The following is a 57,671-nucleotide window of genomic DNA, read 5'->3' as shown; positions in this document are numbered from 1 at the left end:
GCGCGCTGCGCGACATGGTGCCGAACCATCTGTTCCAGCTGATGTCGCTGGTGGCGATGGAGCCGCCGGCGCGCTTCGACGCGCATTCCGTACGCTCCGAGAAGGCCGAGGTGCTCACGTCGATCCAGCAGCCAAGCCGGGAAGAGGCGTTGAGGAATTCGGTGCGCGCGCAATATCTCGCCGGCCGAATCGGCGACGAGGACATCCCGGATTATCGCAAGACCGAGGGCGTCAAGCCCGACAGCACCACCGAGACCTTTGTCGCCCTGAAGCTGATGATCGACAATTGGCGCTGGGCCGGCGTTCCGTTCTACTTGCGCACCGGCAAGGCACTGGGCCACAAGCGCACCGAGGTGGCGATCAAGTTCAAGCAGGCGCCGCTGTCGATGTTTTCAGGCACGACGGTCGACCGGCTCTCGCAGAACTTCCTCACCATCGGCATTGCGCCGACCGAAACCATCGAGCTTCAATTCAATGCCAAGATTCCGGGGCCGAGCATCACCATCGACGGTGTCGAGATGAAGTTCAGATACGGCGACTATTTCCGCGCCGACCCCTCCACCGGCTATGAGACGCTGATCTACGACTGCATGATCGGTGACAACATCCTGTTCCAGCGCGCCGACGGCATCGAGGCCGGCTGGGCGGCGGTGCAGCCGTTCCTCGACGCCTGGAAAACCGAGGGCAGCAATGGCATCGAGACCTATGAAGCCGGCAGCGACGGCCCCGCCTGCGCTGATGAACTGCTGCGCCGCGACGGCCGCAGCTGGCGGAGGTTTTCGTGATGGCCGCGGCCGCAGAGCCGAAGCTGATCGTCGTCGCGGACGCCGAGGCCCTCGCACAAGCCGCCGCCGAGCGCGTGATGGCGCGGATAGCAGCCAATCCCGGCCGTATCGCGATCTGCCTGACCGGCGGATCGAGCCCGAAGAAGCTGTATCAGCTGCTCGGCAGCGACGGCTATCGCAGCAGGATTCCGTGGGACCGCGTGCACTGGTTCGTCGGCGATGAGCGCTTTGTCGCCGAGAGCGATCCGCTCAACAACATGGCCGTCGCGCGCGCCATTTTTCTCGATCGCGACGCGCCGTCGGGCCATATCCATCCGATCCCCACCCTGGTTGAAAATCCCAATGAGAGCGCCGCGGCATACGCACACGAATTGCAGGCCTTCTACGGATCTGAACGCCTCGATCCGGCACGACCGCTGTTCGATCTCGTCCTGATGGGCGCAGGACCCGATGGGCATACCGCCTCGCTGTTTCCCGGCTATCCCGAGATCGAGGAAACCGCGCGCTGGGTGGTCGGCGTGCCCAAGGCCAACGTCGCGCCGTTCGTGCCGCGGGTCTCGCTGACGCTTCCCGCGCTGGCCTCGTGCCGCGAGATGCTGTTCGAGATTGCAGGGCATGACAAGCAGCCGATCTTGACGCGCCTTCTCAATGGCGAGAATCTGCCGGCGTTACGCGCGCGCTCGCATGGTGAGACCGTCTGGATGGTCGATCGGGCCGCGCTTCCGGAGGGGATTCGTGGGCCGCGTTAAAGCACCTTGTGCGTTGATTGTCATGGGCGTGTCGGGATCGGGCAAGAGCACGATCGCGGCTGCACTCGGCGAGCGCCTCGGCTGGCGCTTCGAGGACGGCGACAGCTTCCACCCCAAGAGCAATGTCGAGAAGATGCGGGCCGGCCATCCCCTCACCGATGAGGACCGCTGGCCCTGGCTCAACGCCATCGCCGACGAGATCGCGCGCGCCTGCGGCAAGGGCGAGCACGTCATCATCGCGTGCTCGGCGCTCAAGCACAGCTATCGCGAGGTGCTGCTGCGCGGACGTGACGACGTGCGCTTCGTGTTCCTGAAAGGCACGCAGGAGCTGATCGCCGACCGGCTGGCGCACCGCAAGGGCCATTTCATGCCGCCCGGGCTGCTCACCAGCCAGTTCACCGCGCTGGAGCCGCCGGATGCGAGCGAGCACGTCATCACGGCCTCAATCGACGAATCCGTCGAGGCGATCGTCGACGGCATCGTGCGGCAGCTGAAAATCGACGGCGGGAAAAGCAGGGCTGAGCCATGACGAAGATTTCACTGGTCGTCTCCGATGTCGACGGCACGCTTTTGACCAAGGACAAGACGCTGACGGACCGCGCGAGGAGCGCGGTGCAGCGGCTGCACCAGGCCGGCATCGGCTTCACCATCACCTCCAGCCGTCCCGCGATCGGCATGCGCTTCCTGATCGAGCCGCTGGCGCTGTGGCTGCCGGTCGGCCCGTTCAACGGCTCCTCGATCGTCGATCCCGAGATGAGGCCGGTCGAGCAGCATCTGATCCCGAAAAGCGCCGCCGAAAGGTCGCTTCAGATCCTGCGCGAGTTCAGCGCCGACATCTGGCTGTTCACCACCGACCAATGGCTGATCGATAACCCCAGCGGTAAATACGTCGCGCATGAGCAGCACACGATCCGCTCCGATCCCACCATCGTCACGGACTTTGCGCCGTATCTCGCCAGTGCCTGCAAGATCGTCGGCGCCAGCGCCGATGCAGCGGGCCTCGAGGCTTGCGAGAAGGCGATGCAACAGGCGCTCGGCAGCGAGGCGACCGCGGTGCGCTCGCAGACCTATTATCTCGACATCACCCCGCCCGGCTTCGACAAGGGCACCTTCGTGCAGGCCATGGCCAAGCGCCTCGGCGTTTCCCTGGATGCGGTCGCCACCATCGGCGACATGCAGAACGACCTCGCCATGTTCCGCGTCAGCGGCACCTCGATCGCCATGGGCAACGCCACCGACAATGTCAAGGACCAGGCCACCAACGTCACCGCGAGCAACGAGCAGGATGGTTTTGCCGAGGCGATGGAGATGATCTTGAAGCGGAATGGGGTGGGCTAGGCATCCCGCGAGGGCGGGTTGATGCATCCCCGGCCGCTCATCCTTCGAGGCTCAAGCACCGCTTCGCTTCGCGTCGCATGGCTCGCACCTCAGGATGACGGGTCTGACATGGCATCCTTCCGCGCAATCGAAGTTGATCTTTCGAGCTATTTCGACCGCTGCATCGCCGGCTTGTCGCTGGCGTGCCTTGCCGCCGAGAGATTGTGCGCGGTGTTGATCAGCGCAATATGTGTCAGCGCCTGCGGGAAGTTGCCGGTCTGGCGGCGTGCCACGGAATCATATTCTTCGGCGAGCAGCCCGACGTCATTCGCAAGACCTGCGATGCGATCGAACAGCGCCTGCGCCCGATCGAGGTCGCCCGCGAGCACGTGGGCGTCAGCCAGCCACAAGGTGCAGGCCAGGAAAGCGCCCTCGATCGGCTGTGTCTCCTCGGAGACCTCGCGCGGATCGTGCCGCAGCACGAAGCCGTCGCGCATCATGTGCTTCTCGATGGCCGCGACGGTGCCGCGGATGCGCGGGTCATCGGCCGGCAGGAAGCCGACACCCGGCAGCAGCAGCAGGCTGGCATCGAGCCGTTTTGAGCCGTAGGACTCGACGAAAGCGTTCTCTTCGGTATCAAAGCCCCTGTGGCAGACGTCGCGGTGGATGGCCTCGCGCAAGGTGCGCCAATGCAGCAGCGGCGCCTTGAAGCCAAAAGTCTCGGCGCTCTTGATGGCCCGGTCGAAGGCAACCCAGGTCATCACCTTGGAGAAGACGTAGTGCTTCGGCCGCCCGCGCCGCTCCCAGATGCCGTGGTCGGGATGATCCCAGACTTCAGCGAGATGATTCAGCACCGCGCATTCGAGCGCCCAGGTCGCCTCATCGTCGAGCTTCAGCTTGGCCATGCGCGACTGATGGAAGGCATCGATCAATTCGCCGTAAACGTCGAGCTGGAGCTGGGCATGCGCGGCATTGCCGACCCGCACCGGCTTGGCGCCTTCATAGCCGTCGAGCCAGGCCGCCTCCCATTCCAGGAGCCGCCGCTGGCCCCAGATGCCGTACATGATCTGCATATTGGCGGGCGAGCCGGCGGCCGCACGCAGCAGCCAATTGTGCCAGGCCAGGGCTTCCTCGGTGTAGCCGGAGTTCATCAGCGCCAGCAGCGTGAAGGTGGCATCCCGCAGCCAGCAGAAGCGGTAGTCCCAGTTCCTGCCACCGCCGAGCTTTTCCGGCAGCGAGGTGGTCGGCGCCGCGACGATGCCCCCCGTCGGGCCAAATGTCAGCGCCTTCAGCGTGATCAGCGAGCGCATGACGAGATCGCGATACTCGCCATCATGGGTGGAGCGGCTTGACCACTCCTTCCAGAACTTTTCGGTCTCATGGAGCGCGATCTCCGGGTCGATTGCCGCAGGCGGATCGAGATGCGAGGGGCCGTAGGTCAGCACGAACGGCACGGTCTCGCCGGCCTTGACGTCGAAATCGGACACCGTGGTGAGATCCTCGCCGCGGATTTCGACCGGCGTGCGCAACACGGTCATGTCCTGGCCGGCGACCGCCAGCAGGGACCGATCTTCGCAGCGGCGCACCCAGGGAATATCGACGCCGAAGCCGAAGCGGATGATGAGCTCCATCCGCATCTTCACCGTGCCCTTGACGCCGCGCACCAGCCGCACGATGTCGGAGGCCTTGCCGCGCGGCGGCATGAAATCGATCAGCGCGGCGGTGCCGCTCTTCGTTTCAAAGCGCGTTTCAAGGATGAGAGTGTCGCCGAGATAGCGGCGCGAGATGCTTGTAACGTCCTCGCTCGGAGCGATCAGCCAGCGGCCGTTCTTGCGCGTGCCGAGGATGGCGGCAAAGCAGGCGTCGGAATCGAAGGCCGGCCAGCACAGCCAGTCGATCGAGCCGTTGCGCCCGACCAGCGCCGCGGTCTCGCAGTCGCCGATCAGCGCATAGTCCTCGATCCTCTGCGACAATGTTTTGCGAGCCTAAAACCCTCGATATCAACGCCCACCGACGAGCGAACGTTCCCGCGTCGCGGCCTTCAGGGCCGCGAGATCGATCTTGGCAGCGATCTGATCGAGCGCGACCGGGAGCCGCTGCCGCCAGTTCGGGTGCTCATCGATGGTGCCAGGAATGTTGGGTTGGTCGATCACGCCGAGCAGGTCCTCCAGCGACACGGCGAGCAGCCGCGACGGCGTGCGCGACAGGAAGCCGAGCACAGAGTAGAGATCGTTGGCCTTGATCCCGTTCTGGCGCAGGATCTCGTCGAGCGCACCGAGCGCGTCCCAGCGCGCCTGCTCGTTCTCGCCGGGATCGAGCCCCAGCGAGCGCTTCATCTTGAGATCGCTGAACGAGCGCCAGCCCGCATAGGTGCAGAGATCATGGGTATTCAGCGTGACCAGCGCGTTCGGCCGGTAGTGGTCGACATTGCGGAAATGGCCGGCGTCGTCGCGCTCGAACATCATGACGAGGTAGGACCAGATGCCGAAATCCTGCATGGTCTCGCGGAAGCCTTCGGGCACGGTGCCGAGGTCCTCGCCGATCACGATGCATTTATGGGTCACGCTCTCGCACACGACCGCCGCCAGCAGCGCCTCGAGCGGCATCTGCACATAGGCGCCGTTGTCGGGCTTGAAGCCGCGCGGCACCAGGTACAGCCGCTTCAACCCGAGCACGTGATCGAGCCTGATGGCGCCGGCATGCCGCATCGAGGCGGCCAGCATGTTCGCGAAGGGCACGAAGGATTGCGCCTCCAGGCCGCCCGCGTTGAAGCCGGCAAGGCCCCAATCCTGGCCGACGGTATTGAGAACATCAGGCGGGGCGCCGACCGCGAGATGGCGGGAGATGGACGTCTGCTCGTTCCAGGCATCGAAGCCGTTGGACTGCACGCCCACGGCAACGTCGAGATAGAGCCCGACGCGCATGCCGAGCTCTGCGGAGAGCTCCTTCGCAGCGCGCAACTGGCTGTCCGCCGTCCATTGCACAAATTCGACGAACTCGATCTTGTGCTTGTCGGGTCCGTTGCGCAATTCAGCGCATTTGGCATCGTCCGGCTGCTGCCATTCCACCGGCCATTCCCACCACGGCACATTGAAACGATGCCGAAGTACCTCGAAGCAGGCAAAGCGCGACAACAGCGGCCCGCGGTCCGCTCGAAAAGCATCGAACTGGTTGCGCCGGACACCGGTCGCTGACTTCACGAAGCTGTCAAAGGCGGCGCGCAGGCCCAGCCATTTCAGCGCCGCCATATCGGCGTAAGGGACACGATCGCCTTCGCGCAGCCGCGCCGCGGTCCTGGCAGCGTCCGGGATGAGGTCGGCCGAATATTCGGGGATGGCCTCCACGTCGATATAAAGCGGATTGAGAAACAGCCGGCTGTTCGGCGAATAGGGGCTGCAATCGGCCGGATGATCGTCAAACAGGACATGGAGCGGATTGAGCCCGACGCCGTCGGCGCCGAGTTGCTTGGCGAGCCTGACAAGGCCGGCGAGGTCGGTGAAATCGCCGATGCCCCAATTGCGATCCGAGCGGACGCTGTAGAGCTGCACGGCCAGCAGCCAGCCGCGGTCAAACTCACCGCCGAAGGCCCGTTCGGGCGCCACGATCATCGGCACCTCTTCGGTCGCGCCCGCAGCATCGGTCAGCGTCAGCCGGTGATAGCCCAATGGCAGGCCGGCGGGCCAGGCGATGACAGGCTCGTGCGTCTCGCCCTGCCCGATCATGTTGCCGTTGCCGGTAATCTTCCATTGCAGCGGCGCGGCGCCGACGGAAGCGAGCTCGGTGCGCGGATTGCCGAGCGCGCGCACCACGACCGGACCGTCGACGAAGCGATAGACCCGCTTTTCCGGCAGGGCATCGAGGATGGACTTGAGCGCCTCGGGCGCAGTGACCCGCAGCTTGCCGAGGGCATCGACGAATTCGGACTGAACGCCCTTGATCCGGGCTTGAGCTAAAAGATCCATTCGGCACGCAGCTTGCAGGCCATTGTTTGGCCGGGGGCATGGATTTTAACGAGGTCGCGGAAGAGGTTAGTCAGGGGTAACTCGCAAACTGGGCCTGCCGTTCCCAAGGGAACCAATGACACACAAGCGGCTTTCTATAGTGGTACCAAGCGTAGGTTCCCGACAAGGGAAACGGGCTCCTGCTTTCTTGTCAATGGCATCACCGTGAACAAGACAATTCAAACTGTCGAGAGTGCCGCCGCCGGCAGCGCTTTCCTCATCGAAGATATCTATCCGTTGATCGATGGCGGCCGCTTCGCCGTGAAGCGGATCGCGGGCGATCGGGTCGAGGTCTGGGCCGACATCTATCGCGACGGCGAGGCGACCATCAGAGCCGCGCTGATCTGGCGTGGCGAACAGGACCGGGAATGGCGGCGCGAGCCGATGACCCATCATGGCGACGACCGCTGGTGCGGCGCGTTCACGCCAACCGAAGCAGGCCAATATGTCTATGCCATCGAAGCCTGGACCGACGAATTCGCCACCTGGCGTCACGGGCTCGAACGCAAGCAGCTCTCGGGCGGCGACGTGACGCTCGATGCGATCGAGGGCGCCGGCCTTTTGACCAAGGCGCATGGCGCGCGGCAGGACGCTGCGGCCGTGATTTTCAGGCAATGCGAGGATTATCTCCAAAACGGCGACGTCGCTTCGCTGCTCGCAACTGATCTCGGCGAGGCCATGGCCGAAAGCCAGGCGCGGCCCGACCTGACCCGCTCGCCAAACTTCCCGCTGATTGTCGACCGCGACAAGGCGCGCTTCAGCGCCTGGTATCAGATGATGCCGCGCAGCCAGAGCACGGTGGCCGGCCGGCACGGCACGCTCCGCGACTGCATCGCCCGCGTACCCGACATCGCCGCGATGGGCTTTGACGTCCTGTACTTCACGCCGATCCACCCGATCGGGCGCACCAGCCGCAAGGGCCGCAACAATGCGCCCGTCGCAACCGAGGGCGAGCCCGGTTCGCCCTATGCGATCGGCTCGGCCGAGGGCGGGCACGATGCGCTGCATCCCGAGCTCGGCACCATCGAGGATTTCCGCGCGCTGGTCGCGACCTGCCTCGAATACGGTCTCGAGATCGCGCTCGATTTCGCCGTGCAATGCTCGCCGGATCACCCCTGGCTGACGCAGCATCCGGAATGGTTCAAATGGCGGCCGGACCGCTCGGTGCGGACGGCGGACGGCCCCTATTCCGACATCGTCGTCCCCGATTTCGCCTCGGTCGACCGGGTCGGGCTGTGGAATGCGTTTCGCGACACCATGCTGTTCTGGATCGACCATGGCGTGACCATCTTCGCCATCGATAATCACGACACCGCGCCGCTGCCGTTCTGGGAGTGGCTGGTCCACGAGATCAGGCAGCGGCATCCCGAGGTGATCCTGTTCGCCAAGACGTTCGCGCGGCCGAAGCTGATGAAGGGTCTCGCCAAGCTCGGCTTCGCGCAGTCCTTCAGCTATTTCCCCTGGCGCACGGCGAAGTGGGAGCTGGAGCAATATCTCGGTGAGCTCTTGCGCCATCCCGAGCGGGATTTCTACCGGGCAAACCTGTTCGTCAACACGCCGGACCTGCTGCCCTATCACCTCCAGAGCGGCGAGGCCTGGATGTTCAAGTCCCGTGTCGCTTTGGCAGCAACGCTATCAGGCAATTACGGCCTCTATAGCGGGTTCGAGCTGCTCGAGCACGAGGCCGTGCCCGGCCACGAAGAATATCAGGATTCCGAGAAGTACCAGATCCGCCAGCGCGACTGGGACAAATCAGGCAATATCAAGCCCTGGATCACAGCGCTCAACCGCATCCGCAGCGACAATCCGGCGCTGCAGCAGACCACCAATCTGCGCTTCCTCGGCATCGAGGACGGCGAGACCATCGCCTTCGTCAAGGCGGCCGCCGAACCCGCCAACACTGTTGTCGCGGTCATCGCCCTCTCGCGCCATGTGCGCGAGACCTGGTTGCCGCTCGGCGACCTCACCATCGACGTCGGCGGCGAACGCCGCCCCGTCACCGCTGTTGAAAATCTCATGACAGGCGAACAGTCCCGCATCGAATGGGGCGGGATCAAATTGCGTATCGATCCCGACCGCGATCCGGCCCTGCTCTTCCGCTGCCTGGCGTAAGGATCACGCCATGAATGTTCTGTCTTCCGTCGACACCAAGAAGGCCGAGGCTGCCGAGGTCGTGGATGAGCTCTGGTACAAGGACGCGATCATCTACCAGCTCCACGTCAAGGCCTTTGCCGACAGCAACAATGACGGCATCGGCGATTTCGCTGGCCTGACCGAGAAGCTGCCTTATCTGCAGGACCTCGGCGTCACCGCGCTGTGGCTGCTGCCGTTCTATCCCTCGCCCGGCCGCGACGACGGCTACGACATCGGCGATTACGGCACGGTCAATCCCGATTTCGGGACGATGAAGGACTTCAAGCGCTTCATCCAGGAAGCGCAGAAGCGCGGCCTGCGCGTCATCACCGAGCTCGTCGTCAACCACACCTCGGACCAGCACAAATGGTTCAAGCGCGCCCGCCGCAGCCCGGCCGGCTCCAGCGCCCGCAACTGGTATGTCTGGAGCGACACCGATCAGAAATACCAGGGCACGCGGATCATCTTCACCGATACCGAGAAGTCGAACTGGACCTGGGATCCCGAGGCCGGCGCGTTCTACTGGCATCGCTTCTTCTCGCACCAGCCCGACCTCAATTTCGACAATCCGCGCGTCGTCAGCGCCATCATCCAGGTGATGAAGCGCTGGCTCGACGCCGGTGTCGATGGCTTCCGGCTGGACGCGATTCCCTATCTGTGCGAGCGCGAGGGCACCTCGAACGAAAACCTCCCGGAGACGCATGCGATCATCAAGCGCCTGCGCCAGGAGCTGGACGCCTATTCCAAGGGAAAGCTGCTGCTGGCCGAAGCCAACCAATGGCCGGAGGACGTGCAGGAATATTTCGGCCGCGGCGACGAATGCCACATGGCCTACCACTTCCCGCTGATGCCGCGCATCTATATGGCGATCGCGCAGGAGGACCGCTTCCCGATCACCGATATCCTGCGCCAGACGCCTGATATCCCCGCAAGCTGCCAATGGGCGCTGTTTCTGCGCAATCATGACGAGCTGACGCTGGAGATGGTCACCGACGTCGAGCGCGACTATCTCTGGACCACATACGCCAACGATCCCCGCGCCCGCATCAATGTCGGCATCCGCAGGCGCCTTGCGCCGTTGATGGACAATGACCGGCGCAAGATCGAGCTGATGAACTCGCTGCTGCTGTCGTTCCCCGGCACGCCGATCATCTATTACGGCGACGAGATCGGCATGGGCGACAACATCTATCTCGGCGACCGCAACGGCGTGCGCACGCCGATGCAATGGAGCCCGGACCGCAACGGCGGCTTCTCGCGCTGCGACCCCGCCCGTCTCTACGCGCCGCTGATCATGGATCCGGTCTATGGCTATGAGTCGGTGAACGTGGAGGCGCAGTCGCGCAGCCTGTCGTCGCTGCTCAGCGCCACCAAGCGGCTGATCTCGGTGCGCAAGTCGACGCTGGCCTTCGGCCGGGGCACCATGACCTTCATTCGCCCGGCCAACCGCGCCGTGCTGGCCTATGTCCGGCAATATCGCGACGAGGTCATTCTCTGCGTCGCCAATCTGTCGCGCGCGGCGCAGGCGACCGAGCTCGATCTGTCGCCGTGGAAGGACCGCATCCCGCAGGAGATGCTGGGCCGCACCCGCTTTCCGGCGATCGGCGAATTGCCCTACATGATCACGCTCGGGCCCTACGGCTTCTACTGGTTCCAGCTCCAGGAGCGCGACAAGTCCGAGCCGGTGGTGCCGCGCGCGGTGCCGGAGTTCGAGACGCTGGTGGTTCCGGTCAACTCGAACTGGGTGTCGCTCGCCCGCGAGCGCGGCGTGTTCGAGCGCGACGTGCTGCCGGGATTTCTGGCAAGGACGCGGTGGTATCCCGAGCATAATCCCAAGCACATCAAGGCGACGCTGACGTCAGCGGTGCCGTTCAGCGACATCGGCGACAACAGGCCCTGGATCGCGTTCTTCGAAACCGCAGGGAATGATGTCACGACGCGCTACGTGCTGCCGATGCAGATCGAGTGGGTGCGCTTCGACCGCGAGCGCTTCAATCCGAAGGCGCTCGCCGCCGTGCGCCAGGGCGCGCGCGAAGGCACCCTGCTCGACGTCGCCACCGACCAGATCTTCATCGGGCTTTTCCTGCGAGGCTTGTCTCAGAACCTGGTCGTGGACGAAAACAATCTGCGGCTCGAGTTCAAGGCGACGAGCCGTTTCGCCGACTACACCGTCAAGGAGCCCGAGCGCATCCGCGCGATCGAGCAATCCAACAGCACCGCGCTGGTCGACAATCAATATGTGGCCAAGATCTATCGCCGGCTTGAAAGCGGTCCCAATCCCGAGATCGAAATCGGCAATTATCTCACCGAGGTCGCACGCTTTGCCAATACGCCGGCGCTGCTCGGCAGCGTCGAGCTGGCCGAGGGCGACAGCCGCAGCGCCATCGGCGTGCTGCATGCCTATGTCGAGAACCAGGGTGACGGTTGGGCGGTCACGGCGGGCTATCTCGACCGCTATGTCGACGAGCAGCGGGTGCTGCCGCCGGACGAGGAGTACCGGACGACCCAGGAGCAGTCGATCTATCTGCACTTCGTCGCGCAGATTGGCCGCCGGCTTGCCGAGCTGCACATGGCGCTCGCCGCCGCAAAATCCACCGACCTTGCCCCTGAACCAACCGGCAAGGCCGACGTCAAGCGCTGGACGAACGACCTCATGGGCCGAGCCGAGCGGGTCTTCGACCGGCTGGCCGATGCCCGGGACGGCCTGCGCGAAGGCGACCGGCGCCTGATCGACCAGCTTGTCGCGGTGCGCGCGAGCTTGCCGCGCCACATCAACGCACTCTTGCCATCCGAGATCGGCGGGTTGAACATCCGTCATCACGGCGACTTCCGCCTCGGACAAACCCTGATCGTGAAGGACGACATCTTCATCATCGATTTCGACGGCGATCCGCACCTCGCACTGGCCGACAAGCGGCGCAAGCTGCCTGCCGCGCGCGATGTCGCGGGCCTGGTGCGCTCGATTGATCTTTCGGTTAACGCAGCGCTTGGCCGCGCGGGCTCGGGCGGCGGCGACGAACAAGGCCGGATCACGGCCGCGCTCGACGAATGGCGCGAGCGCGCCACCGCAACCTTCCTGTCCGCCTATCATGAGGCCATGACCCACCGGCGGCTCTGGCCGGAAGACGCGCACGGCGCGGAAAGCATGTTAAGGTTTTTCCTGCTTGACCTAGCGTTCGACGAGGTAGAGTACGAGCTGTCCCACCGGCCCGACGGGCTCCATGCGCCGCTGACCGGCCTGCTTCGCATTCTGTCCAGTGCCGGGAGCGAAGCCCATGCCTAAACTGCCAGCCGAAGCCTACGCCATCATCGAGGGTCGCCACTCCGATCCCTTCCACTATCTCGGGATGCATCCCGAGGGTGGCAGGAGCGTGGTGCGCGCCTTCCTGCCCGAGGCCTCCAATGTCGAGGCAATCGGCGAGCATGGCGAAGTCGCGCCGCTCGACCGTGTCCACGATTCCGGCCTGTTCATCGGCGCCCTGCCCAACGGCTCCAAGCACTACCAGCTTCGCGCCAAATTCGGCGACAACGTCGTCGAGTTCGAGGACGCCTATCGTTTTCCGCCCATTCTGACCGATTTCGATCTCTATCTGCTCGGCGAAGGCACGCATCAGCGCCTCTACGACAAGCTCGGCGCCCATCCGATGCGGCTGGAGGGCATCGACGGCGTCGGCTTCGTGTTGCTGGCCCCGAATGCGCGGCGCGTGTCCGTGGTCGGCGATTTCAATTTCTGGGATGGGCGGCGTCATCCCATGCGGGTGCGCGGCGCCGGCTATTGGGAATTGTTCATTCCGCACGCCAAGAGCGGCGATCACTACAAGTTCGAGATCATCGGGCCGCACGGCCATCTGCTGCCGCTGAAATCCGACCCGCTGGCGTTCGCCAGCGAGGTGCGGCCGAAGACCGCCTCGATCGTGTTCGACGAGGCGCATCTGCCGCGTCCGCGGCCGGCGCCCGACGGCATCAACGCACTGTCGGCGCCGATGTCGATCTACGAGGTTCATCTCGGCTCGTGGCGGCGCAAGAACGGCAATGAATGGCTGACCTATCGCGAGCTCGCCGAGCAACTGCCCGCCTACGCCCGCGACATGGGCTTCACCCACCTCGAATTCCTGCCCGTGAGCGAGCACCCGTTCGACGGCTCCTGGGGCTATCAGCCGACCGGCCTCTATGCGCCGACCAGCCGTTTCGGATCGCCGGAGGACTTTGCGGCGCTGATCGATGCCTGCCATCGCGAAGGCATCGGCGTGCTGCTCGATTGGGTGCCCGGCCATTTCCCCGATGATCCGCACGGGCTCGGCAGCTTCGACGGCACGGCGCTCTACGAGCACGCCAATCCGCTGCAGGGCCGTCATCTCGACTGGGGCACGCTGATCTACAATTACGGCCGCACCGAAGTGACGAACTTCCTGGTGTCGAACGCGCTGTTCTGGCTCGAGCGCTACGCCATCGACGGCCTGCGCGTCGATGCGGTGGCATCCATGCTCTATCTCGACTACAGCCGCCCGCCGGGCGCCTGGATTCCCAACCAGTATGGCGGCCGCGAGAACATCGAGGCGATCAACTTCCTCCGCCGCTTCAATACCGAGCTGTTCGCGCGCTTTCCGCAGGCGACAACGGCAGCGGAGGAATCCACCGCGTGGCCGCAGGTCTCGCGCCCGGTCGAATTCGGCGGGCTCGGCTTCGGCTACAAGTGGAACATGGGCTGGATGCATGATACGCTGAACTACATCAGCAAGGATCCGATCCACCGCAAATATCACCACGGCGAGATCCTGTTCGGCCTGCACTACGCCTTCTCTGAGAACTTCATCCTGCCGTTGTCTCATGACGAGGTCGTGCACGGCAAGCGCTCGATCTTCGGCCGCATGCCCGGCGACGAATGGCAGCGCTTTGCCAATTTGCGCGCTTACTACAGCTTCATGTTCGGCCATCCCGGCAAGAAGCTGCTGTTCATGGGCGGCGAGATCGCGCAGAGCCGCGAATGGAATCACGACCAGTCGCTCGACTGGCACCTGCTCGAATACAAATATCATCAGGGCATCCAGGCGCTGGTTCGCGACCTCAATCGCCTCTATCGCGCGGTGCCCGCGCTGCACCAGATGGACTGCGACCAGGCCGGCTTCGAATGGCTCATCACTGACGATGCCAACCGCAACGTGTTCGCCTGGCTGCGCAAGGGCTTTGACGAGCACGCGCGGTGTCTCGTGGTCGTCAACTTTTCCCCCAATGTCTATCGCAACTACCGCGTCCCCGTGCCCTTTGCGGGCAAGTGGAAAGAGGTTTTCAACTCGGATTCCGCCCATTATGGCGGCACCAATGTCGGGAACATCGGCGAGGTGCAAACCGTTGCCGGCAAGGCGCCCGAGCTCCGCCTCACCGTTCCACCGCTCGCCGCGATCTTCCTCGTTCCGGAAAGCTGACCGATGCGCCTGACTGCTGGATCGCCCGCGCGCCTCGGTGCAAGCTGGGACGGACGCGGCACCAATTTCGCACTGTTCTCAGCCCACGCCGAGAAGGTCGAGCTGTGCCTGTTCGACAGCCAGGGTCGGCGCGAGCTCGAGCGCATCGAGCTGCCGGAGCGTACCGAAGATGTCTGGCACGGCTATCTCAACGACGTCTCGCCGGGTCAGCTCTACGGCTATCGCGTGCATGGCCCCTACGAGCCCGAGCACGGCCACCGCTTCAACGCCAACAAGCTGCTGCTCGACCCCTACGCCAAGCGGCTCGCCGGGCGGCTGGTCTGGAGTGACGCGCACTTCGCCTATCGCACCGGCTCGGCGCGCGAGGATCTGTCGTTCGACCGGCGCGACAATGCACGCGGCATGCCCAAGGCGGTCGTGGTCGACGAGACTTTCAACTGGGGCCGCCGCGAGATCAGGCCGAACATCGCCTGGGAAGACACCATCATCTACGAGGCCCACGTCAAGGGCCTGACCCAGAAGCGCGACGACGTGCCGCCGAATCTGCGGGGCACCTACGGCGGATTGTCGTCGCCGGCAATGATCGAACATCTGAAGAGGCTCGGCGTCACCACGATCGAGCTGTTGCCGGTTCACAGCTTCGTCGACGACCGCGTGCTGGTGGAGAAGAAGCTCACCAACTACTGGGGTTACAACACGCTGTCCTTCTTCGCGCCGGAGCAGCGTTACGCCCAGGACAATGCGCTGGATTCCTTCCGCACCACGGTGGCGCGCCTGCACGATGCGGGCATCGAGGTGATGCTCGATGTCGTCTACAATCACACCGCCGAAGGCAATCACCTCGGCCCGACGCTGTGCTACCGCGGCATCGACAATGCCTCCTATTACTGGCTGAACCGCGAGAACCCGCGCTATTATGACGACTTCACCGGCTGCGGCTCCTCGGTGAACCTGACCCATCCGCGCGTGCTGCAGATGGTGATGGATAGCTTGCGCTACTGGGTCGAGGTCTGCCATGTCGACGGCTTCCGCTTCGACCTCGCCACCACGCTGGCGCGCGGCCCGAACGGTTTTGACCGCGGCAGCTCGTTCCTCACCGCTGTCAGGCAGGATCCGGTGCTCGCCACCGTCAAGCTCGTCGCCGAACCCTGGGATCTCGGCCTCGGCGGCTACCAGGTCGGCGCCTTCCCTTCGCAATGGTCGGAATGGAATGACCGCTATCGCAGCGCCATGCGCCGCTACTGGAGCGGCGAAGGCAGCCTGATCGGCGACATCTCCAGCCGCATGACGGCCTCGTCCGACCTGTTCAATCACGACGGGCGCCGGCCGCGCGCAAGCATCAACCACATCACCGTTCATGACGGTTTCACGCTGGCAGATCTCTTCAGCTACAACGAAAAGCACAATGAGGCCAATGGGGAGGACAATCGCGACGGCTCAAACGACAACCACAGCAACAATTGCGGTGTCGAGGGCCCGACCGATGATCCCAAGATCCTTGGCCTGCGCCGGCAGCTTCGCAAGAACGTGCTGGCCTGTCTGATGCTGGCGCAGGGCGTTCCGCTGATCCTTGCCGGCGATGAGGTCGGTAACACGCAATTCGGCAACAACAACGCCTATTGCCAGGACAACGAGGTCGGCTGGGTCTCTTGGGACAATCTCGGCAAGGACGGCGATGACATGATCGATTTTGTCGCTGATCTCGCAGACATCCGCCGAAAATTCTCGCAGCTGCGCAGCCATCGCTGGCTCGACGGCCGGCCCAAGGACGGCATCTCCTACGGCGCACTGTGGCTGACGCCCGAAGGCAACGAGATGACCGAGAGCGACTGGACATTCCCGGACGGCCGGTTCCTCTCTTATGTGATGGGACCGATGGAACCGGGCAGCGCGGCGCTCTTTATCGTTCTGAACGCCGCCCCGGAAGAGATTGCATTCAAATTGCCCAAAATGCCCGAATACAAGAGCTGGCAGCAGATCCTGAACACGACGGATGCCAAGCTGAACAGCGTTGATTTCCTGTCCGGAAGCGACAGCAAGGCGCCGCCACGTTCCGTGCTCGCCTTCGCGGGGGCGCTATGAGGCCATCCTTCGGAGCGAAGCCGACCAAGGACGGCGTGTCGTTCCGGCTGTGGGCGCCCGCCGCGCGCCGCGTCGATCTCCTGCTCGAAACGCGACATGCGATGCAGCGCCGGCAGGATGGCTGGTATGTCGCCGAGATCGCCGGCCTCGCTGCTGGCAGTCAATACAAGTTCAGGATCGACGACGAGATCGACGTGCCGGATCCCGCCTCCGCGTTTCAGCCCGAGGATGTGTTCGGCCCGAGCGAGGTGATCGATCACGACGCCTTCGCATGGCGCGCCAAGGATTGGCGCGGTCGCCCCTGGGAAGAGACGGTGCTGATCGAGACCCATGTCGGCACCTTCACGCGCGATGGCACCTACCGTGCCATGATCGACAAGCTCGATCATCTGGTCGCATCCGGTATCACCGCGCTGGAGCTGATGCCGCTGGCCGATTTCGCCGGCCGGCGCGGCTGGGGCTATGACGGCGTGCTGTGGTACGCGCCCGACAGCGCCTATGGCCGTCCGGAGGACTTGAAGACGCTGATCGACGAGGCGCACCTGCGCGGGCTGATGGTCTTCCTCGACGTCGTCTACAATCACTTCGGCCCGGAAGGAAACTACCTCGGCCGCTACGCGCCATCTTTCTTCACCGACGCGCACACGCCCTGGGGCAGCACGATCGATTATCGCATGCCGCAGGTGCGCGCCTTCGCGGTCGAGAATGCGCTGTCCTGGCTGACTGACTACCGGTTCGACGGTCTCAGACTGGATGCCGCCAACCACATCATGGCGATCCCGGGCGAGCAGTCGATGCTGCACGACCTCAGCGTCGCCGTCGGCGAGCTCGCGAAGGCCACCGGACGGCACATTCATCTGGTGCTGGAGAATGGCGACAACCGCGCCAGCCTGCTCGATGCCGCGCAGGAGCCGCCGAGCGGCAAATATCGCGCGCAGTGGAACGACGACTATCACCACGTCTGGCACGTGATGCTGACCGGCGAGCTCAACGGCTATTATGCCGACTACCAGACCCCGCGCATGGACCTCGCGCGTGCGCTCGCCTCAGGCTTCGTCTACCAGGGCGAGATCTCGGAGTTCTGGGGCAAGAAGCCGCGCGGCGAGCCGAGCGGTGAGCTGCCGCCGGTGACCTTCGTCAACTTCCTGCAAAACCACGACCAGATCGGCAACCGCCCGCTCGGCGACCGGCTGGAGAGCCTGGCCTCGCCCGAGCAGATCGAGGCCGCGCTCGCGGTGACGCTGCTCGCGCCGATGGTACCGATGCTGTTCCAGGGCGAGGAATGGGGCTCGAAGATGCCCTTCCCGTTCTTTTGCGATTTCCAGGGTGGCCTCGCCGATGCCGTGCGCAAAGGGCGCAGGCAGGAATACGCCTGGGCCTACGCGAAATATGGCGACGAGGTGCCGGACCCGCTTGATCCTGCCACGCCGCAATCGGCCGTGCTGGACTGGACCGGCCGCACGCCCGAACAGGACGCTCGGCTGGCGCTGGTGCGCGACTTGCTCGAGCTTCGCCGCAGGGAGATCATGCCGCGGCTGAAAGACGCGCGCTTCGGCGATGCCGAGGCGAAAGACAACGGCCTGCTCACCGCGCATTGGCGCATGGGCGACGGCACGACGCTGCGGCTCACCGCCAATCTTTCCGACAACAACATCGCGTATGCCAACGACAACGCGGGCACGCTGATCTGGGGCGGCGCTGCCGGCGACCGACTCCCGCCCTGGTCGGTGGTCTGGCATCTCGGAGGTTGAAATGCCTTCCGCGATCCCTCTTGCGACCTACCGGCTCCAGCTCACTGCGGATTTCGACTTCGACAAGGCCGCCGCGGTCGTGCCTTATCTGAAGGCACTGGGGATCACCCATCTCTACGCCTCGCCTGTGATGAAGGCGCGCAAGGGCTCGACCCATGGCTATGACACTGTCGATCACAGCCAGTTCAATCCCGAACTCGGCGGCGAGGCCGGCTTTGCCCGGCTGAGCGAGGCGCTCGCACAGAACGACCTCGGCCTGATCGTCGACTTCGTGCCCAATCATGTCGGCGTGCATTTCGCCGACAATCCCTGGTGGCTCGACGTGCTGGAATGGGGCCAGGCCTCGCCGCACGCCGTTTCCTTCGACATCGACTGGGACCAGCTCCCCTATCGTGCCCGCGGCGGCGTGCTGCTGCCGATCCTCGGCGCGTCCTATGGCGAGGCGCTGGAGCGCGGCGAGATTGAGCTGCGCTACGATCCCGATGAGGGCAGCTTTTCTGCCTGGTATTTCGAGCACCGCCTGCCGATCGCGCCGGAGCGCTATGGCGAGATATTGCGGATGATCGTGAAGGAGGCGGATGCTGCCGATACCGTTGCCGGCAAACGCCTGCTCTCGCTCGCCGCGCGCTATACCGGCCTGCGCAGGCCGAACCGCAGGGAGGCCCCCGCCTTCAAGGCAGAGCTGAAGGAGATCGCAGGCGGCGCCGACATCGTCATGCACGGCCTCCTCGCCTATCGCGCAGCCAAAGATCGCCCGGCGCAGACGCTGGCGCTGCATCACCTGCTGGAGCGGCAGAACTACAAGCTCGGCCATTGGCGGCTTGCCTCCAGCGACATCAACTATCGCCGTTTCTTCGACGTCAACGGGCTCGCCGGCCTGCGCGTCGAGGACGCGAGCACGTTCGCCGCCACGCACCGGCTGGTGAAGCAGCTCGTCGCCGACGGAAAACTGCAAGGCATCCGCCTCGATCACATCGACGGCCTGCGCGACCCTGCGCAATATTGCCAGCGGCTGCGCCGGCTGGTGCGCGACGCGCAAGGCAATGCCAAACCATTCTACACGGTGATTGAGAAGATCCTGTGCGAGCACGAGAAGCTGCCGCACTTCGCCGGCGTCCAGGGCACCACGGGCTATGAGTGGATGAACGCGATCACCCAGGTGCTGGTCGATGCCAAAGGGCTGGAGGCGCTGGACGAGACCTGGCGCCAGATCAGCAACCGGCCGCCGCGGCTCGCGCCCTATGTCAAGGACGCCAAGCGACGCGTGCTGGAAACGCTGCTGACCAGCGAGTTCACCGTGCTGACCCGCCTGCTCGCACGCATCGCCAACGGGCACTATTCGACCCGCGATTTCTCCGCCGACAGCCTGCGGCAGGCGCTCGAGCTCTACGTGCTGCACTTCCCGGTCTATCGCACTTACTTGACGCATAGCGGCCCGACCGCGCTCGACCGCAAGCTGATCGACGACACCATCGCGCGCGCCCGCACAGAGTGGTTCGCCGCGGATGAAGGCATTTTCGACTTCCTGCACGATGCGCTGACCATGGACCTGCTCAAGCCCGGCCGGCCGCCGCACAGTGCGCCGCGGGTGCGCCGCTTTGCACTGAAGGTGCAGCAGTTCACGGGACCGATGATGGCGAAATCACTGGAGGACACCGCGTTCTATCAGTTCCACCGGCTGCTGGCGCTGAATGAAGTCGGCGGCGATCCCGCCAGCACCGGCCTCACCATACCGGCCTTCCACGAGGCGATGCGCGCCCGCGCCAGGGAATGGCCGCAGGGGATGACGGCGACCGCAACCCACGACACCAAGCGTGGCGAGGATGCGCGAGCGCGGATCACGGCGCTGAGCGAGATATCAGGCGAATGGACCAGCGCGGTTTCGCGCTGGAAGGTGCTGAACGCGCCGCACCTCGCGCTGTCAGGCAATCTGCGCGCGCCGTCGGCAACGTTCGAATACATGCTCTACCAGACCCTGCTCGGCGCCTGGCCCCTTCAAGGGCCGGATGCCAGTTTCGTCGAGCGCATCCAGGCCTATGCGCTCAAGGCGGCGCGCGAGGGCAAGGAGGAGACGAGCTGGCTCAATCCGCATGAAGCGTATGAAAACGGCATCAACAGCTTCATCGAGAAGATTCTCGACCCCAGCCTATCAGGCGAATTCCTGGATGCGCTTGCCACTCTGGCCCGCCGTATCGCGCTGCTTGGTGCGCTGAATTCGCTGAGCCAGCTCACGCTGAAGGCGACGCTGCCGGGGGTACCTGATTTCTACCAGGGGACCGAATATTGGGACCTGTCGCTGGTCGATCCGGATAATCGCCGCCCGGTGGATTTTTCTGCACGGCAAGCGGCGCTGGCTTCGCTGGAAACACCTGATTGGGGCGGGCTGATCAGGACCTGGCCGGACGGACGGCTCAAGCTGGCCTGGACGCGGCACCTTCTCAGGCTCCGGACTGAGCTCGCCGACGTTTTTGCGCAAGGCGGTTATCAGCCGCTGGATGTGCGCGGCGCGCACGCCGATCATGTGATCTCTTTTGTCCGCCACCATGGCCGCGCTGCAGCGATCGTCGTGGTGGCGCGCCAGTTCGCGCCCTTCACGCAAGCGGGACGCGAGTGGCCGGCGCTCGAAGGTTTTGACGCAACCGTCGATATCAGCGGCTACACCGCGCCGGGCCTTGCGGGCAACGAATTGCCGCTCGCGCACGCGTTCCGTGATTTTCCCGCTGCGGTCATCAAGGCGCGCGCAGCCAGTGCGGTCAGGCCCCGGCGACAGCGCGTGGGCGCCTGACGCTCACTTTCCCTCATCCTTGGTCAGCAGCAATTGCCCGCGCTTCTTGATGGTCGCCTGCGCCATCTCGGCGAAGCGCTGCAGCAGCCACGGCAGCACCACCTCGACCTTGACATGGTCCTCACTAACGTCGACCTGCCCGCTCGCGACCTGGCCCAGTGCGCGAATGCGGAAATTCATGGTGTCGCCGCTCCAGCGCTCCTCCTCGACCTGCATCACGGGAATGCTGGCGGCGGCGCGGCCGAGCCCGGTCTTGAGCCGGCGCACCGCCTCCTCGCGACCGAGGCGATGCGGAATGGAGACGACGAGCGGTGCTGACATGGCCCTGCCCCGTGGTGACTGGATCCTCACATAGTCATGCCTGATAGAGGCGTAAAGGTTCCATGCAGATCGGAACTGTCGCCCCGTTTCAAATCCGGAACTTTAAAACCCCGGGCAAGTTGCCCTCCGCACACAACGGGACAGGTTGCAACAACCCTTTCGATAAAGGGCTGGAGGAGATTCGCATGTCTATCGGTACGATCATTCTGATCATCCTGGTTATCGCGCTGCTCGGCGGCTTCAGCGGCATCGGCGGCGGTCCGTTCTACGGCACCGGCTATTACGGGGGCGGTGGGCTTGGGCTCGTTATCATCATTCTGCTGATCCTGCTGCTGATGGGCCGGATCTAGGACGAGATCTCGTAGGGTGGGCAAAGGCGCGACGCGCCGTGCCCACCTAATCTTCGCTACAACGAAAAGATGGTGGGCACGCTCAGCTTTGCCCACCCTACAGCAGTTGTGCCCGGCGCGCGGGTCTACTTCTTCGCAGCCAATTTCTTGATCGCCGCCTTGATCGACGCGGCGGCATCATCGTAGCCGTCCCATGCCTTCGACCGCGCCAGCAGGCCCGGCACGGTGCGAACCGTGTAGCGCTTCGGATCGAGATCGCTCTTCACCTGCGCCCAGGTCAGCGGCATGGACACCGTGGCGCCGGCACGTGCGCGCGGCGACAACGGGGCGACCGCCGTCGACATCCGGTCGTTGCGCAGATAATCCAGGAAGATCTTTCCCTTGCGCAGCTTCTTCGACATGTTGAGCAGATAGCGCGCGGGATCGTCATCGGCCATCCACTGACAGACACCTTGCGCGAACGCCTTTGCTTCCTTCCAGTCCACCTTGTCGCGCGCGCCATGCAGCAGCGGGACCACCACATGCAGGCCCTTGCCGCCCGTGGTCTTGCAGAAACTCTCCATGCCGATATCGGTGAGCCGCTGCCGCATCTCCTTCGCCGCTTCCACCACATCGGGGAATTCGACATCGGGCGCAGGATCGAGATCGAACACCAGCCGGCCCGGAACGTCATAGGCGTAGGGCGCACAGTTCCAGGGGTGCAGCTCGACCCCGCCGATCTGCGCGACCGCGGCAAGGCCTTCGATACGGTCGATCTGCAGGTAAGGCTTGCGATCGCCTGACACGCGCGCGAGCTCGAGCAGGTTCGAGGTGCCCTGCATGGCGTGGCGCTGGAAGAAGCACTCTCCCTTGATTCCGTCAGGTGCGCGGATCAGCGAGCATGGCCGGCCCTTGAGATGCACGATCATCCATTCGCCGACGGCCTCGAGATAACGTGCGAGGTCGAACTTGGTGACCGGCGCGCCCTCCCCATCGTCGGGCCACAGCTCCTTGTCGGGCTTGGAGATCACGACACCCATCACTTCGGCGGTGCCCTTCCCTGCCGCCGGCTTTGCAGCAACGCGCTTCCTGGTAGAGGGCTTGGCGAGTTCGGTATCCGTAGGCGTCTCCGCCTCGACCTCTTCGGCTGGCTTGTCCTGCCGCAGGCCTTTGAAGGCGGCCTGGCGGATGTTGCCATCAGCCGTGAATCCGGCGAACTCGATCTCGGCGACGAGCTCGGGCTTCAGCCAGTGCACGTCACGGGTCTTCTTCGGCGCATTCTTGCCGCCGAAGGGACTTTCCTTGGCTTCCATCGCTTTCAGCGACGGCATGATGCGCTTGATCTTGTCGGCACCAAATCCGGTCCCGACCATTCCGACGAAGGCGAGATGATCGCCCCGATGCACGCCTGCCATCAGGGAGCGGAATTTTCCATTGGTGGTCTTGTAGCCGCCGATCACCACCTCATGGCCGGCGCGGCATTTTGCCTTGGTCCAGCTCTCGGTGCGGCCTGAGCGATAGGGCGCGTCCAGCTTCTTCGAGACGACCCCCTCGAGCTCGAGCTTGCAGGCCGATTGCAGCACCGCATCGCCGCCGCTCTCGAAATGCTCGACATAGCGGATCTGGCTCGTCTTCTTCTTGCGCGCCTCCAGCAGTTTCTTGAGACTGGCCTTGCGCTGGCCGAGCGGCAGGCGGCGATAATCGAGATCCTCGGCGAACAGCAGGTCGAAGGCGAAGAAGATCAGCTCATCGGTCTTGCCGTCCGACAGCGCGGCCTGCAGCGAGGAAAAGTTCGGCGCGCCGTTATGGTCGAGGGCGACGATCTCGCCGTCGATCATCACGTTCGGCAACTCGGCGGCCTCCTTCGCGATCGACGCGAACTTGCCGGTCCAGTCGAGGCCCTTGCGCGTCTTCAGCGTCGCCTCACCATCCTCGACGCGAAGCTGCACGCGATAGCCGTCGAACTTGATCTCGTGGCACCAGCCATCCGAGGCCGGCGGCCGCTCCACCGGGGTGCAGAGCTGCGGCGCCACGAAATCAGGCATGTCCGAGACCTTCCTGGCCGTCGTCGCTGATGTCGCCTTCTTCGATGCCTTGCTGCTCTTCAGCGCCGTGCGAGGCGCCGGCTTGACCGTGCGTCCCTTAGTCTCTTCAGTGCGGTTGGACTGCCAGACCGCGTCGGCCTTGCCCTTACCCTTCGCCAGCATGAACGGTTTTGGCGCGCGACCCTTCCCGCCTGCGATCTGCTCCATCGCACGGCCGGAGGCCACGGACTTGTCCTCCGCCAAAATATCCTCGTCTTCGCTGGCATATTCGTCGCGGTGCTTGATCAAGAGCCAGTTGGTACGCTTCTCGCCGCCACGGTTACGCATGCGCACCAGCACCCAGCTGCCATGCAGCTTGTCGCCATGCAGCGTGAACTTGAGGTCGCCCTTTTTGAAGCCGGCTTCGGGGTCATCGGACTCCCAGGTGCCGCGATCCCACAGCATCACCGTGCCGCCGCCATATTGGCCCTCGGGAATGGTTCCTTCGAAATCGCCATAGTCGAGCGGATGGTCCTCGACTTCCACCGCCAGCCGTTTGTCGTGCGGATTGAGTGAGGGTCCTTTCGTCACCGCCCAGGACTTGAACACGCCGTCGAATTCGAGCCTGAGATCGTAGTGCAGGCGGGTCGCGTCATGCTTCTGGATCACGAAGCGCCGCTGCTTCGAGGGCGCCACCGCGGTCTTGCCCGACGGTTCGGGCGTCTTTTCGAAATCACGCTTCTTTCGATAGATGGAGAGTTTTTGCAGCACGATGGGTCCCACATCTTCTGATCGCGTTGAAGCCTATCACGGCAAAAGTCCTACCCGGAACCAAAACCCAATGGGGTGGTTGGGGTTCCAAAACGCCTTGAAATCACTGGAGAATGAAATGGCCCCGCGCGCCTATTGGAAGGGAACGTTGAAACTCTCGCTGGTCAGCTGCCCGGTCGTGCTCTATCCCGCGACCACGGCCGCCGAGAAGACGCGGTTTCACATGATCAACCGCGAAACCGGCAACCGGCTCAAGCAGCAGATGGTGGATGCCGAGACCGGTGACGTCGTCGAGAGCGACCAGAAAGGCCGCGGCTATGAGCTGCGCAAGGGCAAATATGTCGAGATCGAGCCGGAAGAGCTCGAGGCGGTGCAGATCGAGAGCAACCACACCATCGACATCGAGAGCTTCGTGCCGAGCGACGAGATCGACCAGCGCTATCTCAACCATCCCTATTACATCGCGCCCGACGGCAAGGCCGCGGTCGACGCCTTTGCCGTGATCCGCGACGCCATGAAGGACCAGGACCGCGTCGCGCTCGCCAAGATCGTGCTGACCAACCGCGAGCACATCATCGCGATCGAGCCGCTCGGCAAGGGCCTGCTCGGCACCACGCTGCGCTTCCCTTACGAACTGCGTGACGAGGACGAGTTCTTCGGTGACATCAAGAGCCCGAAGATCACCAAGGACATGGTCGAGCTCGCCGGCCACATCCTGCACACCAAGGCGGCGCATTTCGACCCGAGCAAGTTCAAGGACGAGTACGAGACCGCGCTGAAGGCGCTGGTGAAGCGCAAGGCGAGCGGCAAAAAGATCGAGCTGCCGGAGCCCGAGGAGCGGCCGAGCAACGTTGTCAGCCTGATGGATGCGCTGAAGCAGAGCCTGAAGGGGCGCGGCGGCGGAAAAACGGCGGCCAAGTCGCATGCGCGGCGTGCGACGGGACGACATCGTGCAGCGAAAAAGACGCACCGGTCGACGGCGCGGCAGAGAAAGGCGGGGTAGCTCTCTCTGTCATTCCGGGGCGCCTCGAAGAGGCGAACCCGGAATCTCGAGGTTCCGGGTTCGATGCTTCGCATCGCCCCGGAACGACGACCAACCTAATCCCCTGCCTTCAGCCGGTACCCGATCCCCGTCTCGGTCAGCACATATTGCGGGCGCTCCGGATCGGCTTCGATCTTCTGGCGGAGCTGGCGGACGTAGACGCGCAAATATTGCGCATCGGTCAGCTCGTCCCAGAGCTCCTTGAGAAGAAATCGATGGGTCAGCACCTTGCCGGCGTGCTGGACCAGCACGCGCAGGAGATCATATTCCTTCGGCGATAGCTTGATCTCGCGCTCGCCGAGCTTGACGATGCGGCGGACCAGATCGACCGAGAGATCGCCGCTGCGAAACACCGGACGCTCGCCCTGGACCTGCAACTGGTGCCGTAGCGCGGCGCGCAGGCGCGCCAGCAGCTCGTCCATGCCGAACGGTTTTGTCAGATAATCATCGGCGCCAAGATCAAGCGCCTGCACCTTGCCGGCCTCGTCGCCACGGCTCGACAGCACCACGATCGGCACGGCTTCGTTGCGGGCACGGATGGTGCGCAAGAGCTCATGGCCCTGGATGTCAGGCAGGCCGAGATCGAGAATGATCAGCGCGGGCTCTTCGGCAAGCTTTTCAAGAGCTAGCTTGCCGTTCGACGCCTCCAGGATCTCGTAACCTTGCGTCGACAACCCCATCCTCAGCAATTTGCGGATCGGCGGCTCGTCGTCGATCACCAAAACCTTGATCGGGGCAGCGCTCATGCGGCGGTATCCAAAGCCTTGGTCTGTGCCGGAACCGGCAGACGGATGGTGAGGACTGCGCCGCTGCGGTCGCTGCGGTTGGCGGCCGAGATCGTGCCGCGCATCGCCTCGACGAAGCCGCGCGAGATGGCGAGCCCGAGCCCGGTGCCGGGGCGGACATGATCGCCCTTCTGCACGCGATAGAACTTGTCGAACACGCTCTCGAGTTCGTCGGGTGGAATGCCGGCGCCCTCGTCAGCGACCTCGAGCACCACATGGTCACGCTCGCGCCGGCTCCTGATCGCGATCGTGGTTTCAGGCGAAGAATATTTCGCGGCATTGTCGAGCAGGTTGAACAGCACCTGCTCGAACAGCACGGCATCGAGCTCGAGCATCGGCAGATCGGCCGCCAGCTCCAGCTCCACCTTGTGCGCTGTCAGGATCTTCGAGGCCCGCCGCAGTGCGCTGCCGACGATCTCGCCGAGATCGTGCAGCGCCGTGTTGGGCACGATGGCGCCGGATTCGAGCTTGGTCATGTCGAGCAGATTGGCGATGAAGCGATTGAGCCGCTCGGACTCGTCGATCACGGTCGCAAGCAGGTCGCGCTTCTCGGTGTCGGACAGCGCGCCGGCGAGGTCGCGCATGGTCGAGGCCGCGCCCAGCACGGAGGCGAGCGGCGTCTTCAGATCGTGCGAGATCGAGGTCAACAGCGCCGAGCGCAAGCGCTCGGATTCGACGGTGCGCTTGACGCGATCCATGTCCTCGACCAGCAGCACGCGCTCGATCGCGAGCGCCCCCTGGTCGACCAGCGCGTCCAGCAGCCGGCGCTGGTCCGGCGTCAGCAGCGGGCCGGTGCGGTCATTGTCGATGCCGATCACACCGATCGGACCGCGCCCGGTACGCATCGGCAGGAACAGCCGCTTGGCACCCGGCAGCGTATCCGAGCCGCGACCGGCGGAACGGTCATTGCTCCAGGCCCAATTGGCGGCGGCGAGGTCGGCCTGGTCGAGCTGGTCCTCCGGCGGATAGCCCGACTTCACCGTGAGCAGGCCGTCTTCCGGCAGCAGCAGCACGACACGCACCTTCAGCATCAACGCGATCTGATAGGCGGTCGCCCACAGCACGTCGTCGAGCGTGGCGGTGCCGGCGAGCTTGCGGCTGAACGCATAGAGCTGCTCGGTGGTCCTGATCCGGCCGATCGCGGTGTCGGCTTGCGTACGCACGCGCGCGGCGACATTGGAGACGATCATCGCCACCACCATGAACAGGAAGAAGGCGGCGACGTTGGTCGGGTCGGTGATCGTGAAGGTGTAGATCGGCGGCAGGAAGAAGAAATTGTAGGACAGCGAGGCCCCGACGGTCGCGAGCAGCGAGGGCCAGAGGCCATAGCGGACCGCCACGGCCACAACCGCCGTGAGCAGCACGAGGTCGACATTCTCGATCCCGAAATAGGGCTGGATCAGCTCCGCGGCACCGAGGCCGACCAGCACGATTCCGAGCGCCTTCAGATAGGGCAGCGGGTTGAACGGCTCGGCCCGCGCGGCGGTCTGCACCGCCGTCTTCGCCACCGCCTCGCCGGGCAGCTCGTCACCGGGAATGACGTGGACACTGATATTGCCGGCGCGCCGCACCAGATCATGCACGACCGAGCCGCGCGTCATCTCGAACCAGCGCGAGCGTGTCGACTTGCCGATCACGATCTGGGTGACGTTGTTGCCTTGCGCAAAATTGATGACGTCGTCGGCGATGCGGCGGCCGACCGCGGGAATGGTCAGCGCCTCGCCGCCGAGCGACTCCGCGAGCCGCAGCGTGTCGGCGAGCCGATCGCGCTCCTGGTCCGAAAGCTGGAGCGAGCGCCTCGTCTCGATCGAGATCGCTGTGAACGGCGCATGCAGCCGGTCGGCCAGGCGCTTGGTATAACGCACCAGGCCGGCCGCGCGGGGATCCTCGCTGACGCAGACGAGGATGCGCTCGCCTGCGGCCCAGGGGCCGGCGATGGCGTTCGCCTGCATGTGACTGAGCAGCTGCTCATCGACCCGCTCGGCCGTCCGCCGCAGCGCGAGCTCGCGCAGCGCGGTGAGATTGCCGGGCGAGAAGTAATGCTCCAGCGCCCGCTCGGCCTGCTTGGGAACGTAGACCTTGCCCTCGCGCAGGCGCTGGATCAGATCGTCAGGCGTGAGGTCGATCAGCTCGATCGCGTCGGCGCGGTCGAAGATCGAATCCGGCACGGTCTCGCGGACCCGCACATGGGTGATCTGGGCGACGACGTCGTTCAGGCTCTCGATGTGCTGGATGTTGACGGCGGTGTAGACGTCGATGCCGTGCGAGAGCAGCTCCTCGACGTCGAGATAACGCTTGGGGTGACGGCTGCCGGCTGCATTGGTGTGGGCGAGCTCGTCCACCAGCGCGATCTGCGGCCGCCGCGCGATCACCGCGTCGAGGTCCATCTCCTCGACGATCTGGCCGCGATAATCGAGCCGCTTGCGCGGGACGACCTCCAGTCCCCGCACCAGCGCCTCGGTCTCGGTGCGGCCATGGGTCTCGACGAAACCGACCACGACGTCGATGCCGGCCTTGCGCCTGGCATGGGCGCTTTGCAGCATCTCGTAGGTCTTGCCGACGCCGGGGGCGGCGCCGACGAAAATCTTCAGCTTGCCGCTCGCGCTCTCCTCCCGGCGCGCGGCTTCCAGCAGCGCCTCGGGCGATGGTCGTTGTTCGGGATCGCGGCGTTGCTGAACCATCAGGCCAATATAATCATCCTGATATTGCCGGCCTAGACGCTACTTCGCGGACGCACGATCCAGCGCCAGATTCAGCGCCAGAACGTTAACCCTGGGTTCGCCGAGCAGGCCGAGCAGGCGGCCCTCGGTGCTGGCGGCGACCAGCCGCTTGAGCGACTCTTCCGACATCTTGCGCGCCTTGGCGACGCGCGACACCTGGAATTGCGCCGCTTCCGGCGAAATGTCGGGGTCGAGACCGCTGGCCGAGGTCGTGACCAGATCGACCGGCACGGCGGCATCCGGATTCGCGGCTTTCAACCTGTCCACATCCTCCTTCAGCCGGTCGGCCAGTGCCTTGCTGGTCGGGCCGAGATTGGAGCCACCGGAATTGGCGGCGTTGTAGGGCGCCGGGATCGTCTTGCTCGAATCGCTCGGGTCCGGCGCCAGCGTCGCCGAGGGGCGGCCGTGGAAATATTTGTCATCCCTGAACTCCTGCCCGATCAGGGCGGAGCCGATCACCTTGCCGTCCTTCTCGATCAGGCTGCCTTGCGCTTTCGCAGGGAAGATCGCGCCGGCAATGCCGGTCATGGCGAGTGGATAGGCCAGGCCCGTGATGGCGGTGAGCACCAGCAACAGGACGATGGCGGGGCGGATTTCTCTGAGCATGTTGGGTCTCCTATGAGTTCGTCACCGTGAGCGAAGCATCTCCCTGTCGTTCCGGGGCGGTGCGAAGCATCGAACCCGGAACCTCGAGATTCCGGGTTCGCCTCTTCGAGGCGCCCCGGAATGACAGTGAAAATCGCTCCTCTCGATGACGCAGTTAGGCCAGGTGCAGAGCGACCACTACTAGGTCGATCGCCTTGATGCCGATGAAGGGAATGACGATACCCCCTAAGCCGTAGATCAGGAGATTGCGCCGAAGCAGCGCGCCGGCACCGACCGCGCGATAGGCGACGCCCTTGAGTGCCAGCGGGATCAGGCCGACGATGATGAGCGCGTTGAAGATGATCGCCGACAGGATGGCGCTCTGCGGGCTCGACAGGTTCATGACGTTCAGCACGTTGAGCTGCGGGTAGAACGCCAGGAACATCGCCGGGATGATCGCAAAATACTTTGCGACGTCGTTGGCGATCGAGAACGTGGTCAGCGCCCCGCGCGTCATCAGGAGCTGCTTGCCGATCTCGACCACCTCGATCAGCTTGGTCGGGTTGGAGTCGAGGTCGACCATGTTGCCGGCCTCGCGGGCGGCCTGGGTGCCGGTGTTCATGGCGACGCCGACATCGGCCTGCGCCAGCGCCGGGGCGTCGTTGGTGCCGTCGCCGCACATGGCGACCAGCTTGCCCTTGGCCTGCTCGTCGCGGATGAGCTTGAGCTTGTCCTCGGGCGTTGCCTGCGCCAGGAAATCGTCGACGCCGGCCTCGGCCGCGATCGCGGCCGCCGTCATCGGATTATCGCCCGTGATCATGATGGTGCGGATGCCCATGCGGCGCAGCTCGGCAAAGCGCTCGCGGATGCCGCCCTTGACGATGTCCTTGAGCTGGATGATTCCGAGCAGCCGGCCGTCCTTGGCGACCGCCAGCGGCGTGCCGCCGGACTTCGACACTTCGTCGGCAATCGTCTGGATCTCGCGGCCGATCTCGGAGAGAGCCGCAGGCTGGATCGCCCTCGCCGTGTTGCCGGAAGCGACGGCGGTCGGAGCGCCGCCGCCGACATAGTTCAACATGGCATCGACCGCGCCCTTGCGCACCGACGAGCCGCCGGCATCGACACCGCTCATGCGGGTCTGCGCCGTGAACGGAATGAAGGTCGCGCCAAGCTCGGCCATGTCGCGGCCACGGATGCCGTATTTTTCTTTCGCGAGCACGACGATGGAGCGGCCCTCCGGCGTTTCGTCGGCGAGCGAGGCAAGCTGGGCGGCGTCCGCCAGCTCCTGCTCGGTCACCCCGCGCACGGGACGGAACGCCGTCGCCTGGCGGTTGCCGAGCGTGATGGTGCCGGTCTTGTCGAGCAGCAGCGTGTCGACATCGCCGGCCGCCTCGACCGCGCGGCCGGACATCGCCAGCACGTTGAAGCGCACCAGGCGGTCCATGCCGGCGATGCCGATGGCTGACAACAGCGCGCCAATGGTGGTCGGGATCAGCGTCACGAACAAAGCGACCAGCACGATCACCGAGATCGAGCCGCCGGCATAAGCGGCGTAGCTAGGAATCGTGACGGTGGCGAACACGAAGATGATGGTGAGGCCGGCGAGCAGGATGTTCAGCGCGATCTCGTTCGGCGTCTTGGCCCGCTCGGCGCCCTCGACCAGCTTGATCATGCGGTCGATGAAGGTCGAGCCTTGGGCCGCCGTGATACGGACGCGGATCCAGTCGGACAGCACCTGGGTGCCGCCCGTCACCGCCGAACGGTCGCCGCCGGACTCGCGGATGACAGGCGCTGATTCACCGGTGATGGCGGCCTCGTTGACGGAGGCCACGCCCTCGATCACCTCGCCGTCGGACGGGATGGTGTCGCCGGCTTCGACCAGCACCAGGTCTCCAACCTTCAGGCTCGTGCCCGGCACCAGCTTGAAATCATGGCCCGCGCCATTCAGGAGCTTGGCCTGGCTTTCGGTGCGGGTCTTGCGCAGCGAATCCGCCTGCGCCTTGCCGCGGCCTTCCGCGACGGCTTCCGCGAAATTCGCGAACAGCACCGTGAACCAGAGCCAGACAATGATCTGGAAAGTGAAGCCGAGATTCACCCCGCCCGTGACGAGATCGCGCAGGAAGATCACCGTGGTGAGCGCGGCCACGACCTCAACCACGAACATGACGGGGTTCTTCACCATCAGCCGCGGATCGAGCTTGGCGAAGGAGGCGCGGATGGCGGGCAGCACGATTTTCGGATCGAGCATGGCCGACATCGGGGCACGCTTTTGCAGTTTCATCGTATCCATCGAGGGCACTCCGGAAATCAGAAGAGGTTGGTCAGAACAGTTGGCTTGCGTTCATCGCAAGGTGCTCGACGATCGGGCCGAGCGCGAGTGCCGGAAAGAAGGTCAGGCCGCCCATGATCAGGATCACGCCGACGACGAGGCCGACGAACAGCCCGCCCGTGGTCGGGAACGTGCCCATGGACGGCGGGATCGATTTCTTCTCTGCGAGCGAGCCCGCAATCGCCATGGCCGGCACGATCATGAAGAAGCGGCCGACGAACATCGCGCTGGCCAGCGTGAGGTTGTAGAAGAAGGTGTTGCCAGTCAGGCCCGCAAAGGCCGATCCGTTGTTGCCGGTCCCCGAGGTGTAGGCGTAGAGCACCTCGGTGAAGCCGTGCGGTCCGGCATTGGCCATGGAGGCCACCGCCGCCGGATAGACCACGCCGACCGCGGTCCAGCCCAGGATCATCAACGGCAGCACCAGGATGGCCAGCATCGCCATCTTGACCTCGCGCGCCTCGATCTTCTTGCCGACATATTCCGGCGTGCGGCCGACCATCAGACCGGCGACGAAGATCGCCAGGATGACGAACAGCAGCATGCCGTACATGCCGGCGCCGACACCGCCGACGACGATTTCGCCGAGCTCGATGTTGATCAGCGGGATCATGCCGCCGAGCGCGGTGAAGCTGTCATGCATGGCATTGACCGCGCCGCAGGAGGCGGCGGTGGTGATCACGGCAAACAGCGAGGAGGCAACGATGCCGAAGCGGACCTCCTTGCCTTCCATATTGCCGCCGGTGAGACCGAGCGCCTGGAGCGTCGAGGTGCCGCTGGCTTCCGCCCAGTAGGTCACGGCGACGCCGGCGATGAACAGCACGCCCATCACGGCGAGGATCGCCCAGCCCTGGCGCTGGTTGCCGACCATGCGACCGAACACGTTGGTCAAGGCAGCGCCCAGCGCAAAGATCGACAGCATCTGCACGAAGTTCGACAGCGCGGTCGGGTTCTCGAACGGGTGCGCCGCATTGGCATTGAAGAAGCCGCCGCCATTGGTGCCGAGCATCTTGATCGCGACCTGCGAGGCGACAGGGCCGACCGCGATGGTCTGCTTGGCGCCTTCGAGCGTCGTGGCTTCGACATAGTCGCCGAGCGTTTGCGGCATGCCCTGCCAGACCAGGAACAGGGTGTAGACGACACAGATCGGCAGCAGCACATAGAGCGTGCAGCGGGTCACGTCGACCCAGAAATTGCCGACGGTGCGCGCCGAAGCGCGGGAGAAACCGCGGATCAGGGCAACTGCAAGTGCAATGCCCGTCGCCGCCGACAGGAAATTCTGGTGCGTCAGGCCCAGCATCTGCACGAGATAGGAGATCGTGCTCTCGCCGCCGTAGTTCTGCCAGTTGGTGTTGGTGATGAAGGAGATCGCGGTGTTGAAGGACAGATCCTCGGCGACCGCTGTCTGCCCGGCCGGATTGAAGGGCAGAACGGCCTGGAGACGCATCACGGCGTAGATGATCAGGAAGCCGCCGACATGGAACAGCAGCATGGCGACCGTATAGGTCAGCCAATGCTGCTCGCGCTTCTCGTCGACGCCTGAGATCCAGTAGATGCCGGCCTCGATCGGACGCAGCACCGGCGAGAGAAACGTCGTCTCGCCGTTGAACACGCGCGTCATGTACCAGCCGAGCGGCTTTGTCAGCGCGACAATGATGACGCAGAACAGAATGATCTGGAGCCAACCGATCACAGTCATGGAATCAACCCTTCAGGCTAGGTGCCCGGCGCAACTGCGGCAGCAGCACCATCAACAGGCAGGCGAACAGCGAGGCCTCTGCCGGCAGCAATTCGACAAGCAGCAGCACCGCTCAGAATCGCTCCGGCCGCAGCAGCGCATAAGTGAGGTAGATCAGAAGGCCGAACGAGACGGCACCGGCGAGCGCATAATCGAAGATCATGGTCCGCTCCGTCACAGCCGTTCGCAGGCGTAGGTGTAGCCGATCGCAAGGGCAAAGAAGCCGAACCCCAGCGCCAGCATGAGAATGTCCATCATAGGGATGCTCCTCGTTGCGTCCCCATATCGGGGCAACACTTTCTCGGGACCCGGCAAGAGCTCGCGGAATGAGACGCAACGCATGTTCGCAGGCCAAGCGGGACTTTCGACCGTGCTGAAGTGCCACTCCGGGCATAGGTTTTCGAGACGAGGGCTATGGCGACGTTATAGGAATCTCATAAAGGCGCCCACGATGCTCGCGCAACTTTCCGCCGTCGTCCCGGCCTAGCGCGCAATGCGCGGGGGCCGGGACGACGACAGAGAATGACGCTACAGACTGCGTCCCTCCCGGCACTTATGAGATTCCTATATCTGCCGTCCCCGCCCCATCTCGTATTCCAATGCGCATCCCGCCATCCTGAACAGGCCGGCCGACTGACCGACGCCGCTTCCAGGAGGCCTGACATGATTGCCGCTTTCCGACACCACGATTCGTCCTCCCTCGGCGATCGCTTGCGTAACGCGCAAGGCATGACCGGTCCGCTGATGCGCGAGATCATCGACAAAGCCTGCCGGCGACTCCCCTCACTCCACCAGAGCGAGCGCACGGCGCGCCTGGTGCAGCTGATCGAAGCCGAAGCCTGGACCGATGCCGCGTTGGCACTGATGGAGCTTGAGCTGCCGCTGTGGCACGTCCGCCGCATCGCCTATGACGAAGGCGAGTGGCATTGCGCGCTGTCGCGTGAACGCGAGCTGCCCGACTGGCTCGACGCGGCGATCGAGGGATGCCATGGCGACCTCGCGATCGCGCTGATGTCGGCGTTCGTGGAGGTGCAGGCACGCACCGTGGACGCGCCGCGTCCGAGTGTGCCCAACGTGCGTCCCGCCCCGGATCCGCTCATTGAGCCGGCCTCGTGCGAGAACTTCAGCTGACCGAGCTGCCGCGGTAGTCGCACCGCCCTGACAGGGTTTCGTCCCTTGCGGAAAACGCCCCGGCCGATCTGGCGCAGCTTCGCGGAACCGTGTTAGATCGGCCGCATGAGCACATCTAGCGTCAACGTCGTCGCCCACCCCCTGGTCCAGCACAAGCTTTCGCTGATGCGGGAGAAGGACCGCTCCACCAAGAGCTTTCGCGAGATCCTGAACGAGATCGGGATGCTGCTCGGCTACGAGGTGACGCGCGACCTGCCGCTGGAGCTGGTCGACATCGAGACGCCGATCGCCCCGATGCAGGCGCCGAAGATCGCCGGCAAGAAGCTCACGCTGGCGCCGATCCTGCGCGCCGGCGTCGGCTTTCTCGACGGCATGCTGGCGCTGATGCCGTCGGCGCGCATCGCTCATATCGGGCTCTACCGCGATCCCGAAACCCTGCAGGCCGTGGAATATTACTTCAAGGCGCCGCAGGACCTGTCGGACCGTACCGTGATCCTGATGGATCCGATGCTGGCGACCGGCAACTCGGCCTGCGCCGGTGCCACGTTGCTCAAGGCGCGCGGCGCCCGCGACATCCGCTTCGTCTGCCTGCTGGCGGCCCCTGAGGGCATCGTCCAGTTCCAGAGCGAGCATCCCGACGTGCCGATCTGGACCGCCGCGATCGACGAGCGGCTCAACGATCACGGCTACATCGTGCCGGGTCTCGGCGATGCCGGCGACCGGATGTTCGGCACCAAGTAGACAGGTTTGCGCGATCGGGCTACTCCGGTTGCCATGCATGCCGACGATGCCTCACTGCATTCGCTGATCGAATCGGACACAGCTGCCGATCCAGCCTTCCTGTTCGACGGCACGCCCGTCTCGCGCGCGGAGTTTGCACGGAAGGTCGAACAGACCGCGGCCTGGCTGGCCGCGCAGGGCATCGGCAAGGGCGACGTCGTGGCGGTCTGGCTGGTCAACCGCGTGGAATGGATTGCGCTACTGTTTGCCGCCGCCAGGCTGGGAGCGATCGTCGCCGCCGTCAATACCCGCTATCGCAGCGCCGAAGTCGCGCATCTGCTGAAGCTGTCAGGCGCAAAGCTGCTGGTGATCGAGGCGGCGTTCCGCTCGATTGATTTCGCTGCCATTCTTGCCGACATCGCCAAGACCGATGTCCCCGCGCTGCAACAGCTCGCGGTGGTCGGCGCGGATGCGCTTCCTGCGCAATGGCCCAGTGTGCGCTTCGACGCCTTCGACAAGCATTATCCCCCGGCTCCAGCTCAGCACGACATCGATCTGCCCGTGCTGCTCTACACCACATCGGGCACGACCAAGGGGCCAAAACTGGTGGCGCATTCGCAGCGAACGCTGGCGAGCCACGCCAAGGCCGTGGCCAAAGCGCTCCAGCTTTCGCCGCAGCGTCATGCCCTGTTGGCGATGCTGCCGTTCTGCGGCACCTTCGGCATGACGAGCCTGCTCGGCTTCATCGCCGCCGGCGCCACCGTCCACGTGCTCGATGCCTTCGAGGCGGCGCCGGCGCTGAAGATCCTTGCCGAGCACAAGATCACCCACAGCTTCGGCTCCGACGAGATGTTCCGCCGTATCCTTGCGCTGACCGACGCAAGGCGGCCGTTCCCGCATCTGCAGGTCTGCGGCTTCGCCGCGTTCCAGCCCGGCTGGCGCGAGCTGGCCGCGGAGGCCGAGGCACGCGGCCTGCCGCTGTTCGGCCTCTATGGCTCGAGCGAGGTGCAGGCGCTGTTCTCGATCGGGCGCGCCAGCGACGCCTTCGCCGACCGCATCGAGGGCGGCGGCTGGCCGATGTCCCCGGATGCGAAAGTCCGCGTGCGCGACACCGAGACCGGCGAGCTTGCGCCGCAAGGCGTCTCCGGCGAGATCGAAATCAGCGCGCCATCGTGCTTCCTCGGCTATTTCAACAATCCGCAAGCCACCGGGGATGCGATCACTGCGGACGGCTTCTTCCGCACCGGCGATATCGGCCGCCTGCGCGGCGGCGCCTTCGTCTATGAGACCCGCGCAGGCGATGCGATGCGGCTCGGCGGCTTCCTGGTCGCGCCCGGGGAGATCGAGGACGAGCTCAAGTCCTGCGCCGGCGTTGCCGACGCCCAGGTCGTCGCAGTCGATCTGAAGGGCCAGGCGCGCTGCGTCGCTTTCGTGATCGCGGCCGGAGCTCCGCCGCGTCAGGAGGTGCTGACGGCGCGCCTGCGCGAGCGGCTCGCCGGCTACAAGATTCCGGCACGGATCTATGTCGTGGATGCCTTCCCGGTCACGGACAGCGCCAATGGCGTCAAGATCCAGCGCGCAAAGCTCCGCACCATCGCGATGGAGCGGATCGCGGCCGAACCGAGCTAATACGACTTGGCAAGCCCCAGCACCTTTTCCGCGATGAAGCTCAGTGCGAGCTGCGGGCTGACCGGCGCGATGCGCGGGATCAGGATCTCGCGCAGATAGCGCTCGACGTGAAACTCCTTGGCGTAGCCGAACCCGCCATGGGTCATCACCGCCTGCTCGCAGGCATGGTATCCGGCTTCGCCCGCGAAATATTTTGCGGCATTGGCGCCAGCGCCGCAGGGCAAGCCCTTGTCGTATTGCCAGGCGGCCTGCATCACCATCAGCCAGGCCGCCTCGAGCTCGATCCAGTTCACCGCGAGCGGGTGCTGGATGCCCTGATTCTTCCCGATCGGCCGGTTGAACACGATTCGGGTCTTGGCGTATTCGGTCGCGCGCGACAGCGCGAGCTTGCCGAGGCCGACGGCTTCCGCCGCGATCAGGATGCGCTCGGGGTTCATGCCTTCGAGGATGTATTGAAACCCCTTGCCCTCTTCGCCGATGCGGTCCTCGATCGGGATCTCGAAATCCTCGAAGAACAGCTCGTTGGAATCGACGATCTTGCGGCCCATCTTCTCGATCTCGTGGACCTTGATCCTGTTGCGGTCGAAATCGGTGTAGAACAGGCTGAGGCCATGGGTGGGCGAGCGCACCTCCTCCAGCGGCGTGGTGCGCGCCAGCAGCAGGATCTTGTGCGCGACCTGCGCGGTCGAGATCCACACCTTCTGGCCGTTGACGATGTAGCGGTCGTTCTTGGCAACGGCGCGGGTCTTGAGCTGGGTGGTGTTGAGCCCGGTGTTCGGCTCGGTGACGGCGAAGCACGCCTTCTCGCGGCCCTCGACCATCGGCGGCAGCATGCGCTTGCGCTGCTCCTCGGTGCCGAACACGACCACGGGGTTGAGTCCGAACACGTTGATATGCACGGCAGACGCGCCGGACATGCCGGCACCGGATTCGGCAATGGTGCGCATCATGATCGCAGCTTCGGTAATGCCGAGGCCCGAGCCGCCATATTCTTCGGGAACGCAGATGCCGAGCCAGCCGGCGTCGGCCAGCGCTTTGTGAAAATCGTGCGGGAAGCCGCCGTCGTGGTCCTTCTTCAGCCAATAGGCGTCGGGGAAGGCTTCGCAGATCTTGGCGATGGCGTCGCGAATGGCTTCCTGCTGATCGGTGAGCGCGAAATCCATGGTCTTGGTCTCCCTGTTGGGAGCCGCGATTGCGCCATCTCCCGATCGCGTTCCCCGCGTAAAGGCCATGGCGCTTGCCGCGCCCGACATGCCCTGGCTTTTCGGTTTTTTAGCTCGAAAAACCGCATACCGATACGTGAATTTGTCCATCAACTGTGTCTAACATGCATGGCGTCATGCGGCGCAAAGCGACGCGCGCCGTTATTTCGTAAGGAGGGAAACCGCGATGATGCACAAGAGGCCGGCCTGATGCGTTCGATGCTGTTCGTGCCAGGCGATTCCCCGCGCAAATTCGAGAAGGCGAGCGAAGGCAAGGCCGACGCCCTGATCATCGATCTCGAGGACTCCGTCGTCACCGACAAGAAGCCCGAGGCGCGGACCCTGACGCTTGCGATGCTCAGGAGCCGCCCCGGCCCGCACCAGCTCTATGTCCGCATCAACGCGCTCGACACCGGCATGACGCTGAGCGATCTCGCCGCCATCATGCCGGGCAAGCCTGACGGCATCGTGCTGCCGAAATCGCAAGGCGGCGATGACGTGCGCCAGGTTGCGACCTGGCTTGAAGCGCTGGAAGCAGCATCCGGAATCACAGCAGGCGCAACACGCATCGTCTGTGTCGCGACGGAAACCGCCAGCTCGATCTTCGGGCTCGGCAGCTACAGGGGCTGCTCCCCTCGCCTTGCCGGCTTGATGTGGGGCGCGGAAGATCTTTCCGCCTCGCTCGGCGCGACCGAGAAGGCGTCGGGCGGCGTGTTTCACAGCCCCTACCGCCTCGCGCGCGATCTGTGCCTGATGGCGGCGGCCGCGGCGGAAGTGGCGCCGATCGACACTGTCTATACCGACATCGACAATCTCGCAGGCCTCGAGCAGGAAACCCGCGCCGCGCGGCGCGACGGCTTTTCGGCGAAGGCGCTGATCCATCCCAAGCATGTCGACATCGTCAACGCGGCGTTCGCGCCGACCGACGCCGAGCGGGCATGGGCGGAGAAGGTCATCGCCGCGTTCGCGAGCCATCCAAACGCCGGCACGCTGCGCCTCGACGGCCAGATGATCGACAAGCCGCACCTTCGCGCCGCGAAGAAGATCCTGGGCCAGATCTAGAGAAGTGGTCGCGCTGATGGCGCGGACGGTGGATCGGCTGCGGCCGAAAACCACCGCGGCCTGGTTTCAGTCGAATCCCTGAACGGGTGGCGTCGTGGTTGCCGCTGGCGCCGCAGGCGCAACTTGAGCCGGTTGCGACACGGGAGCGGCTTGGACCGGCGGATTGCCGGCCGCGCTCATCTGACCGTTGGCCTCCATCGCCTCGCGGGTGCGTGGGGGCGCACCGGCGGCCGTCGCCCCATACGCCTCGCGACGTGGCGGCTGCCGGTGTCTTGCCGAGCGCGAACCTCTCATGCCCCATGACCGGGCGATGGCAGGACCGGCGGTATAGCCGATCACGGCGCCCGCGACGGCACCGACCGGCCCCAGCACGACCGCGCCGGACACGGCTCCGAGCGCCGCCGAGCCGGCGCGCTCCTGCGCAACGGCGCTTGCGGGCACGGCGGCCAGCATCACAACGGCAGTGATCAGAGCTTTGTTCATGGAGTGCCTCCCTCACCGGAAACCACTCCTTCTCAAATATGGCCACAGGAGGTTCGCTTGCCGGCCAACAAAAGGCAATCGACGGGGGAACCCGGCGGTGGAAGCGGCGATGACCTTAACCTCGCGAGCGCTAGGCGTCGCAGATCGACGTTCACCGGAGGTCGTCATGCATCCACGTTCTTTGTGCCGCGTAACAAGGCGTGGATGGCCGGGACAAGCCCGGCCATGACGATGTGAGCCGGCGGATTTCACTACGGCGACGAGCTCGACCTCGTGGTGGCCGGCGTTTGGCAAATCTCTTGACACGAAATTCGCGCTGCATATTTTTGCGGCGAGAACAGTGTTTCTCACCCTGGGAAATCAAAGGATCCAACGCGACCGTCTGGAGAGACGACGATGCTCGATGAGAATTTGGCCCGGATTCGTGCACATCGTAACAACATCCACCGTTACCGGCGTCTTCTGAAGACCAGGCTGTCGGAGCTCGAACGCCAGTTCATCGAGAGACGTGTCACGGAAGAAAGGTCGGCGCTCGAAAGCCTGACCGCGGCGACCTTCCCGGTTGCTCTCTCTGCCACCCAGGCGCCGATCGATGTGAGAGGAGCAATGCAATGATCAGCCAGCGAGAGCTGCTCATTCGCGGCAGCGAAAAGGTGATCGGCCATTACGAACTGCTCCTGGCAGGCGCAAAGTCCGAGCAGGAGCGCGAGCTCTATCTCCAGCGGATCGAACGCGAGCGAAGGCTGATCCGCGACTTGCAAGGCGAGCAGGATCACCGCGCGGCTTGAGCCGCGATGTCATGCGGCTCACTACCCTCGCAGGGGATACACCGCTGATCCTCGGCCCGCTGCGACCGATTCAACGAACGAGGCGATTGGGCCCCGCGAGGGCGCTGCTGGATTCACTCGCGGGCGCGATCCTGACGCTCACGGTGAGCGGAACGCCGTTCCGCGAGACCGAGAGCCTCACATCCTCGCCGACGCGGGCAAGGCCGATCGTGTTGCGGAGCTGGGCGGCGGTGCGGATCGGGCGGTCGTCTGCTCCGGTGACCACATCCCCCCTGCGCAGGCCTGCCTTTTCCGCAGGCGAATCCGCGGCCACTTCGGCAATGACGGCGCCTTGAATCAATCCCCTGTTGGCCGAGGGATGCAGATCGTTCAGCGAGATGCCGATACGGCCGCGCTCGACGCGACCGTTGGCGATGATCTGCTCCATCACCTTGCGTGCCATGTTGACCGGAATGGCAAAGCCGATGCCGACATTGCCGCCGGCCGGCGAGATGATCGCCGAGTTGATGCCGACGAGTTCTCCGCGCAGGCTGACCAGGGCCCCGCCGGAATTGCCCGGATTGATGGCGGCGTCGGTTTGGATGAAATCCTCATAGCCCTGTTTGCCGATTCCAGTCCGGCCCAGCGCGCTGACGAGACCTGACGTCACGGTCTGGCCCAGCCCGAATGGATTTCCGATCGCGAGCACGAAGTCGCCGACTTCGAGCGCGTCGCTGTCGCCGAAGGGGAGTGCCCTGAGCCCGGTCGGGTTCTGAATCTGGAGTACCGCGACATCGGTGGGTGGATCACGTCCGACGACCTTCGCGGAAAACTGCCGGCCATCCTTGGTCGTGATCTGGACGGCGGAGGTGCCTTCGACCACGTGATTGTTGGTCAAGACATAGCCGCGCTGGGCATCGACGATCACGCCGGAGCCGGTCGCGTTGACCTCCTTCTCGATCTGCCTGGGGACGTCGAAGAACTCGCGAAATATCGGGTCGCGGTACAGCGGGTTATCTTCCCGCACGCGGCCGTGGACGGAGATGTTGACCACGGCCGGCGTCACCTGACGCACCAGCGGCGCCAGGGTCGGCAACGAGCCGCCGGTCTTCAGGTCGGGAATTTGGCCGGCAGCAGGCTGCAACGCCGTGGGCGTCAGCACCAGCATCGCCAGCAGGAGCAAACGCACAGCACGCATCTTCAGTACCTGCTACCTTGCCTGGGATTGGAACCTAAAAGCTCTTGCCTCAGATCTCGGCACGCGCCCCGGCGACGAGGCCTTGCAGAGCCAGAAATGGAACCGCCCAGACTGCCGAAGCCTGGCCGAGCAGCACGAGCCCGAGAACAGTCTGTGTGAGCATCATGCGCTTTGCCCCTCGGCGGCGGCCCATGGCCGCCGCAGCCGCATCGGAACGCCGCCGCCGCGCGGCGGGTCGTCATTGTCGTTGTCGCCGTCGAGCTTGCGCAGGGCGGCCAGGATATCGGCGAGCCGGACCGTGTGGCCCATGCCGGGGATCTCGCGCAAGGCGGGACAGGATTCCACCGCGTACATGTCGGACGCCCAGGACGACAGGATGACCCGCTTCTCCGGCGTGGAGAGATCCTGTGCATTCAGGACCTCGGTAGGTGAATCGTAGTGGGCGGCGGGATGAAACAGCGGATTGAGATTGCCGAAATTGGTATTCACGTTGGTCATCGGCGGTTGCCTCCCTCATGCTCCTTTCAAGGGACGGGTTCGTTGACGGGGGACGGCGGCGCCAAAGGCCGCCGTCCGGCTTGTTGCTATTGCGTATTGATCGCGATGCGCTTGACGCCTTCGCGCGCCTTCTCGGACTTCGGCAGCGACACGGTCAGGACGCCGTTCCTGAACGACGCCTCGGCCTTGTCCTCCTCGACGCCTTCCAGCGGGATCTGCCGCTCGAAGGCACCATAATAGCGCTCGGTGAAGTACCGCCCCTCGCCGTTGCACTCCGCCTTCTTCTCGCCGCGGACAGTCAGGACGCCATTGGCGATCTCGACCTGGACGTCCTTCTCGGTCAAGCCGGGAAGCTCGGCAGACACCGTCAGTGTCTTGTCGGTCTCGCTCAGTTCGACCTTCGGCCAGCCGAAACGGCCTTCCATCAGCGGCGACAGACCGGACCCACTGACGCCGCGGAAAACGTCGTCGAACAGACGGTTCATCTCGCGGTGAAGCGTCAGGAAGGGGTCGAAATTGTCCCGCGTGGGCGCAAGCTCCTGGTTTCTCGACCAGGGAATGAGGTCACGAAAAGCCATGCTTGTCTCCTTCATGCATCGGGAGCGCGGCGCGCATTGCACGCCGCGTTCCGCCGTTGGACCGATCGAGCGCTTTAGGCTGCTTTCTTCTGCTCGATCTGCGATGCCGCAGGAGCGCCGCCCGCGATCGGAATCCGACGCGGCTTCATGGCTTCCGGGACCTCGCGGACGAGGTCGATGATCAGGAGCCCGTCCTGGAAAGAGGCCTGCTTCACCTGGACATAATCTGCGAGATTGAACACGCGCCGGAACGGACGCGCGGCGATGCCCTGGTACAGGTATTCGCGCGCGGCGGTCTCGGGCTTCCTGCCCTCGATGGTGAGCGCGTTCTGCTCGGCCGTGACGGTGATATCACTGGTGCTGAAACCCGCCACCGCAAGGCTGATCCGGTAATGGTCCTCGCCGGAGCGCTCAATATTGTAGGGGGGATAGTTGTCCTCGGTCGCCTGGCGCAGCGTGCTGTCGACGAGGTCGGCCAGGTGATCGAAGCCGATGGTGGAGCGCCACAGGGGCGCAAAGTCAAAACTGGTCCTCATAACCAAGTCCTCCAAAGAGCAAGATGGATACGAAGGAGCGCAGGACAGGGTATCAGACGGGTCCGACGACCGGCCCGGCGCCCGCACCGGGCCCGATCTGGCGCCCGGCACACCGCTCTCGCGGTAAAAAAATCAATTAGAAAAACGGCTGGCGGTTTCAAGGGGGAGGCTCGAAAAATTTTTTTGGCCGCCAGCCGCCCCCCGGGATGCCTCAGGACTTCAGCGCGTCGCGCGCCGTCTCCGGCGTCATCAACGTCGCGATGATCGTGATGACCGACAGCGCGATGATGTAGAGCGACACCGGCCAGGACGTGCCGGCCCAGCCGAGCAGCGCGGTCGCGATCAGCGGCGAGAAGCCGCCGCTCAAGGCGGCCGCGACATTTGCCCCGAGCGAGGCGCCGCTGTAGCGCACCTTTGTGCGGAACAGTTCCGGCACGAACGCCGCCTTCGGCCCGAACAGCAGCGCATGCGTCAGCGTCATCGTGACGACGAGCGCGAGCGTGATCAGCACCGGCTCCCTGGTGTCGAGGAACCAGAACAGCGGAAAGGCAAGCGCCACCGTGAATACGCCGCCGGCAAGATACAGCGCCTTGCGGCCGAAAAGATCGGAGAGCCAGCCGGCGAGCGGCAACGTGGCGAACTCGACGAGCGCGGCATAGACGACAGCATTCAGGATCACCTGGCGCGGAAGGCCGAGTTTTGTCGTGGCATAAAGCACGGTGAAGACAGTGAGGAGATAAGCGAGCCCGACTTCCGAGATCGTGATGCCGATCGCCAGCAGAAAGCTGCGCCAGTGGCGGCGAAGCACCTCCCACACCGGCTGCGCCAGCACCTCCTTGCGCTCGACCACCTCCTTGAAGTGCGGCGTCTCCGCAAGCTTGAGCCGTACGATGAGACCGACGCCGACCAGCAGAATGCTGATCCAGAACGGCACGCGCCAGCCCCAACTCAGGAAGTAGGCCTCGGGCAGTTGCGTCATCAGCCCGAACATGCCGGTGGAGGCAGCCACGCCGACGGGAAAGCCGATTTGCACCAGGCTGCCGTAGAAGCCGCGCCTGTTACCGGCGTGCTCGACCACCATCACGACCGCGCCGCTCCACTCGCCGCCGAGGCCGATGCCTTGCACAAAGCGCAGGATGACAAGCAGGATCGGCGCCCATACGCCGATTTGGCTGTAGGTCGGCAGGCAGCCGATCAGGAAGGTGCCGAGCCCCATCGCGATCATGGTCGCGACCAGCATCCTCTTGCGGCCGAGCCGGTCGCCGTAATGCCCGATGATGGCGCCGCCGATCGGCCGCGCCAAGAAACCGACCGCATAAGTGGAGAATGCCGCCAGCGCGCCGACGAAGGGATCGAAGCTCGGGAAGAACAGCTTGTTGAGCACGAGCGCGGCCGCCGTGCCGTAGATCAGGAAGTCATACCACTCGATCGCAGTGCCGAGCGCACTCGCCCACACAACATGCGTCGTCGTCGATCGCTCCGTTTCGCCGGAGACCCCTGTTACCGCCGTCATTGCCCATCCGCCCCAAGAGATCCCGGGAGCATCATGGCCAATCGTGGTGTGGGTTGCAACTTGTCCGCGCAATGCCGTCAACCCGGATCACAGCGAGAGAGGATGCTCACAACTGTTTCAACAACGTCGTTGCGAGGGAGCCCTTGCGACGAAGCAATCCAGACTGTCTCCGCGGAAAGATTCTGGATGGCTTCGCGTCGCGCGCAATGACGGGTGCTGAGGCAGTTGCGCACACGTCTCCGCAGCGCTTCTCGGCGAGCAAGGAACTCTCATTGACGCCTTTATTTGTCATTGACAAACTTATTCGCTAATATCTAATTTACCGCCATAACAACCGGCCGCACCCAAGCGGCCAATAACGAGAGGAAACATCGATGAGAGGGCTTTTGGCCTGCGCCATGCTCGCGGCCATGACTTCGGCTGTCATGACCCATGTCGCGCGCGCGCAGGTCTCCGACGATGCAGTGCGGATCGGCGTGCTGACGGATCTGTCGAGCTGGGGCCGCGACAACTCCGGGCCGGGCTCGGTCGAGGCCGCCAGGATGGCGGTGGAGGAGTTCGGGCCGACCGTGCTCGGCAAGCCGATCGAGATCATCAGCGCCGACCACCAGATGAAGACGGACGTGGGCGTGCAGATCGTGCGCGGCTGGTTCGACAATGGCAAGGTCGACGCGGTGGTCGACATCCCCAATTCCGGCATCGCCATCGCCGTGCACAACATGGCGCGCGAGCGGGGCAAGATCGCCCTGCTCTCCGGCCCCGGCGCGAGCTCGCTCACCGACGAGCTGTGCAGCCCGAACACAGTGCACTTCACCTACGACACCTACGCGCTGTCGAAGGTGACGGCGTCCGCCGTGATCAAGGAAGGCGGAAAATCCTGGTACTTCATCACCGCGGACTACGCCTTCGGCCAGCAGCTCGAGAAGGACGCCACGCGCTTCATCAACGAGATGGGCGGCAAGGTGCTCGGCGGCGTCAAGCACCCGACCAATACCGCGGATTTTTCGTCCTTTGCGCTGCAGGCGCAGAGCTCCAAGGCTGACGTCGTCGCCTTCGCCAATGCCGGCCAGGATACGGACAACGCCATCAAGCAGTCCGGCGAGTTCGGCCTGGTACAAGGCGGCCAGAAGCTCGTCGGCCTCTTGATGTTCGACACTGACGTGCACGCGATCGGCCTGAAGTCGGCGCAGGGCACCTACATGACGACGGCGTCCTACTGGAACATGGACGAGGCCACGCGGGCATGGTCCAAGAAATTCTATGAGCGCACCAGGGTGATGCCGACCATGATCCATACCGGCGTCTACGGCTCGGTGCTGCATTATCTCAAGGCCATCAAGGCTGCAGGCACGGACGACCCCGCCAAGGTGATGGCCAAGATGCGCGAGCTGCCGATCGAGGATATTTTCGTCCATGGCGGCAAGTTGCGCGAGGACGGCCGCGTCATCCGCGACATGTATCTGGCCAGGGTGAAGGCGCCCGAGCAGTCCAAGGAGCCCTGGGATTATCTTGACATCATCAAGACCGTGAAGGGCGAGGATGCCTTCCGCCCGGTCTCCGAATCCAAATGTCCGCTGCTGAAGCAGTGAGGTGAGACATGGCCGGAAGCGAGCATAGCGCAAGCGAAATATACGAGTGCGACGTGCTCGTGGCCGGATCAGGCTGCTCCGGCATGTCGGCGGCGATCACCGCGAGATATCGCGGCCTCGACGTGCTGATCGTCGAGAAGGAACCGCGCTTCGGCGGCACCACCGCGCGCTCCGGCGGCTGGCTGTGGATTCCCGGCACCGCCCTGGCGAAAGCCTACGGCATCGAGGAGACGCCGGAGCAGGCCCGTACCTATCTGCGCCACGAGGCCGGCAACAATTTCGATGCGGCGCGCGTCGATGCGTTCCTCAGCGCCGGTCCCGAGGCGGTGGATTTCTTCACCACCAAGACCGCGCTCCGCTTCGACATGCCACTGGTGTTCCCCGACTATCACGCCGAGGCGCCCGGCGGCGCGCAAGGCGGTCGCTCCATGGTGACACGCCCGTTCGATGGCCGTGAGCTGGGCGACCTCATCAAGACGCTCGGCATGCCCCTGCCCGAGCTCACCGTGTTCGGCATGATGCTGGGGTCAGGCAAAGAGATCATCCATTTCACGCGCGTCACGAAGTCGCTGACGTCAGCGGTCTATGTCGCAAAGCGGCTATCGCGCCACCTGATGGACGTGCTGCGCCATGGCCGCGGCATGACCTTGACCAACGGCAATGCGCTGGCGGGTCGGCTCGCAAAGTCCGCGCAGGATTTGAAGATCCCGATGTGGTTGTCCTCGCCGGTGCGCGAGCTGACGGTCGAGAATGGCACGGTGACCGGCGCGATCGTGTCGCGCGAGGGACGCGACGTCCGCATCCGCGCGCGGCGGGGCGTCGTGCTCGCCTGCGGCGGCTTCCCGCATGATGTCGAGCGCCGCAAGAAGATGTTTCCGCATGCACCGACCGGCGCCGAGCATTTCTCGCCGGGGCCGACCGGCAATACCGGCGACGGCCTGCGCCTCGCCGAAAGCGCGGGCGGACATATCGAGGATCGCCTGCCGAACGCGGCGGCCTGGGTCCCGGTGTCGCTCACGACGCGCAAGGACGGCTCGAAAGGCGTGATGCCGCACTTCATCGATCGTGCCAAGCCCGGCGTGATCGCGGTGATGCGCGACGGCAAGCGCTTTGCCAATGAAGGCAATTCCTACCACGACTTCGTCCAGGCCATGATCAAGGCGGCCAGGCCCGGCGAGGAGATCGCCGCCTATCTCGTCTGCGATCACAAGACGCTGCGCAAATACGGCCTCGGCTGCGTGCCGCCGTTCCCGATGCCGCTGGGACATCATCTCGCGAGCGGCTATCTCATGCGCGGCGATACGCTGGAAGCGCTGGCGGCAAAGGCCGGCATCGACGCGAAGGGCTTTGCGGAGACAGTCAGGCAGGTCAACGCGACCGCGCCGCTCGGACAGGACCCCGCCTTCGGCAAAGGTTCAAGAGCCTATAACCGCTACCAGGGCGACGCGCTATACGGTCCCAATCCTTGCGTCGCGCCGATCGAGAACGGCCCGTTCTACGCCATCAAGATGGTAACAGGCGATCTCGGCACCTATGCCGGTATCGTCACCGACGAGAACGCGCGCGCTCTCGACGCCGAAGGCCGGGTGATTCCCGGGCTCTATGCCGCCGGCAACGACATGGCGAGCATCATGGGTGGCAATTATCCCGGCGCCGGCATCACGCTTGGGCCGGCGCTGACCTTCGGCTACATTGCCGGGCGACACCTTGCCGACAGCGCCACCAAGCGCGACGCGGCGTAGAGCATGATCCGGAAAAGTGTGCAGTGGTTTTCCGAACAGATCATGCTCAAACAAGGACTCAAGCGCATCGGGAACGCATGAAGAAAGCAAGCCGCGGCATCCAATCGATCGAGGTCGGCGGAGAATTGCTGCGCGCGCTCGCGAGATGCGGCGAGCCGATGATGCTGCGCGATCTCGCGCGCGAAGCCGGCATGACGCCGGCCAAGGCGCATCCTTATCTCGCCAGCTTCTCCCGCATCGGGCTGATCGAGCAGGACGAGACCACCGGCCGCTACGAGATCGGCGCGCTGGCGCTCGAGCTCGGACTGATCAGCCTGCGCCGCCTCTCCGGCGTGCGCATCGCGCAGCCGAAGATCGCGGCGCTCGCAAGCCAGATCGGCCACGCGGTCTCGCTCGCGGTCTGGGGCACGCACGGCCCGACCGTGGTGCAGCTGGAAGAGCCCGGCCAGCCCGTCCACATCGTCATGCGCGCGGGATCGGTGATGGCGCTCTTGGAGACGGCTACGGGGCGTGCCTTCGCAGCGTTCCTGCCGGAGAAGACCATCAACGCCGCGCTCGAAAGCGGGCTCGATCGCCAGGGCGTCGGCTACAATCCGAAGCGGCCGGTGAAAGGCAAGGTCGCGGAGATGCTGACCGAGGTCCGCAAGCACGGGCTCGCCCGCGCGCTCGGCGATCCCCTGCCCGGCGTGAACGCGTTCGCCGCACCGGTGTTCGATCATGCTGGCCATGTCGCGCTGGTCGTCACCGCGATGGGGCCGGAAGGCACGTTCGACGCGCGCTGGGACAGCCCGATCGCGCACGCGCTGCGCGATTGCGCGGGGGGTATTTCGAAGCGGCTCGGCCATGGGATGCCGGTCGCGGCGGAGTAAACTCGCCCAGTCGTCGTGGCGAAAGCCAGAAATCGCAGGGTGGGCAAAGCCGCACTTGCGCCGTGCCACGATTAGGTGGTGGGCACGCTTCGCTTTGCCCACCCTACGATACTGCAGAAGAACCTCAACTCGCCCCAGCTCTCAGCGCCGCCGGCATATAGATCTGCGCATAGCCTTCCTTGATCGCGGAGGTGATGCGATCGAGGCGGCGGTCGATGTGCTTCTCCAGCACCGAGACGCAGACCTCTTCGTTGCGTGCCATCAGACCCTCGATCACCGCGCGATGCTCGGCCTGGGTGTTGGTACGGTTGATGCTGTCCATGTCGATCCAGCGCACGAAGCGGATGCGGGCGTTGACGTTGCGCAAGACGCGCAGCATCTCGGCATTGTTCGACATCGCCATCAGCCGCTCGTGAAAAGTCTCGTCCAGCTCGACGAGCTCGACCGACGTGCGGTCGCCGGGATCGGGGCCGGTGGCCTCGAGGAATTTCAGCAGCGCGTCGATATCTTCGTCCTTGGCGCGCTTGATGGCGAGGCGGACCGCGGCGACTTCGATCGACTTGCGCAGCTCGTAGAGATCGAAGATCTCGTGGGCGTCGAGCTCGCGGCAGAAGAAGCCCTTGCCCGGCGTGAAACGCAGAAAACCTTCGGTGTTGAGACGGTTGAGCGCTTCGCGCAGCGGCGTGCGGCTGACGCCGAGGCGCTTGGCCAGCTCGCCTTCGTTGAGCCGCTCGCCCGGCTTGAACTCATAGCTCACGGCCATGGCCTTGAGCTGTTCATAGACGCGATCGACGATACTGTCGGAGGCCAGTTCCACGTTGCTCATCATCAACTGCATTCATGCCCGAACACAGCCAAATATACCGGGGCTGTGGCGGCGATTGCAATGCAAACAACAGCAGAGGTGCGAGGAGCTGTGTGACATCAGGAATCAGCCGAAGGCGCGCGGGCGCAGTCCGGCATGAAACCAGGTGATCATGGAATAGATATCGTAGACGGGCAACCCGACTTCGGCCTGCAGCGCTGCCGCATAAGGCGGCATGTTGGTGCATTCGAGCACGATGGCGCCGACGTCGGGGTTTTTCGCGACCAGCTCTTTGCCGGCCCCGACCACGTCGCGCTCGGCCTCCGCGACGTCCATGTCATCCTTCTCGGCCTTGATCAGGACGCGGAAAAACTCCTTGCCGTGCTCGGTGCCGACCACCGGCGTATCGAGCGGCACGCCGGCACCTTCGAGATGGGCCGGCGTCAGGGTCGAGCCCGATACCGTGACGAGGCCGACGCGCTTGCCAGGCGGCAGGGTCGCCTGCACCCACGGAACCTGCATCAACGACGAGGTCGCAACCGGCACGCCGACCGCAGCGGCGATCTCCTTCTGGAACAGGGAGAGGAAGCCGCAATTGGTGGTGATGGCTTCGGCCCCGAGCCGCACCAGGTCCTTCGCCGCATCGATGAAATCAGGCAGCAGGCCAGCCGCGCCCTTCAGCACCACCTTCTCCGGCGACGCCCCGCTCACCACGCGATAGAGCACGGGGAAGGGCCAGGTCGTGCCGTTGCCCATGTCGCCGGGGATGCGCGGAAAGCGCGCTTCCAGCATCAAAATGCCGAGCGGCGCGCCGTAGATGGCCTTGCCGCCACGGGCGATGCGGGATGAGGAACTGGACGTATAAGTCATGTTGCAAGCTCAGAGGAAGCGATCGGGAGAAAACGGCGCGAGCGGAATTTCGGGCGGCTTGCCGCTCAGGAGCTGGGCGACGAGGCGACCGGTGCGCGCCGAGCCGACCAGGCCGACATGACCATGGCCGAAGGCATAGACGATGTCGCGCGAGGCGCGGGAGTAGCCGATGCAGGGACGTCCGTCCGGCATGCTCGGACGATGGCCGAACCACATCTTGATGCGCGAGGCCGGAATGTCCCTCGGCAGTTTCGGGAACATGCTGAGAAGGTGGTCGCGCAGAATCTCCGCGCGCTTCCAGTTCGGCGCGGCCGCAAGGCCCGCGATCTCGACCGTGCCGGCGGCGCGCAAGCCCTTGTTGGTCCAGTTCGCCACCATCTTGGCGTCGGAGGCCATCATCGAGCTGCGCGGACCTACTTCCGGGTTCTCGATCATGACGTGATAGCCGCGCTCGGTTTCGAGCGGGAGGGAATCGCCGACAGACGCAGTCAGCTGCTTCGACCGCGCGCCCGCGGCCACCACAGCGGCATCGCAAGCAATCTCGCCGGTGTCGGTGAGAACGGCGACGAGCTTGTTGCCGCTCAGCTTGAGCCCGGTTGCCTTGGCACGAACCAACTTCGCGCCACCAGCCAGCGCGTGTTGGGCAAGCGCGGCAACATAAGCGCCGGGATCGCGGCAGCGTCCGGCCTCCTCCACCACCACACCAAAGGTATAGCGCGGATGCAGATCCGGCTCGCGCTGACGCATCTCGTCGGCGTTCAGCTCCAGCCATTCGACGCCGACCTTCCTGCGCAGGCGCCAGCCGAGATCGTTGTCGAAATTGCCGCGCGACGGGAACACATGCATCACGCCGTTGCGCTCGACCAGCTCAGGCACGCCAGCTTCTTCCGCCAGCTTCCGGTGCAACAGCGGCGCGTCCTTCAGGAGGTCGCGCAGCGCGAACGCTGTCTTCTCGACACGCGCCTCGGTCCAGCCGGACAGCAGATATTTGATCAGCCAGGGCAGCGCCTTCGGCAGATATGACCAGCGGATCGCGAGCGGGCCGAGCGGGTCCATCAGATAACCCGGCACCTTCGTCCAGACGCCGGGCTCGGCCGGCGGGATCACCGAATGCGACGAGAGCCAGCCGGCATTGCCGTAGCTCGCCGCCTGCTCGCCACCGGGCTCGCCCGGATCGATCAGCGTGACGCGATGCCCTTCGCGCAGCGCCTCGATGGCGCTGATCACGCCGATCGCGCCGGCCCCGATGATGGCGACGTGGCGACCCTCTGCCATCGCTTACGCCTTCACCGCCGGGGTGAAATCCTTGCCGACCGAGATCGCGCGGGGATCGATGATACAGTGGAGGATCGACGGCTTGCCGGAAGCGAGCGCGCGCTCGAATGCCGGTGCGAATTCCTCGGTGCGCTCGACCCGCTCGCCATGGCCGCCGAACGCTTTCGCGTACATCGCGAAATCAGGATTTTTCAGCTGGGTGCCGACGACGCGGCCGGGATAGTCGCGCTCCTGGTGCATGCGGATGGTGCCGTATTGCGAGTTGTCGACCACGATCACGATCAGCGGCGCGTCATATTGCACGGCGGTCGCAAACTCCTGGCCGTTCATCAGGAAGCAGCCGTCGCCGGCGAAGGCGACGACGACGCGGTCAGGATATTGCCGCTTCGCCAGCACGCCGGCCGGCACGCCATAGCCCATCGAGCCCGAGGTCGGCGCGAGCTGCGAGGCAAAGCTGTGGAAGCGATGATGGCGATGAATCCAGCCGGCATAATTGCCGGCGCCGTTGCAGACGATCGCATCCTTCGGCAAGCGGTCACGCAACCAGGTCATGACCTGACCGTACTGGAAATTGCCCGGCAGCTCCCGCGCCTTCTCGGTCCAGGCGAGATAATCGGCATGCGCCTTGGCGGCCTCGCCCTTCCAGGCAACGGCACTCGAAGGCTTCAGCGTCTCCACAGCGGCTGCGAACGCGGCGGGCGTCGCCTGGATCGCCAGCTCCGGCTGATAGATGCGGCCGAGCTCTTCGGAGCCGGGATGCACATGGATCAGCTTCTGCTTCGGCGAGGGGATGTCGAGCAGCGTGTAGGACGAGGACGGCATTTCCGACATGCGGCCGCCGATGAGAAGGATCACGTCGGCGTTGTCGACGCGCGCCTTCAGGCCCGGGCTCGGCCCGATGCCGAGATCGCCGGCATAATGCGAATGATCGGCATCGATCAGCGAGGCCCGGCGGAACGAGGTCGCGACCGGCAGATCGAAGCGTTCGGCAAACCGCGCGATGCTCTTGGTAGCCTCATCGGTCCAGCGCGAGCCCCCGAGAATGACCAGGGGTGCCTTCGCGCCAGCGAGCAGCGCACCGACACGTTCGATGTCTGGTGGCGCCGGCCAGCTCACCGCGGGCTCGATGCGCATGGCGTCGGCCACAGCGGCGGTCTCGGTCAGCATGTTCTCCGGCAACGCGATCACCACCGGACCCGGACGGCCCTGCATGGCGACGCGGAAGGCGCGCGCGACCAGCTCGGGAATGCGGTCGGGGCGATCGATCTCGACGGCCCATTTCGCCATGGAGCCGAATACCGCCTTGTAGTCGAGCTCCTGGAACGCCTCGCGCTCGCGCATGCCGGTGTCGACCTGGCCGACGAACAGGATCATCGGGGTGGAGTCCTGCATCGCGATGTGGACGCCGTGGCTGGCATTGGTGGCGCCGGGGCCGCGGGTGACGAAGCAGACGCCGGGGCGCCCGGTGAGCTTGCCATAGGCTTCCGCCATCATCGCAGCGCCGCCTTCGGCGCGGCAGATCACGACGTCGATCGGGCTGTCGTGCAACGCATCGAGCGCCGCCAGATAGCTCTCGCCCGGCACGCAGGTGACGCGCTCGACGCCTTGCGCGACCAGCTGATCGATCAGGATCTGGCCCCCGGTGCGGGTGTTTCTGATGGTCATGACGGCTCCCTGCAAGCTTTAGCGAACGCGCTGTTGTTCCGAGGTGGCGTAGGACAGGCGGACATGAGGTGCAAGGCCGATGCTGACAGTGCAGAGAGCATCGGCGCGCCACGGCTTCACAAAGTTTTCTCTCGCTTTGCCAACGAACTAGGCTCTAACCTGCCTCATCGCTCAAATCCCCGGCAAGGCCGCAATACCATATTGCATTATGTTCTGAATACAGAAATAGTCTGCCTGCCGGGCCAGATCCCATCCCCAGGGAGTACCGACAATGAACCGCAGGGACGCACTCACCACCGTCGCGCTGGCGGGCGCCGCAATGGCCGCGACCGCGCCAGTCAAGGCCGACACCGCGCCGACCTCCACGCTCGATCGCATCAAGAAGAGCGGCGTGCTGCGCATCGCTGTCATCGCCGGCCAGGACCCCTATTTCCACAAGGACCTCGCCACCAATCAATGGTCGGGCGCCTGCATCGACATGGCGAATGACATTGCGGGCAAGCTGGGCGCCAAGGTCGAGATGCTGGAATCGACCTGGGGCAACCAGATCCTCGATCTTCAGGCCGACAAGGTCGACCTCGCCTTCGCCGTCAATCCGACGCCGGAGCGCTCGCTCGTCATCGACTTCTCGACCCCGATCCTGGTGCACTCGTTCACCGTCATCACCAAGAAGGGCTTTGCCAAGCCGCAGACCTGGACCGACCTCAACAAGGCGGAGGTCAAGATCGCCGTCGACATCGGCTCGACGCACGAGACCATCGCGCGCCGCTACTGCCCGAAGGCTGACATCCTCGGCTTCAAGACCCGCGACGAGGCGATCCTCGCCGTGTCGACCGGCCGCGCCGACTGCAACGTCTCGCTCGCGGTGCTGTCGATCTTCACACTGAAGAAGAATCCGACGCTCGGCGAGCTCGCGATCCCGCGGCCGATCCTGACACTGCCGACCAATCTCGGCATCCGCGCCGAAGCCGACCGCCGCTACAAGGATTTCCTCAGCGCCTGGGCCGACTACAACCGGTCGCTCGGCCAGACCCGCGAATGGCTGCTGAAGGCCTATCAAACCGTCGGCCTCAGCGCCGACGACATTCCCGGCGAAGTGCAGTTCTGATCGGTCAATCATGTCGGGGACGCGTCAGCCGCGCAGCCAGCGGCTGATCACGTGCTCGAGCCGGTTGCACCGGACACATTGACGCGGATGCCCTGAATAAACCGGGAGGCTGATATGCGCTCCGCCTTACGTGGCGCTTCCGGTGTTGACGCTGATCCACGCGCGTTTAAGTAGGTGAGACAAAGACTGCAGGGATGGCGACGTTTGCTGGGCTGGTTCCCGTTGCCGTCACCTAAGCAGGACACATGACGACCTCGCCTCACGCGACCTCGCCAAGCGCGAAACCGAAATCCCATTCAGCGCCCCCTCATCTCGCCGTCGTCCTGTTCTCGCTCGCGATGGGCGGCTTTGCGATCGGGACCACCGAATTCGCGTCGATGAGCCTGCTGCCGTTCTTCGCGGCCGACCTTCATATCGACGAACCGACCGCCGGACACGCGATCAGCGCCTATGCGCTCGGCGTGGTGCTGGGCGCACCGCTGATCGCGGTGCTCGGCGCAAAATTCGCGCGGCGCACGCAGCTGTTGGCGCTGATGGCCGTATTCGCGCTCGGCAACGCCCTCACCGCGCTGGCGCCCGGCTTCGGTTCGATGGTCGCGGCCCGCTTCCTCTCGGGCCTGCCCCACGGCGCCTATTTCGGCATCGCCGCGCTGGTTGCGGCCTCGCTCGTGCCGCAACACCGCCGCTCGCAGGTAGTCGGCCAGGTGATGCTGGGCCTGACTATCGCCACCATCATCGGCGTGCCGCTGGCCAATCTGATCGGCCAGATGGTCGGCTGGCGCGCGAGTTTCGGCCTCGTGTCGGTGCTGGCGTTGCTCACGATGCTGCTGTGCGCGTCGTTCGCGCCGCGCGACCGGGCCGGCCGGTCGGATCCGCTGCGCGAGCTCGGCGCGCTCAAAAGCCGCCGGGTCTGGACCACGCTCGCGATCAGCGCCATCGGCTTCGGCGGCATGTTCGCCGTCTACACGTATCTCGCGACGACCTTGATCGAGGTCACCAAGGTCAGCACCGAGGTCATCCCGTTCTTCCTGGCCATCTTCGGCATCGGCGCCACGCTCGGCAATCTGTTCGTGCCGCGCTTCGCCGACCGCGCCTTGATGCCGACCGCGGGCGGCATCCTGGTGTTTGCGGCCGTGGCGCTGCTGGTGTTTCCGCTTGTGGCCGGCAATCCCTGGCTGCTCGCGATCGACATCTTTGCCATTGGAGCCAGTGTCGCGCTCGGTGCTGTCCTGCAAACCCGGCTGATGGATGTTGCCGGAGATGCGCAGGCGCTCGCCGCCGCGCTCAACCATTCGGCGTTCAACACCGCCAATGCGCTCGGCCCGTTCCTGGGTGGCCTTGCCATTCGTCAGGGGCTCGGCTGGACGTCGACGGGTCCCGTCGGCGCGGGGCTGGCAGTGCTCGGCTTGCTGATCTGGTTCATCGCCTGGCGCGACAACGGCCCTGCGCAGCTCGAACATGTCTCAGGCAGCGACGCCGCGCCAAGCGAAGCAGCTCCGCTGAAGCAGGCGCCGCCGCTGGCGCCGCGTGAGCGAAGCCGTCCCAAGGAACCCGTGGCCTGACGGGGATTGCGACGCGCTCAGAACAGAGCGGCGTTGAGAGCCTGTCCGTAGATCATCGCGGCGACGAGCGAGACCAGGAGGCCCGCGCCCGAGAAGATCACGAGGATCTTCAGGGTTTCGAAATCGACATTGGTTCCCGTCGCGCGGGATATTGCTCTTGCCAGTGCAGCAATCATCGCCAACTCCGAACTCGGCCGCTTGGACAGGGCCTGACTTCATCTAGCGCAGATCGACGCATTCGCCTGTGAAGCAGATTACAGGGCGCGGCTTCGAGCACCCCGTCTCACGCGCTCAGTTCCGCCCACAGGCGGGCACGTGCGCCTTCGTTCAGGGGCACAACATGAAACGGCTGACCGAAGATGGCGAGCGATTGCTTGTGAAGCTCGAACCGCGGCCAGGCCTCCGCAACATCAGGCATGCCTGATGTCACAAAGCGCAGCAGGCTGGTCTGAAACCGTGCTGCGACGTCGATATCGGCAGGCGTCATCGGGCCGCCCTTGCGCTTCAGGATCGGGCGATCGATGAAATCAGGCAGATGCGCCCACAGGCAGGCATTGTCGGCGCCATGCGTCGGCCCCTGCGACAGAAACGGCTCCAGCGCCGGGCGGTGGTCGAACCGGCTGAGCCACACCGCGCCGCCTGCTTCCGCGTGGCTCCGCGCCAGATCGGCCATCGGGCGATGCCAGAACGCATCCGACAGCAGCGCCTCGTACGGGTCCTCGTCGGGACGCACTGAACCGCGATAGCAGGCCAGCAGCCGTTCCCAGCCGGCATCGCCGAAAGCAACGCGCAAATTGCGCTCGGTGGTGCGGATCATCGCGGCGGGCGGGGTGCTCTTCAGGAACATCACCATCTCTTCGCGGCAGGAGCCGAGCCAGAGCTCGACATCGCGCAGAGTCCCATCGGCAAACACATCGCGCGGCTCACGCGGGATCACGCTGCCATCGAGCACGGGCCCGAACACGGTGCCTGCTTCCGTTTCGTCCGCGATGCTGCGGCCGACACGCTCGACGGCTGCAAACAGGTTTGGCAGCGGCACCGATGCGATCGCGCTTGGGTCTTGCTCGATCTCGAGCTCCGCGAGCACCCGACGCGCGATGTGGTCGGCATGATCCGCACTCATGATGTTGCGCCCCGGCGCGCTCAGCGCCAGCGCACGGGTGAACTTGCCCCTCGCCTGCGGCAAAGTCGCGAGTGCAATT

The 57,671-nt window shown here is 64.7% G+C and carries 46 protein-coding genes (2 of these 46 cut by a window edge); 23 read left to right on the top strand and 23 right to left on the bottom strand.

Features of this window, described 5'->3' with window-relative positions; translation table 11 throughout:
- The 4 genes in view from zwf to ACNJX9_RS10685 are tightly spaced (each overlapping or abutting the next) and all read left to right on the top strand, a layout consistent with a single transcriptional unit that may run on beyond the window.
- Nucleotides 1-785 carry the 3' portion of a glucose-6-phosphate dehydrogenase gene (zwf, locus tag ACNJX9_RS10700; RefSeq protein WP_439408721.1) on the top strand. Its footprint begins 727 nt before the window's first position, so only the last 785 of its 1,512 coding nucleotides appear in the window; its start codon lies beyond the left edge, outside the window; its stop codon occupies nt 783-785.
- Nucleotides 785-1,534 (top strand): 6-phosphogluconolactonase, encoded by a 750-nt coding sequence (gene pgl / locus ACNJX9_RS10695; RefSeq protein ID WP_439408720.1) that lies wholly within the window; start codon nt 785-787, stop codon nt 1,532-1,534. Before zwf ends, pgl begins: the two co-directional genes overlap by 1 nt.
- On the top strand, nt 1,521-2,063 hold the full coding sequence (locus ACNJX9_RS10690) for a gluconokinase (protein ID WP_083513972.1): 543 nt from the start codon (nt 1,521-1,523) through the stop codon (nt 2,061-2,063). Before pgl ends, ACNJX9_RS10690 begins: the two co-directional genes overlap by 14 nt.
- On the top strand, nt 2,060-2,872 hold the full coding sequence (locus ACNJX9_RS10685; protein WP_439408719.1) for an HAD family hydrolase: 813 nt from the start codon (nt 2,060-2,062) through the stop codon (nt 2,870-2,872). Before ACNJX9_RS10690 ends, ACNJX9_RS10685 begins: the two co-directional genes overlap by 4 nt.
- Before the next feature lie 146 nt (nt 2,873-3,018).
- On the opposite strand, the gene ACNJX9_RS10680 is transcribed toward ACNJX9_RS10685, so the two are convergent.
- Nucleotides 3,019-4,824: a glycoside hydrolase family 15 protein gene (locus tag ACNJX9_RS10680; protein WP_439408718.1), complete on the bottom strand. Its 1,806-nt coding sequence runs from the start codon at nt 4,822-4,824 to the stop codon at nt 3,019-3,021.
- Between the two features lie 27 nt (nt 4,825-4,851).
- Nucleotides 4,852-6,813, bottom strand: a complete 1,962-nt coding sequence (gene malQ / locus ACNJX9_RS10675; RefSeq protein WP_439408717.1) for a 4-alpha-glucanotransferase — start codon at nt 6,811-6,813, stop codon at nt 4,852-4,854.
- 204 nt (nt 6,814-7,017) lie between these two features.
- Here malQ and ACNJX9_RS10670 point away from each other — a divergent pair, with 204 nt between their 5' ends.
- Genes ACNJX9_RS10670 through treY form a run of 6 tightly spaced genes read left to right on the top strand, consistent with a single transcriptional unit; the run spans nt 7,018 to nt 21,026 of the window.
- Nucleotides 7,018-8,964 carry a maltotransferase domain-containing protein gene (locus ACNJX9_RS10670; RefSeq protein WP_439408716.1) on the top strand — a complete coding sequence of 649 codons (1,947 nt, stop codon included), beginning with the start codon at nt 7,018-7,020 and terminating at the stop codon, nt 8,962-8,964.
- Between the two features lie 10 nt (nt 8,965-8,974).
- Complete coding sequence (treS, locus tag ACNJX9_RS10665) at nt 8,975-12,268, top strand: maltose alpha-D-glucosyltransferase (protein ID WP_439408715.1); 3,294 nt, start codon at nt 8,975-8,977, stop codon at nt 12,266-12,268.
- Nucleotides 12,261-14,408 carry a 1,4-alpha-glucan branching protein GlgB gene (gene glgB / locus ACNJX9_RS10660; RefSeq protein ID WP_439408714.1) on the top strand — a complete coding sequence of 716 codons (2,148 nt, stop codon included), beginning with the start codon at nt 12,261-12,263 and terminating at the stop codon, nt 14,406-14,408. The genes treS and glgB overlap by 8 nt, the downstream gene beginning before the upstream one ends.
- A gap of 3 nt (nt 14,409-14,411) precedes the next feature.
- Nucleotides 14,412-16,490: a glycogen debranching protein GlgX gene (glgX, locus tag ACNJX9_RS10655; RefSeq protein WP_439408713.1), complete on the top strand. Its 2,079-nt coding sequence runs from the start codon at nt 14,412-14,414 to the stop codon at nt 16,488-16,490.
- Entirely contained in the window at nt 16,487-18,241 is a 1,755-nt protein-coding gene (treZ, locus tag ACNJX9_RS10650) for a malto-oligosyltrehalose trehalohydrolase (protein WP_439408712.1), read from the top strand. The genes glgX and treZ overlap by 4 nt, the downstream gene beginning before the upstream one ends.
- A 1-nt stretch (nt 18,242) precedes the next feature.
- A complete protein-coding gene (gene treY / locus ACNJX9_RS10645; RefSeq protein ID WP_439408711.1) occupies nt 18,243-21,026 on the top strand; it encodes a malto-oligosyltrehalose synthase in 2,784 nt (927 codons plus the stop codon).
- Nucleotides 21,027-21,029: 3 nt separating this feature from the next.
- On the opposite strand, the gene ACNJX9_RS10640 is transcribed toward treY, so the two are convergent.
- Nucleotides 21,030-21,347, bottom strand: coding sequence for a polyhydroxyalkanoic acid system family protein (locus tag ACNJX9_RS10640; protein WP_057743012.1), 318 nt, complete (start codon nt 21,345-21,347; stop codon nt 21,030-21,032).
- A gap of 185 nt (nt 21,348-21,532) precedes the next feature.
- Here ACNJX9_RS10640 and ACNJX9_RS10635 point away from each other — a divergent pair, with 185 nt between their 5' ends.
- Entirely contained in the window at nt 21,533-21,697 is a 165-nt protein-coding gene (locus ACNJX9_RS10635) for a DUF3309 family protein (RefSeq protein WP_084298933.1), read from the top strand.
- Between the two features lie 125 nt (nt 21,698-21,822).
- On the opposite strand, the gene ligD is transcribed toward ACNJX9_RS10635, so the two are convergent.
- On the bottom strand, nt 21,823-24,471 hold the full coding sequence (gene ligD / locus ACNJX9_RS10630; RefSeq protein ID WP_439408710.1) for a DNA ligase D: 2,649 nt from the start codon (nt 24,469-24,471) through the stop codon (nt 21,823-21,825).
- 118 nt (nt 24,472-24,589) lie between these two features.
- Here ligD and ACNJX9_RS10625 point away from each other — a divergent pair, with 118 nt between their 5' ends.
- Nucleotides 24,590-25,474 carry a Ku protein gene (locus tag ACNJX9_RS10625; protein ID WP_439408709.1) on the top strand — a complete coding sequence of 295 codons (885 nt, stop codon included), beginning with the start codon at nt 24,590-24,592 and terminating at the stop codon, nt 25,472-25,474.
- A 95-nt stretch (nt 25,475-25,569) separates the two neighbouring features.
- Here ACNJX9_RS10625 and ACNJX9_RS10620 read toward each other — a convergent pair whose 3' ends face one another.
- The 6 genes from ACNJX9_RS10620 to ACNJX9_RS10595 all read right to left on the bottom strand — a co-directional run bounded on the left by ACNJX9_RS10620 (nt 25,570) and on the right by ACNJX9_RS10595 (nt 33,830).
- Nucleotides 25,570-26,259 carry a response regulator gene (locus ACNJX9_RS10620; protein WP_057743008.1) on the bottom strand — a complete coding sequence of 230 codons (690 nt, stop codon included), beginning with the start codon at nt 26,257-26,259 and terminating at the stop codon, nt 25,570-25,572.
- Nucleotides 26,256-28,979, bottom strand: a complete 2,724-nt coding sequence (locus tag ACNJX9_RS10615) for a DUF4118 domain-containing protein (RefSeq protein WP_439408708.1) — start codon at nt 28,977-28,979, stop codon at nt 26,256-26,258. Before ACNJX9_RS10615 ends, ACNJX9_RS10620 begins: the two co-directional genes overlap by 4 nt.
- 39 nt (nt 28,980-29,018) lie before the next feature.
- Complete coding sequence (locus ACNJX9_RS10610) at nt 29,019-29,624, bottom strand: K(+)-transporting ATPase subunit C (RefSeq protein WP_439408707.1); 606 nt, start codon at nt 29,622-29,624, stop codon at nt 29,019-29,021.
- 154 nt (nt 29,625-29,778) lie between these two features.
- Complete coding sequence (gene kdpB / locus ACNJX9_RS10605; protein ID WP_439408706.1) at nt 29,779-31,893, bottom strand: potassium-transporting ATPase subunit KdpB; 2,115 nt, start codon at nt 31,891-31,893, stop codon at nt 29,779-29,781.
- Between the two features lie 31 nt (nt 31,894-31,924).
- Entirely contained in the window at nt 31,925-33,628 is a 1,704-nt protein-coding gene (gene kdpA, locus ACNJX9_RS10600) for a potassium-transporting ATPase subunit KdpA (RefSeq protein WP_439408705.1), read from the bottom strand.
- Nucleotides 33,629-33,740: 112 nt separating this feature from the next.
- On the bottom strand, nt 33,741-33,830 hold the full coding sequence (locus ACNJX9_RS10595) for a K(+)-transporting ATPase subunit F (RefSeq protein ID WP_035698142.1): 90 nt from the start codon (nt 33,828-33,830) through the stop codon (nt 33,741-33,743).
- A 500-nt stretch (nt 33,831-34,330) separates the two neighbouring features.
- Here ACNJX9_RS10595 and ACNJX9_RS10590 point away from each other — a divergent pair, with 500 nt between their 5' ends.
- From ACNJX9_RS10590 to ACNJX9_RS10580, 3 genes are all read left to right on the top strand, one after another.
- Nucleotides 34,331-34,798: a hypothetical protein gene (locus ACNJX9_RS10590; RefSeq protein WP_439408704.1), complete on the top strand. Its 468-nt coding sequence runs from the start codon at nt 34,331-34,333 to the stop codon at nt 34,796-34,798.
- A gap of 105 nt (nt 34,799-34,903) precedes the next feature.
- The gene (gene upp, locus ACNJX9_RS10585) at nt 34,904-35,539 is read left to right on the top strand and encodes a uracil phosphoribosyltransferase (protein ID WP_439408703.1); all 636 of its coding nucleotides are present in this window, start codon (nt 34,904-34,906) and stop codon (nt 35,537-35,539) included.
- Nucleotides 35,540-35,572: 33 nt separating this feature from the next.
- Nucleotides 35,573-37,147: an AMP-binding protein gene (locus tag ACNJX9_RS10580; RefSeq protein ID WP_439408702.1), complete on the top strand. Its 1,575-nt coding sequence runs from the start codon at nt 35,573-35,575 to the stop codon at nt 37,145-37,147.
- Here ACNJX9_RS10580 and ACNJX9_RS10575 read toward each other — a convergent pair.
- Nucleotides 37,144-38,310: an acyl-CoA dehydrogenase family protein gene (locus tag ACNJX9_RS10575; protein ID WP_057742985.1), complete on the bottom strand. Its 1,167-nt coding sequence runs from the start codon at nt 38,308-38,310 to the stop codon at nt 37,144-37,146. The genes ACNJX9_RS10580 and ACNJX9_RS10575 overlap by 4 nt on opposite strands.
- 249 nt (nt 38,311-38,559) lie before the next feature.
- Here ACNJX9_RS10575 and ACNJX9_RS10570 point away from each other — a divergent pair, with 249 nt between their 5' ends.
- Nucleotides 38,560-39,411 (top strand): HpcH/HpaI aldolase/citrate lyase family protein, encoded by an 852-nt coding sequence (locus ACNJX9_RS10570; protein WP_057743195.1) that lies wholly within the window; start codon nt 38,560-38,562, stop codon nt 39,409-39,411.
- Between the two features lie 66 nt (nt 39,412-39,477).
- Here the strand turns inward: ACNJX9_RS10570 and ACNJX9_RS10565 are convergent, their stop codons facing one another.
- Nucleotides 39,478-39,894 (bottom strand): hypothetical protein, encoded by a 417-nt coding sequence (locus tag ACNJX9_RS10565; protein WP_439408701.1) that lies wholly within the window; start codon nt 39,892-39,894, stop codon nt 39,478-39,480.
- A 396-nt stretch (nt 39,895-40,290) separates the two neighbouring features.
- On the opposite strand from ACNJX9_RS10565, the gene ACNJX9_RS10560 reads away from it, so the two are divergent.
- Complete coding sequence (locus tag ACNJX9_RS10560; protein WP_439408700.1) at nt 40,291-40,509, top strand: hypothetical protein; 219 nt, start codon at nt 40,291-40,293, stop codon at nt 40,507-40,509.
- Nucleotides 40,506-40,682 (top strand): hypothetical protein, encoded by a 177-nt coding sequence (locus tag ACNJX9_RS10555; RefSeq protein WP_167353965.1) that lies wholly within the window; start codon nt 40,506-40,508, stop codon nt 40,680-40,682. The genes ACNJX9_RS10560 and ACNJX9_RS10555 overlap by 4 nt, the downstream gene beginning before the upstream one ends.
- A 70-nt stretch (nt 40,683-40,752) precedes the next feature.
- On the opposite strand, the gene ACNJX9_RS10550 is transcribed toward ACNJX9_RS10555, so the two are convergent.
- From ACNJX9_RS10550 to ACNJX9_RS10530, 5 genes are all read right to left on the bottom strand, one after another.
- Nucleotides 40,753-41,859 carry a trypsin-like peptidase domain-containing protein gene (locus tag ACNJX9_RS10550; RefSeq protein ID WP_439408699.1) on the bottom strand — a complete coding sequence of 369 codons (1,107 nt, stop codon included), beginning with the start codon at nt 41,857-41,859 and terminating at the stop codon, nt 40,753-40,755.
- Between the two features lie 162 nt (nt 41,860-42,021).
- Entirely contained in the window at nt 42,022-42,357 is a 336-nt protein-coding gene (locus ACNJX9_RS10545) for a hypothetical protein (RefSeq protein WP_439408698.1), read from the bottom strand.
- A gap of 86 nt (nt 42,358-42,443) precedes the next feature.
- Nucleotides 42,444-42,935 carry an Hsp20/alpha crystallin family protein gene (locus ACNJX9_RS10540; protein WP_439408697.1) on the bottom strand — a complete coding sequence of 164 codons (492 nt, stop codon included), beginning with the start codon at nt 42,933-42,935 and terminating at the stop codon, nt 42,444-42,446.
- Nucleotides 42,936-43,009: 74 nt separating this feature from the next.
- On the bottom strand, nt 43,010-43,471 hold the full coding sequence (locus ACNJX9_RS10535) for an Hsp20 family protein (RefSeq protein WP_057742975.1): 462 nt from the start codon (nt 43,469-43,471) through the stop codon (nt 43,010-43,012).
- Nucleotides 43,472-43,682: 211 nt separating this feature from the next.
- Complete coding sequence (locus ACNJX9_RS10530; protein ID WP_439408696.1) at nt 43,683-44,984, bottom strand: MFS transporter; 1,302 nt, start codon at nt 44,982-44,984, stop codon at nt 43,683-43,685.
- 374 nt (nt 44,985-45,358) lie between these two features.
- Between ACNJX9_RS10530 and ACNJX9_RS10525 the strand changes: the two genes are divergently transcribed.
- The 3 genes from ACNJX9_RS10525 (at nt 45,359) to ACNJX9_RS10515 (ending at nt 49,184) form a co-directional block, all read left to right on the top strand.
- The gene (locus ACNJX9_RS10525; RefSeq protein ID WP_057742971.1) at nt 45,359-46,573 is read left to right on the top strand and encodes an ABC transporter substrate-binding protein; all 1,215 of its coding nucleotides are present in this window, start codon (nt 45,359-45,361) and stop codon (nt 46,571-46,573) included.
- A gap of 8 nt (nt 46,574-46,581) precedes the next feature.
- Complete coding sequence (locus ACNJX9_RS10520) at nt 46,582-48,315, top strand: FAD-dependent oxidoreductase (RefSeq protein ID WP_439408695.1); 1,734 nt, start codon at nt 46,582-46,584, stop codon at nt 48,313-48,315.
- A gap of 77 nt (nt 48,316-48,392) precedes the next feature.
- The gene (locus ACNJX9_RS10515; RefSeq protein WP_439408694.1) at nt 48,393-49,184 is read left to right on the top strand and encodes an IclR family transcriptional regulator; all 792 of its coding nucleotides are present in this window, start codon (nt 48,393-48,395) and stop codon (nt 49,182-49,184) included.
- A gap of 124 nt (nt 49,185-49,308) precedes the next feature.
- Here ACNJX9_RS10515 and ACNJX9_RS10510 read toward each other — a convergent pair whose 3' ends face one another.
- From ACNJX9_RS10510 to ACNJX9_RS10495, 4 genes are all read right to left on the bottom strand, one after another.
- Entirely contained in the window at nt 49,309-50,013 is a 705-nt protein-coding gene (locus ACNJX9_RS10510; RefSeq protein ID WP_439408693.1) for a GntR family transcriptional regulator, read from the bottom strand.
- A 102-nt stretch (nt 50,014-50,115) separates the two neighbouring features.
- Nucleotides 50,116-50,859, bottom strand: a complete 744-nt coding sequence (locus ACNJX9_RS10505; protein WP_439408692.1) for an aspartate/glutamate racemase family protein — start codon at nt 50,857-50,859, stop codon at nt 50,116-50,118.
- 9 nt (nt 50,860-50,868) lie between these two features.
- On the bottom strand, nt 50,869-52,134 hold the full coding sequence (locus ACNJX9_RS10500) for an NAD(P)/FAD-dependent oxidoreductase (RefSeq protein WP_057742957.1): 1,266 nt from the start codon (nt 52,132-52,134) through the stop codon (nt 50,869-50,871).
- 3 nt (nt 52,135-52,137) lie between these two features.
- Nucleotides 52,138-53,799 carry a thiamine pyrophosphate-binding protein gene (locus ACNJX9_RS10495; RefSeq protein ID WP_439408691.1) on the bottom strand — a complete coding sequence of 554 codons (1,662 nt, stop codon included), beginning with the start codon at nt 53,797-53,799 and terminating at the stop codon, nt 52,138-52,140.
- Between the two features lie 271 nt (nt 53,800-54,070).
- Between ACNJX9_RS10495 and ACNJX9_RS10490 the strand changes: the two genes are divergently transcribed.
- Nucleotides 54,071-54,907: a transporter substrate-binding domain-containing protein gene (locus ACNJX9_RS10490; RefSeq protein WP_057742952.1), complete on the top strand. Its 837-nt coding sequence runs from the start codon at nt 54,071-54,073 to the stop codon at nt 54,905-54,907.
- Nucleotides 54,908-55,152: 245 nt separating this feature from the next.
- Nucleotides 55,153-56,469 (top strand): MFS transporter, encoded by a 1,317-nt coding sequence (locus ACNJX9_RS10485; protein ID WP_057742950.1) that lies wholly within the window; start codon nt 55,153-55,155, stop codon nt 56,467-56,469.
- 17 nt (nt 56,470-56,486) lie between these two features.
- Here ACNJX9_RS10485 and ACNJX9_RS10480 read toward each other — a convergent pair whose 3' ends face one another.
- Both ACNJX9_RS10480 and ACNJX9_RS10475 read right to left on the bottom strand, forming a co-directional pair.
- Nucleotides 56,487-56,645 carry a hypothetical protein gene (locus ACNJX9_RS10480; RefSeq protein ID WP_167353964.1) on the bottom strand — a complete coding sequence of 53 codons (159 nt, stop codon included), beginning with the start codon at nt 56,643-56,645 and terminating at the stop codon, nt 56,487-56,489.
- A gap of 107 nt (nt 56,646-56,752) precedes the next feature.
- Nucleotides 56,753-57,671 carry the 3' portion of a carboxylesterase/lipase family protein gene (locus ACNJX9_RS10475; RefSeq protein WP_439408690.1) on the bottom strand. Its footprint extends 542 nt past the window's final position, so only the last 919 of its 1,461 coding nucleotides appear in the window; its start codon lies off the right edge, out of view; the stop codon is at nt 56,753-56,755.

This window comes from Bradyrhizobium sp. BLXBL-03 (genome assembly GCF_051853015.1).
Classification (GTDB): Bacteria; Pseudomonadota; Alphaproteobacteria; order Rhizobiales; family Xanthobacteraceae; genus Bradyrhizobium; species Bradyrhizobium manausense.
The sequence above is the reverse complement of the archived record's forward strand: the minus strand, read 5'-3'. Positions and strand labels throughout refer to the sequence as shown.

Excerpts from the sequence above, each read along its gene's own strand:
- pgl (WP_439408720.1), top strand. The coding sequence starts at position 785 with ATGGCCGCGGCCGCAGAGCCGAAGCTGATCGTCGTCGCGGACGCCGAG.
- ACNJX9_RS10685 (WP_439408719.1), top strand. The coding sequence starts at position 2,060 with ATGACGAAGATTTCACTGGTCGTCTCCGATGTCGACGGCACGCTTTTG.
- malQ (WP_439408717.1), bottom strand. The coding sequence starts at position 6,813 with ATGGATCTTTTAGCTCAAGCCCGGATCAAGGGCGTTCAGTCCGAATTC.
- treS (WP_439408715.1), top strand. The coding sequence starts at position 8,975 with ATGAATGTTCTGTCTTCCGTCGACACCAAGAAGGCCGAGGCTGCCGAG.
- glgB (WP_439408714.1), top strand. The coding sequence starts at position 12,261 with ATGCCTAAACTGCCAGCCGAAGCCTACGCCATCATCGAGGGTCGCCAC.
- glgX (WP_439408713.1), top strand. The coding sequence starts at position 14,412 with ATGCGCCTGACTGCTGGATCGCCCGCGCGCCTCGGTGCAAGCTGGGAC.
- treZ (WP_439408712.1), top strand. The coding sequence starts at position 16,487 with ATGAGGCCATCCTTCGGAGCGAAGCCGACCAAGGACGGCGTGTCGTTC.
- treY (WP_439408711.1), top strand. The coding sequence starts at position 18,243 with ATGCCTTCCGCGATCCCTCTTGCGACCTACCGGCTCCAGCTCACTGCG.
- ACNJX9_RS10640 (WP_057743012.1), bottom strand. The coding sequence starts at position 21,347 with ATGTCAGCACCGCTCGTCGTCTCCATTCCGCATCGCCTCGGTCGCGAG.
- ACNJX9_RS10635 (WP_084298933.1), top strand. The coding sequence starts at position 21,533 with ATGTCTATCGGTACGATCATTCTGATCATCCTGGTTATCGCGCTGCTC.
- ACNJX9_RS10625 (WP_439408709.1), top strand. The coding sequence starts at position 24,590 with ATGGCCCCGCGCGCCTATTGGAAGGGAACGTTGAAACTCTCGCTGGTC.
- ACNJX9_RS10620 (WP_057743008.1), bottom strand. The coding sequence starts at position 26,259 with ATGAGCGCTGCCCCGATCAAGGTTTTGGTGATCGACGACGAGCCGCCG.
- ACNJX9_RS10615 (WP_439408708.1), bottom strand. The coding sequence starts at position 28,979 with ATGGTTCAGCAACGCCGCGATCCCGAACAACGACCATCGCCCGAGGCG.
- ACNJX9_RS10610 (WP_439408707.1), bottom strand. The coding sequence starts at position 29,624 with ATGCTCAGAGAAATCCGCCCCGCCATCGTCCTGTTGCTGGTGCTCACC.
- kdpB (WP_439408706.1), bottom strand. The coding sequence starts at position 31,893 with ATGGATACGATGAAACTGCAAAAGCGTGCCCCGATGTCGGCCATGCTC.
- kdpA (WP_439408705.1), bottom strand. The coding sequence starts at position 33,628 with ATGACTGTGATCGGTTGGCTCCAGATCATTCTGTTCTGCGTCATCATT.
- ACNJX9_RS10595 (WP_035698142.1), bottom strand. The coding sequence starts at position 33,830 with ATGATCTTCGATTATGCGCTCGCCGGTGCCGTCTCGTTCGGCCTTCTG.
- ACNJX9_RS10590 (WP_439408704.1), top strand. The coding sequence starts at position 34,331 with ATGATTGCCGCTTTCCGACACCACGATTCGTCCTCCCTCGGCGATCGC.
- upp (WP_439408703.1), top strand. The coding sequence starts at position 34,904 with ATGAGCACATCTAGCGTCAACGTCGTCGCCCACCCCCTGGTCCAGCAC.
- ACNJX9_RS10580 (WP_439408702.1), top strand. The coding sequence starts at position 35,573 with ATGCATGCCGACGATGCCTCACTGCATTCGCTGATCGAATCGGACACA.
- ACNJX9_RS10575 (WP_057742985.1), bottom strand. The coding sequence starts at position 38,310 with ATGGATTTCGCGCTCACCGATCAGCAGGAAGCCATTCGCGACGCCATC.
- ACNJX9_RS10570 (WP_057743195.1), top strand. The coding sequence starts at position 38,560 with ATGCGTTCGATGCTGTTCGTGCCAGGCGATTCCCCGCGCAAATTCGAG.
- ACNJX9_RS10565 (WP_439408701.1), bottom strand. The coding sequence starts at position 39,894 with ATGAACAAAGCTCTGATCACTGCCGTTGTGATGCTGGCCGCCGTGCCC.
- ACNJX9_RS10560 (WP_439408700.1), top strand. The coding sequence starts at position 40,291 with ATGCTCGATGAGAATTTGGCCCGGATTCGTGCACATCGTAACAACATC.
- ACNJX9_RS10555 (WP_167353965.1), top strand. The coding sequence starts at position 40,506 with ATGATCAGCCAGCGAGAGCTGCTCATTCGCGGCAGCGAAAAGGTGATC.
- ACNJX9_RS10550 (WP_439408699.1), bottom strand. The coding sequence starts at position 41,859 with ATGCGTGCTGTGCGTTTGCTCCTGCTGGCGATGCTGGTGCTGACGCCC.
- ACNJX9_RS10545 (WP_439408698.1), bottom strand. The coding sequence starts at position 42,357 with ATGACCAACGTGAATACCAATTTCGGCAATCTCAATCCGCTGTTTCAT.
- ACNJX9_RS10540 (WP_439408697.1), bottom strand. The coding sequence starts at position 42,935 with ATGGCTTTTCGTGACCTCATTCCCTGGTCGAGAAACCAGGAGCTTGCG.
- ACNJX9_RS10535 (WP_057742975.1), bottom strand. The coding sequence starts at position 43,471 with ATGAGGACCAGTTTTGACTTTGCGCCCCTGTGGCGCTCCACCATCGGC.
- ACNJX9_RS10530 (WP_439408696.1), bottom strand. The coding sequence starts at position 44,984 with ATGACGGCGGTAACAGGGGTCTCCGGCGAAACGGAGCGATCGACGACG.
- ACNJX9_RS10525 (WP_057742971.1), top strand. The coding sequence starts at position 45,359 with ATGAGAGGGCTTTTGGCCTGCGCCATGCTCGCGGCCATGACTTCGGCT.
- ACNJX9_RS10520 (WP_439408695.1), top strand. The coding sequence starts at position 46,582 with ATGGCCGGAAGCGAGCATAGCGCAAGCGAAATATACGAGTGCGACGTG.
- ACNJX9_RS10515 (WP_439408694.1), top strand. The coding sequence starts at position 48,393 with ATGAAGAAAGCAAGCCGCGGCATCCAATCGATCGAGGTCGGCGGAGAA.
- ACNJX9_RS10510 (WP_439408693.1), bottom strand. The coding sequence starts at position 50,013 with ATGATGAGCAACGTGGAACTGGCCTCCGACAGTATCGTCGATCGCGTC.
- ACNJX9_RS10505 (WP_439408692.1), bottom strand. The coding sequence starts at position 50,859 with ATGACTTATACGTCCAGTTCCTCATCCCGCATCGCCCGTGGCGGCAAG.
- ACNJX9_RS10500 (WP_057742957.1), bottom strand. The coding sequence starts at position 52,134 with ATGGCAGAGGGTCGCCACGTCGCCATCATCGGGGCCGGCGCGATCGGC.
- ACNJX9_RS10495 (WP_439408691.1), bottom strand. The coding sequence starts at position 53,799 with ATGACCATCAGAAACACCCGCACCGGGGGCCAGATCCTGATCGATCAG.
- ACNJX9_RS10490 (WP_057742952.1), top strand. The coding sequence starts at position 54,071 with ATGAACCGCAGGGACGCACTCACCACCGTCGCGCTGGCGGGCGCCGCA.
- ACNJX9_RS10485 (WP_057742950.1), top strand. The coding sequence starts at position 55,153 with ATGACGACCTCGCCTCACGCGACCTCGCCAAGCGCGAAACCGAAATCC.
- ACNJX9_RS10480 (WP_167353964.1), bottom strand. The coding sequence starts at position 56,645 with ATGATTGCTGCACTGGCAAGAGCAATATCCCGCGCGACGGGAACCAAT.